Origin of the sequence: Streptomyces africanus, assembly GCF_002150735.1 — a bacterium.
Classification (GTDB): Bacteria; Actinomycetota; Actinomycetes; order Streptomycetales; family Streptomycetaceae; genus Streptomyces; species Streptomyces africanus.
The window spans coordinates 56,992-114,415 of the sequence record NZ_MUKA01000004.1; the positions used below are offsets into that span (position 1 = coordinate 56,992).

The 57,424-nt window shown below is 70.6% G+C and carries 48 protein-coding genes (2 of these 48 running past the window's edge); 29 read left to right on the plus strand and 19 right to left on the minus strand.

Features of this window, described 5'->3' with window-relative positions:
• From CCL05_RS01130 to CCL05_RS01160, 7 genes are all read left to right on the plus strand, one after another.
• Positions 1-606, plus strand: the 3' portion of a protein-coding gene (locus CCL05_RS01130) for a Gfo/Idh/MocA family oxidoreductase (RefSeq protein ID WP_244204111.1). Its footprint begins 522 nt before the window's first position; 606 of the gene's 1,128 nt are visible here — the last part of the coding sequence; its start codon lies beyond the left edge, outside the window; it ends in the stop codon at positions 604-606.
• Positions 596-1,555: a sugar phosphate isomerase/epimerase family protein gene (locus tag CCL05_RS01135; RefSeq protein ID WP_086558565.1), complete on the plus strand. Its 960-nt coding sequence runs from the start codon at positions 596-598 to the stop codon at positions 1,553-1,555. Before CCL05_RS01130 ends, CCL05_RS01135 begins: the two co-directional genes overlap by 11 nt.
• Positions 1,548-2,975 (plus strand): M20/M25/M40 family metallo-hydrolase, encoded by a 1,428-nt coding sequence (locus CCL05_RS01140; protein WP_244204112.1) that lies wholly within the window; start codon positions 1,548-1,550, stop codon positions 2,973-2,975. Before CCL05_RS01135 ends, CCL05_RS01140 begins: the two co-directional genes overlap by 8 nt.
• A complete protein-coding gene (locus CCL05_RS01145; protein ID WP_167409487.1) occupies positions 2,972-4,144 on the plus strand; it encodes an Ldh family oxidoreductase in 1,173 nt (390 codons plus the stop codon). The genes CCL05_RS01140 and CCL05_RS01145 overlap by 4 nt, the downstream gene beginning before the upstream one ends.
• Positions 4,141-5,085: a Gfo/Idh/MocA family protein gene (locus tag CCL05_RS01150; RefSeq protein WP_086558566.1), complete on the plus strand. Its 945-nt coding sequence runs from the start codon at positions 4,141-4,143 to the stop codon at positions 5,083-5,085. Before CCL05_RS01145 ends, CCL05_RS01150 begins: the two co-directional genes overlap by 4 nt.
• Positions 5,082-5,564: a DUF6917 domain-containing protein gene (locus CCL05_RS01155; RefSeq protein ID WP_086558567.1), complete on the plus strand. Its 483-nt coding sequence runs from the start codon at positions 5,082-5,084 to the stop codon at positions 5,562-5,564. Before CCL05_RS01150 ends, CCL05_RS01155 begins: the two co-directional genes overlap by 4 nt.
• Positions 5,565-5,743: 179 nt before the next feature.
• Positions 5,744-6,352 (plus strand): GOLPH3/VPS74 family protein, encoded by a 609-nt coding sequence (locus CCL05_RS01160; protein WP_086558568.1) that lies wholly within the window; start codon positions 5,744-5,746, stop codon positions 6,350-6,352.
• A 26-nt stretch (positions 6,353-6,378) separates the two neighbouring features.
• Here the strand turns inward: CCL05_RS01160 and CCL05_RS01165 are convergent, their stop codons facing one another.
• The 4 genes from CCL05_RS01165 to CCL05_RS01180 all read right to left on the minus strand — a co-directional run bounded on the left by CCL05_RS01165 (position 6,379) and on the right by CCL05_RS01180 (position 9,684).
• A complete protein-coding gene (locus CCL05_RS01165; protein WP_086558569.1) occupies positions 6,379-6,678 on the minus strand; it encodes a DUF6510 family protein in 300 nt (99 codons plus the stop codon).
• A gap of 1 nt (position 6,679) precedes the next feature.
• On the minus strand, positions 6,680-7,435 hold the full coding sequence (locus CCL05_RS01170; RefSeq protein WP_086558570.1) for a ferredoxin reductase: 756 nt from the start codon (positions 7,433-7,435) through the stop codon (positions 6,680-6,682).
• A complete protein-coding gene (locus tag CCL05_RS01175; protein ID WP_086558620.1) occupies positions 7,405-8,004 on the minus strand; it encodes a sulfite oxidase-like oxidoreductase in 600 nt (199 codons plus the stop codon). The genes CCL05_RS01170 and CCL05_RS01175 overlap by 31 nt, the downstream gene beginning before the upstream one ends.
• Positions 8,005-8,121: 117 nt before the next feature.
• Positions 8,122-9,684: an aromatic amino acid ammonia-lyase gene (locus CCL05_RS01180; RefSeq protein WP_086558571.1), complete on the minus strand. Its 1,563-nt coding sequence runs from the start codon at positions 9,682-9,684 to the stop codon at positions 8,122-8,124.
• A gap of 141 nt (positions 9,685-9,825) precedes the next feature.
• Here CCL05_RS01180 and CCL05_RS01185 point away from each other — a divergent pair, with 141 nt between their 5' ends.
• From CCL05_RS01185 to CCL05_RS01200, 4 genes are read left to right on the plus strand one after another with little or no spacing between them, the layout of a single operon-like run.
• Entirely contained in the window at positions 9,826-10,860 is a 1,035-nt protein-coding gene (locus CCL05_RS01185; RefSeq protein WP_086558572.1) for an ABC transporter ATP-binding protein, read from the plus strand.
• A complete protein-coding gene (locus CCL05_RS01190) occupies positions 10,857-11,498 on the plus strand; it encodes an ABC transporter permease (RefSeq protein ID WP_086558573.1) in 642 nt (213 codons plus the stop codon). Before CCL05_RS01185 ends, CCL05_RS01190 begins: the two co-directional genes overlap by 4 nt.
• A gap of 1 nt (position 11,499) precedes the next feature.
• A complete protein-coding gene (locus CCL05_RS01195; RefSeq protein WP_086558574.1) occupies positions 11,500-12,162 on the plus strand; it encodes an ABC transporter permease in 663 nt (220 codons plus the stop codon).
• 10 nt (positions 12,163-12,172) lie between these two features.
• A complete protein-coding gene (locus tag CCL05_RS01200; protein WP_086558575.1) occupies positions 12,173-13,102 on the plus strand; it encodes an ABC transporter substrate-binding protein in 930 nt (309 codons plus the stop codon).
• Positions 13,103-13,122: 20 nt separating this feature from the next.
• Here CCL05_RS01200 and CCL05_RS01205 read toward each other — a convergent pair whose 3' ends face one another.
• Entirely contained in the window at positions 13,123-14,244 is a 1,122-nt protein-coding gene (locus tag CCL05_RS01205; protein WP_244204113.1) for a PP2C family protein-serine/threonine phosphatase, read from the minus strand.
• 125 nt (positions 14,245-14,369) lie between these two features.
• Between CCL05_RS01205 and CCL05_RS01210 the strand changes: the two genes are divergently transcribed.
• The 7 genes from CCL05_RS01210 (at position 14,370) to CCL05_RS01240 (ending at position 26,620) form a co-directional block, all read left to right on the plus strand.
• A complete protein-coding gene (locus tag CCL05_RS01210; protein ID WP_208641299.1) occupies positions 14,370-17,069 on the plus strand; it encodes a SpoIIE family protein phosphatase in 2,700 nt (899 codons plus the stop codon).
• A 90-nt stretch (positions 17,070-17,159) separates the two neighbouring features.
• A complete protein-coding gene (locus CCL05_RS01215) occupies positions 17,160-18,755 on the plus strand; it encodes an amino acid permease (RefSeq protein WP_086558577.1) in 1,596 nt (531 codons plus the stop codon).
• Positions 18,756-18,829: 74 nt separating this feature from the next.
• Positions 18,830-19,780 (plus strand): urea amidolyase associated protein UAAP1, encoded by a 951-nt coding sequence (locus tag CCL05_RS01220; RefSeq protein ID WP_086558578.1) that lies wholly within the window; start codon positions 18,830-18,832, stop codon positions 19,778-19,780.
• A 1-nt stretch (position 19,781) separates the two neighbouring features.
• The gene (locus CCL05_RS01225) at positions 19,782-20,594 is read left to right on the plus strand and encodes an urea amidolyase associated protein UAAP2 (RefSeq protein ID WP_086558579.1); all 813 of its coding nucleotides are present in this window, start codon (positions 19,782-19,784) and stop codon (positions 20,592-20,594) included.
• Positions 20,591-24,193 carry an urea carboxylase gene (gene uca, locus CCL05_RS01230; RefSeq protein WP_086558580.1) on the plus strand — a complete coding sequence of 1,201 codons (3,603 nt, stop codon included), beginning with the start codon at positions 20,591-20,593 and terminating at the stop codon, positions 24,191-24,193. The genes CCL05_RS01225 and uca overlap by 4 nt, the downstream gene beginning before the upstream one ends.
• Positions 24,190-25,854, plus strand: a complete 1,665-nt coding sequence (locus CCL05_RS01235) for an allophanate hydrolase (RefSeq protein WP_208641301.1) — start codon at positions 24,190-24,192, stop codon at positions 25,852-25,854. The genes uca and CCL05_RS01235 overlap by 4 nt, the downstream gene beginning before the upstream one ends.
• Positions 25,855-25,936: 82 nt before the next feature.
• On the plus strand, positions 25,937-26,620 hold the full coding sequence (locus tag CCL05_RS01240) for a TetR/AcrR family transcriptional regulator (protein ID WP_086558581.1): 684 nt from the start codon (positions 25,937-25,939) through the stop codon (positions 26,618-26,620).
• A gap of 218 nt (positions 26,621-26,838) precedes the next feature.
• Here the strand turns inward: CCL05_RS01240 and CCL05_RS01245 are convergent, their stop codons facing one another.
• The 12 genes from CCL05_RS01245 to CCL05_RS01300 all read right to left on the minus strand — a co-directional run bounded on the left by CCL05_RS01245 (position 26,839) and on the right by CCL05_RS01300 (position 45,448).
• Complete coding sequence (locus CCL05_RS01245; RefSeq protein WP_086558582.1) at positions 26,839-27,108, minus strand: 4Fe-4S dicluster domain-containing protein; 270 nt, start codon at positions 27,106-27,108, stop codon at positions 26,839-26,841.
• 42 nt (positions 27,109-27,150) lie between these two features.
• Entirely contained in the window at positions 27,151-28,410 is a 1,260-nt protein-coding gene (locus CCL05_RS01250; RefSeq protein WP_086558583.1) for an NAD(P)/FAD-dependent oxidoreductase, read from the minus strand.
• Positions 28,411-28,494: 84 nt separating this feature from the next.
• Positions 28,495-29,421 (minus strand): DUF1702 family protein, encoded by a 927-nt coding sequence (locus CCL05_RS01255; RefSeq protein WP_086558584.1) that lies wholly within the window; start codon positions 29,419-29,421, stop codon positions 28,495-28,497.
• On the minus strand, positions 29,418-30,425 hold the full coding sequence (locus CCL05_RS01260) for a DUF1702 family protein (protein ID WP_086558585.1): 1,008 nt from the start codon (positions 30,423-30,425) through the stop codon (positions 29,418-29,420). The genes CCL05_RS01255 and CCL05_RS01260 overlap by 4 nt, the downstream gene beginning before the upstream one ends.
• Positions 30,422-31,732, minus strand: coding sequence for a cation:proton antiporter (locus CCL05_RS01265; RefSeq protein ID WP_244204114.1), 1,311 nt, complete (start codon positions 31,730-31,732; stop codon positions 30,422-30,424). Before CCL05_RS01265 ends, CCL05_RS01260 begins: the two co-directional genes overlap by 4 nt.
• A gap of 33 nt (positions 31,733-31,765) precedes the next feature.
• Complete coding sequence (locus tag CCL05_RS01270) at positions 31,766-32,686, minus strand: DUF1702 family protein (RefSeq protein WP_086558586.1); 921 nt, start codon at positions 32,684-32,686, stop codon at positions 31,766-31,768.
• Entirely contained in the window at positions 32,683-33,639 is a 957-nt protein-coding gene (locus CCL05_RS01275; protein WP_086558587.1) for a DUF1702 family protein, read from the minus strand. The genes CCL05_RS01270 and CCL05_RS01275 overlap by 4 nt, the downstream gene beginning before the upstream one ends.
• Positions 33,623-39,277 carry a type I polyketide synthase gene (locus CCL05_RS01280; RefSeq protein ID WP_086558588.1) on the minus strand — a complete coding sequence of 1,885 codons (5,655 nt, stop codon included), beginning with the start codon at positions 39,275-39,277 and terminating at the stop codon, positions 33,623-33,625. The genes CCL05_RS01275 and CCL05_RS01280 overlap by 17 nt, the downstream gene beginning before the upstream one ends.
• Entirely contained in the window at positions 39,270-40,157 is an 888-nt protein-coding gene (locus tag CCL05_RS01285; protein WP_086558589.1) for a thioesterase II family protein, read from the minus strand. Before CCL05_RS01285 ends, CCL05_RS01280 begins: the two co-directional genes overlap by 8 nt.
• Positions 40,154-41,908: an NAD(P)/FAD-dependent oxidoreductase gene (locus tag CCL05_RS01290; RefSeq protein WP_208641303.1), complete on the minus strand. Its 1,755-nt coding sequence runs from the start codon at positions 41,906-41,908 to the stop codon at positions 40,154-40,156. Before CCL05_RS01290 ends, CCL05_RS01285 begins: the two co-directional genes overlap by 4 nt.
• The gene (locus CCL05_RS01295; RefSeq protein ID WP_208641305.1) at positions 41,905-43,605 is read right to left on the minus strand and encodes an NAD(P)/FAD-dependent oxidoreductase; all 1,701 of its coding nucleotides are present in this window, start codon (positions 43,603-43,605) and stop codon (positions 41,905-41,907) included. The genes CCL05_RS01290 and CCL05_RS01295 overlap by 4 nt, the downstream gene beginning before the upstream one ends.
• Positions 43,598-45,448 carry an NAD(P)/FAD-dependent oxidoreductase gene (locus CCL05_RS01300; RefSeq protein WP_107400402.1) on the minus strand — a complete coding sequence of 617 codons (1,851 nt, stop codon included), beginning with the start codon at positions 45,446-45,448 and terminating at the stop codon, positions 43,598-43,600. The genes CCL05_RS01295 and CCL05_RS01300 overlap by 8 nt, the downstream gene beginning before the upstream one ends.
• A 218-nt stretch (positions 45,449-45,666) precedes the next feature.
• On the opposite strand from CCL05_RS01300, the gene CCL05_RS01305 reads away from it, so the two are divergent.
• Positions 45,667-46,044: a nuclear transport factor 2 family protein gene (locus tag CCL05_RS01305; protein WP_086558591.1), complete on the plus strand. Its 378-nt coding sequence runs from the start codon at positions 45,667-45,669 to the stop codon at positions 46,042-46,044.
• Between the two features lie 185 nt (positions 46,045-46,229).
• Here the strand turns inward: CCL05_RS01305 and CCL05_RS01310 are convergent, their stop codons facing one another.
• Positions 46,230-47,138, minus strand: a complete 909-nt coding sequence (locus CCL05_RS01310; RefSeq protein ID WP_107400403.1) for an AfsR/SARP family transcriptional regulator — start codon at positions 47,136-47,138, stop codon at positions 46,230-46,232.
• 179 nt (positions 47,139-47,317) lie between these two features.
• Here CCL05_RS01310 and CCL05_RS01315 point away from each other — a divergent pair, with 179 nt between their 5' ends.
• On the plus strand, positions 47,318-48,163 hold the full coding sequence (locus tag CCL05_RS01315; RefSeq protein WP_086558592.1) for a TetR/AcrR family transcriptional regulator: 846 nt from the start codon (positions 47,318-47,320) through the stop codon (positions 48,161-48,163).
• A gap of 62 nt (positions 48,164-48,225) precedes the next feature.
• Here the strand turns inward: CCL05_RS01315 and CCL05_RS01320 are convergent, their stop codons facing one another.
• Positions 48,226-48,939 carry an AfsR/SARP family transcriptional regulator gene (locus CCL05_RS01320; RefSeq protein WP_208641307.1) on the minus strand — a complete coding sequence of 238 codons (714 nt, stop codon included), beginning with the start codon at positions 48,937-48,939 and terminating at the stop codon, positions 48,226-48,228.
• Between the two features lie 387 nt (positions 48,940-49,326).
• On the opposite strand from CCL05_RS01320, the gene CCL05_RS01325 reads away from it, so the two are divergent.
• The 9 genes from CCL05_RS01325 to CCL05_RS01365 all read left to right on the plus strand — a co-directional run.
• Entirely contained in the window at positions 49,327-49,599 is a 273-nt protein-coding gene (locus CCL05_RS01325) for a hypothetical protein (protein ID WP_143589794.1), read from the plus strand.
• A gap of 151 nt (positions 49,600-49,750) precedes the next feature.
• Positions 49,751-50,080, plus strand: coding sequence for an SCP2 sterol-binding domain-containing protein (locus CCL05_RS01330; RefSeq protein ID WP_086558594.1), 330 nt, complete (start codon positions 49,751-49,753; stop codon positions 50,078-50,080).
• A gap of 23 nt (positions 50,081-50,103) precedes the next feature.
• On the plus strand, positions 50,104-50,886 hold the full coding sequence (locus tag CCL05_RS01335; RefSeq protein WP_167409486.1) for a class I SAM-dependent methyltransferase: 783 nt from the start codon (positions 50,104-50,106) through the stop codon (positions 50,884-50,886).
• A 37-nt stretch (positions 50,887-50,923) separates the two neighbouring features.
• Entirely contained in the window at positions 50,924-51,256 is a 333-nt protein-coding gene (locus CCL05_RS01340; protein WP_086558595.1) for a YciI family protein, read from the plus strand.
• A gap of 38 nt (positions 51,257-51,294) precedes the next feature.
• Positions 51,295-53,787, plus strand: coding sequence for a DHA2 family efflux MFS transporter permease subunit (locus CCL05_RS01345; protein WP_158102406.1), 2,493 nt, complete (start codon positions 51,295-51,297; stop codon positions 53,785-53,787).
• A gap of 14 nt (positions 53,788-53,801) precedes the next feature.
• A complete protein-coding gene (locus CCL05_RS01350; RefSeq protein WP_086558597.1) occupies positions 53,802-54,143 on the plus strand; it encodes a TfoX/Sxy family protein in 342 nt (113 codons plus the stop codon).
• Positions 54,133-54,831 carry a DUF2461 domain-containing protein gene (locus CCL05_RS01355; RefSeq protein ID WP_086558598.1) on the plus strand — a complete coding sequence of 233 codons (699 nt, stop codon included), beginning with the start codon at positions 54,133-54,135 and terminating at the stop codon, positions 54,829-54,831. Before CCL05_RS01350 ends, CCL05_RS01355 begins: the two co-directional genes overlap by 11 nt.
• Positions 54,832-54,922: 91 nt before the next feature.
• On the plus strand, positions 54,923-56,776 hold the full coding sequence (asnB, locus tag CCL05_RS01360) for an asparagine synthase (glutamine-hydrolyzing) (RefSeq protein ID WP_086558599.1): 1,854 nt from the start codon (positions 54,923-54,925) through the stop codon (positions 56,774-56,776).
• A gap of 334 nt (positions 56,777-57,110) precedes the next feature.
• Positions 57,111-57,424 carry the 5' portion of an MFS transporter gene (locus CCL05_RS01365; RefSeq protein WP_086558600.1) on the plus strand. The gene runs 1,072 nt beyond the window's last position, so only the first 314 of its 1,386 coding nucleotides appear in the window; the start codon lies at positions 57,111-57,113; the stop codon falls past the right edge of the window.

A 57,424-nucleotide genomic window follows, 5' to 3' on the forward strand; every position in this document is an offset into this window, starting at 1 on the left:
GCCTTCGACGTGGAGGCGCCGCACGCGGTGGGTCTCCTCCTGCGTCTGCTGGGTGACGCGCGGTTGCGCGGCGCGCGCGGCGCCGACCTGCGGGTGGGGACGACGACGGTGCCGGACATGGGCGGTGCGCACCTCGAACTGCTGCACACGGGCGGGATCCGCAGCGAGGTGCTGTCCGACCTGTCCGCACCGGTACGTCAGCGGCGGATCGTCCTCGGCATGGAGGACGGAAGTGTCGTCGGGCACTACGCGGTCGGCCAGGACGACGACTTCGCACAGCTGGAGATCACCCGTGACGGCCACACCACCCGCGAGGTCTTCCGTGACGACTCACTCATGGCATGTCTGACCCATGCCTATCGCGGCTACGCCGAGGGCGACGACGGAGCCGGTGGCGGTGACCTCGGCCTGCACGTGCGGACGGTCGAGCTGCTGGCGGAGGCGAAACGGCTGGCGGCCCGGTCACCTGTCGACGGCACGTCACCCATCGTCGGCACGTCCCCCGCCACCGGCATGTCTCCCCTCGCCAGCGTGTCACCCGCCGTCGGCACGTCTCCCGTCAGCGGCACGCACCCCCGCAAGGAGGCCCTCTCGCATGGGCGTTGACCTTCCCGACGCGGCTCCCGGGGAATCCCGGTGCGCAGTGACCGAGGACGCCCCGAGCGGACGGGCGGCCCCCGGTATCCGGTTCGCGGGCATCGGGGACGAGGCCGCGGCGGATCTCACCGGGCAGCTGGAGGCGCTGCGCCGACTCGGCTGGGGGGCGATCGAGCTGCGCACCGTCGACGGCGTCGCGGTCGCCGACCTCGACGACCGGGCCTTCGCCACCGTGGCCCACCGGGTCGCGTCGGCCGGTCTCGACGTCGTCTGCGTCGATTCCCGGATCGCCGACTGGAGCCGCCCGATCACCGGGCGCTTCGAGGACGATGTGCGGGAGCTGCGGCGGCTCGCCCCGCGCTGCGCCGCCCTGGGCACTCGTTTCGTCCGGGTGATGTCCTACCCCAACGCCGGTCTGGACGACGAGGAGTGGGGCAGGCGGGCGCTGGACCGGATGGCCCGGCTGGTCCGGCAGGCCGAGCAGGAGGGGCTGGTGCTGCTGCACGAGAACTGCAGCGGTTGGGCCGGCACCCGGGGTGACCGGATGCGGGAACTCCTCGACCGCGCCGGCGGTCCCGCGCTGAAGCTGCTGTTCGACCTGGGCAACGGGGTGCCGCACGGCTACGACGCCCGTGCGCTGCTGGACGAGATCATCGACCACGTCGCTCACGTGCACGTCAAGGACGCCCGGACCGGGCCGGACGGCCAGGTCACCTACACACTGCCGGGCGAGGGTGAGTCCCGCGTGCGCTCCTGCCTCGACACCCTCGTCGACCACGGTTACACCGGTGCCTGGTCCATCGAACCGCACACGCATCTGCGACCGCACCAGGGCCGGGACACCACCGGAGCCGACGGTGTGGCGGCGTTCGTCCGCTACGGGCGGTGCCTGGAACGGCTCGTACGGCGGGAAGCCCGGTTGGCCCGGACTCCCGTCGGTGGAGGGCGGCATGGCTGACGTTCCGATCCGGACCGGCGCCCCGGCCCTGCCGCTTTCCACGGCTCTGCCGCATCCCGCCCGGTTGACGCCGGCCGATCACGAGCTGCTGCTCGATCTGCTCGCCACGCCGACAGCCGGGCCGCTGGAGACCGGCCCCGACGATCCCGCCGTGCGCCTCTGGGAAGCCGGACGGGCCTATGCGACCGCAGCCGCGGCGATCGGTCTGAAGGTGCTGCGCCACGCCCCGCCGGATCCGGCAACGCTGCGCCGCGACGACGTGCCGCTCACGGTCCGGGAGGCGGCGGCGCGGGACGAGACGTTCCTGGCCCGGCAGCCCAGTCTGGTGCTGCGCCTCGGCCCCGAACTCCCCCGGCGGGACACGGTGATGTTCAACGTCCATCTGGACACGGTGGCCGGCTGGTGGCCGGCCCGCTTCGACGGCCGGCGGTTCACCGGCCGGGGAGCGATCGACGCCAAGGGCCCCGCCGTCGCCCTGCTCGCCGGCATCCGGGCCGCCCGCGCCTCCCAGCCGGCCCTGGGCAGCCGGATCGGGGTGCTCGTCCAGGCCGTCGCCGGGGAGGAAGGCGGTGCCATGGGCACGTTCGGCACCAGGCCGCTGGTGGAGGACGGGTTCACCGGCGGGCTGAACCTGTTCTGCGAGCCCACCGGACACCGCTTCCTGCCCCGTTCGACGGCATCCATGACGGCATCGGTCCGCGTCGACGGCGAGGACGCCGTGGACGACCGCCCCGAAGCCGGTCACAACGCGACCGTGCTGCTCGGGCACATCGGCCACTACCTGGCCCGGGTCCTGCCGCCGCGGATCGGCGACGGCAGGGTGTGCGTGGCCGGCCTGCACACCGGCGAGCGGCACAACCGGGTCTACGGCACCGGCCGGCTGCTGCTCAACATCTCCTACGGGTCGCGGCCGGCCGGCCGCTCCGCCGAGGCCGCGCTGGAGCGGACGCTGCGCGAGGCACTCGCCGACTTCGCCTCCGGAGCCGCCGGTGCCCCCGACCTGGCCAGGACGGCCGCCGACGCGGCACGGATCACGTCCCTGCACTGGTACAAACGCGGACTGCCCGCGCTGGACGGCCGAGGCCGCGCACTGTGGGCCGAGGACCTGCTGGAACGCCATGCGGGCCTGGTGCGCTGGCCCGACGAGGAGCCGGCCTTCACCTGCGACGCCATCTGGATGGCGGACGTACCCGGCGGCTACACGGCGGTCCTCGGCCCCGGCGACCTGGACACCAACCACGCGCACGCCGCCGGCGAGTACGCCGACCTGGACGACCTGGACCGGTACGCCGACGAGATCGCCCGCATTCTCGTCGCCCGGGTCCGCCACGGGCCGCCCGGCGGCGGTGCCGGCGAACCCTCCCACGCTCACTCAGCTGCCGTGCCCGGCGCGGCCGCGGACAGGATCTCTCCTCGATGACCTCGACGGTTTCCACCATCTCCACCGCCTCCGCGGACGACACCGGCCCGGCCGGCGACATCGCCGTACGGGTGCCGTACCCGGACCTCCTCGCGTTCGTGACGCAGGTCCTGAGCGCCAGGGGACTGCCCGCGGACCGCGCGGGAACCGCCGCCGAAGCCCTGTGCCACGGCGACCTGACGGGCTTCACCAGTCACGGCGTCACCAACCTCACCCGGCTCTACCTCCCGCTGCTCGACTCGGGCCGCTGCGACCCGCGTGCGGAGCCGCGCGTCGTCGCCGACCGCGGCGCCTCGGTCCTCCTCGACGCCCGCCGGGCGCTCGGGCTGTGGGCCGCCGCCGAGGCGATGGACCTGGCAGTCGAGCGTGCGCGCCGGTACGGGGTCGGCATGGTCTCGGTGCGGGGAGCCACCCACTTCGGCTGCGCGGGCCACCATGCCCTGCGCGCGGTCCGGCAGCACATGGTGGGCCTGGTCACCGCCAACTGCGGCCGGCAGCGGATCGTCCGCCCGGTCGGCGGACGGGCTCCCATGCTGGGCACAAATCCGCTCGCGCTGGCCGCCCCGGCCGGCGACCGGCCGCCGTTCGTCCTGGACATGGCCACCACGGTCGCTCCCACGGGCAGGGTCCGGGCCGCCGCACGCGCCGGGCAGAGCGTGCCGGCGGGCTGGCTGCAGGACGACGACGGCGCGCCGGTGACCGACCCGGCCGCCTTCGACCGCGGCCAGGCGCACCTGCGCTGGCTCGGCGGTGATCCCGGCACCGGCGCGTACAAGGGCTTCGGGCTCGGTCTGCTGGTCGAGGTATTGTCCGCACTCGTCCCCGGCGCCGGAACCGGCCCGCGGGAGGAGACGGCGGAGCCGGCCGGCCCCGACGACGACATCGGCTTCTTCATGCTGGCCGTCGCCCCCGGGCGCCTCAGGCCCGAGGCGGAGTTCCGCGCCGACGCGGCCGACGTGTTCGGTGCCCTCCTCGGCTGTCCGCCGGTCCGGGCGGACGAACCGGTGCGCTATCCCGGCTGGCCGGAGGACGCCCGCTCCAGGGAGCGGCGCGCTCACGGCGTCCCGCTGGAGCCGGCCCTGCACCGGGAGATGCTCGACCTGGCCCGCAGCAGCGGTATCGGCTTCCCGGAACCCGTCCGGCCCACGGCGGCGGGGAGCCCGGCATGACACTTCCCCGCATCGGCCTCATCGGCCTCGGTGTCATCTCCCGCTTCTACCTGGCCGCGCTCGAAAGCGCCGCGTGCGCGCGGCTGGTGGCGGTGTGCGACCCCGACGAGAACCGGCTCGCCGCCGCACCGGCGCACGTGCCGCGCTACCGCGACCACGGTGAGCTGCTGCGGGCCGCGGACCTGGACGCCGTGGTGGTCAACGTGCCCAACGACCTGCACTACCCGGTGTGCAGGGACGCGCTGGCGGCCGGACGCGCGGTCTGTGTGGAGAAGCCGCTCGCCACCCGTGCGCGCGACGGCCACCACCTCGCGCGGCTCTCCCGGCAGAGCGGCACCGTGCTGTTCACCTCCTTCCACCGCCGTTACAACAGGGAGGTCGACGCACTGCGCCGGCGCATCGCCTCCGGCGCGCCGATCGTGTCGCTGACGGTGCGCTACGAGGAGACGATCGAGGAACACGCCGGCCTGGACGGCTGGTATCTCGACCCGGAGCGCTGCGGGGGCGGCTGTGTCGCCGACAACGGGCCCAACGCGTTCGATCTCGTTCACCTGTTCCTCGGAGACGTACGGGTGACCGAGGCCACCGTGCACCGCGACGCGCGGGGCGTCGACCGGCAGGCGCAGGTGCTGTTGACCGCCCTGTCCGGCGGGGCGGCCGCCCGGGTGGTGCTCGACTGGTCCCGCCCCGGCGAGCGCAAGACGGTCGAGGTGCGGCTCGCCGACGGGACCGTCGACCGTGCCGACATGCTCGCGGGCCATCCGGAGTTCAAAGGGTCCCTCTGGCACGAATACGTGGGTGTGCTGCGGGACTTCACCGCCGTCCTGTCCGGCCGGCGCACGAACGGCCCCGACGGTCTGGCCGCCCTGGAGCTGGTGGCCGCCACGTATGCGCACGACCGCCGCCGGCACCGTGCCGGACAGGAGGTACGCCACCCATGACACCCGGAGAGGACGGTGCCAAGCGCGCCGTGTACGGGCGGCTGGTGAAGGTCCTCATCCACCGGCGTGACGACCGGGGGATGACGCTGGAGGAGTTCGCGAGCCGGTGTGTCCGCCGTGGGGAGGTGCATGAGCTGGTGACCACCGACCACACGGAGACCGCCCCCGGCACCCGGATCGACCGCGTCGGATTCCTGGGCTTCGTGGAGATCGGATGCGCCGGCGTCATCGACCGGGGCGACGAGGTCTGGGCCGACGGGAGCATGGTGGGTTTGGTCCTGGGATTCGACGCCTGCCATTTCCCGAACCACTACAACATCCTCGTCTCGGCGCCCGAACGCCTCACCGGCCTGCAGCTCGGCCTCGCCCCCGAAGCCGAGATCAGGTTCGAGCAGCGCGCCGAGGTGCCGCGCCCGCCCGCAGGCAACCCGACGCCGCACGGGCGACGCTCACCGGCCGATCGTCCGGAGCACCCGTGAACCACGTATCGGCCTCGCCGGGTGGCGCAGTGCCTGGTTCATCCGGGCGCTGACGGCGCTTGGAATGCGGCCGTCGTCCTTGCTCCGTAGGCTCGTACGGGAGTGCTGCCGGCGGGCCGAGATACATCCGGCGCGCCGCGTGCTCGCCTCCAGCGCTTTGAGGTGAGGGGGAGCCGCTCATGACCACGCCACGGGACCTTTTGATCACGACCATGGACCTGGCGGCCAGTCGCGCGCTGGAACGGGGCAATCTGTCACTCGCGCTCGCGGGAGCCGAGCTGATCGACCTCCTGGATGCCCAAGCCGTCACACTGGCCGGTGATCGCATCGTGCCGAGTGACCGGCGCGCCATGGCTGATCGGATGCTGGACGAAGCTGCGTCGTCGCTCGCGCGACAAGCGCCGTACGACTCGGTCGAGACCTGGCTGTGGCGCAGGGGCCGCGGCCTGTCCGAGGCCTATCTGGCCGCCCTTGAAGCAGAAGGGCAGCTCAGCCGGCGACGCCACCACCGCTGGATGATCTTCCAGCCCACGCACACAGTGCTGGTGGATTCGCCCGCACGCCGCCACGCGGCGAACCGCCATGCGTCGGATGAGCCCGTCCTCGCCGCCCTCGCAGCGGCCGCCACACTCGGTGACGAGCCGGATGAACAGTCACCGAGCGTGGCCGACGAGGCCGTGGCGACAGTGCTCGCCGCCGTCCAGAACGCGGTAAGGGACCTGGAGGCCGAACGGCAACGGCGAGCCATCGAGGAGGCGGCCTTCGACAACATCTGGCGGGGCGGCTAGGGACCGCACGCTCGCTGTCGAGCCGGTCAGGGGCCGAGGCGGAAGGTGAGGGCGACGGTGCCGCGGAGGTCGAGCCAGGCCTTGTCGGGGCTGCGGACGAGGCGAAGGATCACCTGGTCGCAGTCGGGGCAGCGGCCGACGTATCCCGGGGCCTGTGCGTAGACGTGCAGGTGCGCCAGAGGCCAGCGACTGCCACAGCCGGTGCACCGGCCGAGAGCGCTGGTCGGGTCGACTGTGAGGATTTCGGAGAGGGGCCCGGCCAGGGCGTTGCCGTCCTCGTACGCGTACTGGCCGGTGCCAGGGTCATGGTCGGGGTGGTGGGCCATGTCATCCTCCACTGGGGCCAAAACGTTCGGTGCGGATGCGGTCCGGGGCGTGGCCCAGGGCTACCAGCAGGTCGGCGGCCGTTTCGACGAAGCCGGTGGGGCCGCAGACGTAGCAGGTGGGTTCGAGATCGGGCGGCGACCCGGCGGGCGTCAGGTCCGCCGCGGTGAGCCGCCCGGCGGGCCTGGGCCACTGCGGCGGGGTCGAGCGGGTGTAGAGGAACGTCCTGTCGAGGCCGGGGTCGTCCCGGCTCAGCTCGGTTACGTAGAGCCGGTCTTCGGGTGCGCGCACGGAGTACACCAACCGGAAGGGCGTTCGGCTGCCGACAGCGCGGCGGACGCGGATCATCGCCATCAGCGGCACCAGACCGGAGCCGCCGGCCACGAGCAGGACCGGTTCCTTCTGCTCGGGGCGCCACACGAACCAGCCGCCGACCGGCCCACGCAGTTCCAGCAGGTCACCGACCGCGAGTTCGTCCGCAAGGTACGGGGACACCTCACCGTCGGTGACGCGCTGCACGGTTAGCTCGATGCGCTCGCCGTCCGGCGCCGAGGCCAGGGAGTAGCTGCGCTGTGTGCTGTAGCCGTCCTCCGCGGTGAGCCGCACATCGATGTGCTGGCCCGCCAGATGGCCCGGCCAGCCGGGGACGTCGAAGACCAGGGTGTGCGCGGCGGGGGACTCGGGGCGCCGGTCGGCCAGCCGGGCCGTCTTCCAGCGCAGCCGGTCGCCTAGTCGCCCTGGTACCGCTGCTCGCGCCATGGGTCCCCGTAGTCGTGATAGCCGGCGCTCTCCCAGAAGCCCGGTTCGTCCTCGAGGAGCAACTGGATCCCGCGCACCCACTTCGCGGACTTCCACAGATACAGGTGCGGGACCAGCAGCCTGGCCGGGCCGCCGTGCTCGGGCGCCAGGTCCTCCCCGTCGTGGCGGTACGCGATCCACGCCTGCCCGTCGAGCAGGTCCTCCAGCGGCAGGTTGGTCGTGTAGCCACCGTAGGAGTGGACGAGCGCGAATTCCGCGGCGGTCTCCACGTCCTCCAGAAGGACGTCCAGGGAGACCCCCTGCCACTCCGTGGCGAACTTCGACCACTTCGTGACGCAGTGCAGGTCCACCGTCGGCGTCTGGCTGGGCAGCGCCATGAGCTGCGCCCAGTTCCAGCTGTGCCGCGCGCCCGTCTCGGTGCGGACGGTGAGCTCCCACCCGTCACGGTCCACCCTCGGCGTGGGCCCGGCGGACAGGACCGGGAAGTCGGTGGTCTCGTACTGCCCGGGAGGCAGCTTGTGGTGCGTATCGCCTGGTCGGCCGCGGAATCCGCGCGAAACGATGGCCATGCCGTGCCGCCGTTCTCCGAAGGTGCACTCTTTGCCATTGTTGACGACATGGCGCATCAGAGCATCTGCGGTGTCAGCCGGGGCCCTCTTCGCTCTCCTTCCTGCGGCTTCCGGTCCTCAGACGCCCCTCCTCCAGATCTCCGTGAACCGGTCGAGCAGTGCGGCCGCCGCCGTCACGTCGTCCGTGAGCGGCCGGTCGGCCTGGTCCTCGTCGAGCACCGACAGGGCGAGTTCCAGCGCGCGGCCCACGGGAAGATCCGGATCGGGCCAGATCTCGCGCTGGCGCAGTGCCCGTACGGCGGCGACGAGTTCGCAGCCGACGACCAGACGGTACGCACGGCACGCGCGCAGCGTCTGACGCGCGGCGAGCGAGGCGAAGCTGGCCTGTTCCTCGACACCTCGGGAGAGGACGGCGTGGCCGAGCGACGCCGGCGCCGAGAAGGCCCGCAGTTCGCCGAGGGCGGCGCCGGCGGCGTACTCCAGGATCATGACGCCGGAGGAGGCGGGTTCGTGGTCGGCGAGGAAGGGGCGCAGGCGGGTGTAGACGGGCTCGTTGAGGGAGGAGAGCCGTGACGTCGACAGCCGGGCCACCTGGGTGAGGGCCAGCCTGAAGTGGTCCAGAGCGAGGGCGAGTTGGGCCTGGTAGAAGCCGCCGTGGTGGTAGGCCGCCATGTCCTCGGGGGTGATCAGCGGGTTCTCGGCGGCCGCGTTGATCTCGATCGCGACGACCTCTTCCAGGGCGTCGGCCGCGTCATGGGCGGGACCGTGGATCTGGGGGAGACAGCGGAAGCCGTACGGGTCCTGGAGCCGCCCGAGCGGCGGGGTGGGCCGGTCGGCGGCACCGAGCAACTCCCGCATGCGCCGGGCGACTTCGACGGAGCCTCGGTGCGGCCGGGCGGTGTGCACGGGCGCGGCGTACGCCTCGTGCGCCCCGTCGACCGCCAGCACGGACAGGGCGCCGACGACCTGCGTGGCCTCCAGCAGCCCCCGCAGCTCGTGCAGGGCGAGCGCGGCCTGGCCGAGTGTGAGGGCGTTGCTGCTGATGAAGGCGAGAGCGTCGTTGTTGTCGAGGTGCTGGGGCTCGGGGGCACCGACCACACCTCGTGGCTCTCCGCAGGCGCCGCCCGCGCCCGGGAAACCCGCTTCCCGCCACGGATGCTCTCCCGCCAGCGCCAGTCCCACCTGGGCCAGCGCCGCGATGTCCCCGGTGCCCACCGATCCGAACTCGTTGACGACCGGATACGCCCCGCTCTCCAGCGCCTCGCACAGCGCGGTGACCATGGTCGGCCGCAGCCCCGCACCCCCGGCCAGCAGCTGGTTCGCGCGGACGGCGAGCAGCGCGCGGACCTCGCGGGCGGGCAGTTCCTCCCCGATGGCGCCGGCGTGGCTGCGCAGCAGCCGGAGGCCGTGCTCGGCGGCCGCCTCGGTGGGCACGTCCTCGTTCCGGTTGGCACCGACGCCGGTGGAGCGGCCGTAGACGCGTCCGGTCGCGGCGATCTGCCGGGCGGCGTCCCAGGACTCCGCCACCCGCTTCATCGCGTCGGCCCTGAGCACCGGCCGCGCCCTCCCGTCGGCGAGGCGTACGACGTCCTCGACCCGGAGTCCGATCCCGTCGAGGACCACTGGGCCGGTATGCCCGGACGACACAGCACCGGCCGCGTCCACGATCTGAGACGACATCACGCCCAAACTCCCCTCAAGGTGGACATCCGATCTTGTCTGGCGGTCAGCCGTTACGTCGGATTAACGCCAAACCGTTGACAACCTATTCACGTACCGAGAACTCTGCATGACGTTATACAGCCGGGCAAGGGACATCTCATGATCCAGTTCGACGCGGTCCACAAGCGCTTCCCCAACGGCACGACAGCAGTCCACGACCTCACCCTCGACATGGCGGAAGGCGGCGTGACCGTCCTCGTCGGATCTTCCGGTTGCGGCAAGACGACCACCCTGCGCATGATCAACCGGATGGTCGAGCCGACCTCAGGCACCATCCGCGTCGGCGGCCAGGACGTCACCCGGCAGGACGCCGCGGAACTGCGCCGCTCCATCGGATACGTCATCCAGCAGGCCGGTCTCTTCCCGCACCGCACGGTGCTCGACAACATCGCCACCGTGCCGCTGCTCCTGGGCCACGGCCGCAGGAAGGCCCGGGCCCGCGCGGCCGGGCTGCTGGAGACCGTGGGCCTGTCGGCCGAGGCCGGCAAGCGCTACCCGCACCAGCTCTCCGGCGGCCAGCAGCAGCGCGTCGGCGTGGCCCGCGCGCTCGCCGCCGACCCGCCGGTGCTCCTCATGGACGAGCCGTTCGGCGCGGTCGACCCGGTCGTGCGCACCCAGCTCCAGGACGAACTGCTCCGGCTCCAGAAGGAGTTGAGCAAGACCATCGTCTTCGTCACCCACGACATCGACGAGGCCGTACGGCTGGGCGACCAGATCGCGATCTTCCGGACCGGTGGCCACCTGGTCCAGTGCGCCTCACCCACCGAGCTCCTGGCCCGCCCGGCCGACGACTTCGTGGCCGGCTTCCTCGGCGCCGAGCGCGGTCTGAAGCTGCTCTCGCTGAAGACCCTCGCGGCCGTCCCGCAGGGCCCGGCCCCGGAGGGCGGCCCCTGGACCCTCGTACTCGACGCGGCGAACAAGCCCCTGCACTGGGCCTCGGACGATGCCGAACTCCCCGTACGAGCGCTCAAGGACGACGACTCCCTGCTGTCGGCCCTCGACGAGTCCATCGCCTCCCCCACCGGCCTGATAGCCCGCGTCGACGCCGACGGCGTCCTCACCGGCGTCTCGTCCCGTGACGACATCCACCAGCACGCAGGGCAGGCCCACACGGAAGCCCGGGTGGCCGCATGACGATCGACTGGTCGTGGATCGGCGACCACACCGACGACCTCACCACCCTCACGGTCTCCCACCTCCAGGCCGCCCTGTCCGCCGTCCTGTTCGGCGTCCTGATCTCGCTCCCCCTGGCCGTGGTCGCCCACCGGATCCGCCCCTTGCGCGGCTTCCTGCTCGGCATCTCGAACGTCCTGTTCACGATCCCGTCGATCGCGATCTTCGTGCTCCTGCTGCCGGTCAGCGGCCTCACCCGCACCACCACCGTGATCGGCCTGACCATCTACACGCTGGTCGTGCTGCTCCGGAACACCGTGGAGGGCCTCGACTCGGTCCCCGCGAAGACGAAGGAGGCGGCGAAGGCGATGGGCACGCGCCCCCTGCGCACGCTCCTGACGGTCGAGTTCCCGCTGGCGCTCCCCGTGATCATGGCGGGCGTCCGCATCGCGACGGTCATGTCGATCTCCCTCGTCTCGGTCGCGACCTACATCGGCGACGGCGGCCTCGGCCAGCTCTTCACCGACGGCTTCCAGCGCAACTTCCCGACGCCGGTGATCGCGGGAGTGGTCCTCACGATCCTCCTGGCCGTGGTCGCGGACGCGGCCCTGGTCGCCGTCCAGTACGTCCTGACCCCGTGGCGGAGGCGGCGAGCCTGACATGTACGAACTCTTCAAGAACCTCGGCAGCTGGCTGACCAGCGGCGCCCAGTGGTCCGGCTCGGACGGCATCGTCCACCGCCTCGCCGAGCACCTCCAGTACTCCCTCCTCGCCACGCTCATCGCGGCCGCCATCGGCCTCCCGCTGGGCCTGCTGATCGGGCACACCGGCAAGGGCGCGTTCGTCGCCATCAACCTGGCGTCGTTCGGCCGCGCGCTCCCCACCGTCGGCCTGGTCGTCCTGGTCTTCCTGGCCGGCGGACTGTCCATGGTCCCGGTCTACGTGGCCCTGGTCGCCCTGGCGGTCCCGGCGATCGTCACCAACACCTACGCCGGGATGACCGCCGTCGACCCGGACGTGAAGGACGCGGCGCGCGGGCAGGGCATGCGCGGCCACCAAGTCCTGTTCCAGGTCGAGTTGCCGCTCGCCCTCCCCCTGATCATGACGGGCCTGCGCCTGGCGCTCATCCAGGTCGTCGCCACGGCCACGATCGCCGCGTACGTCTCCTTCGGCGGCCTCGGCCGCTACGTCTTCGACGGCCTGGCCCAGCGCGACCTCGTGCAGGTGCTCGGCGGCGCGGTGCTGGTCGCCGCCGTGGCCGTCGTACTCGATCTGCTGCTGAGCACCCTCCAGCGCTTCCTCTTCCGACACCGCACTGCCTAGGGACCCCTCGATGAACCGACGCACTCTCCTCGGCGGCCTCTTCGCAGCGGCCTCCGTCCCCGCCCTGACCGCCTGCGCGAGCGGCATCACCTCCCTCGACAACCAGGGCGCAACAACCTCCGGCGGCGGCTCCAGCAAGGGCGGAGTCACCATCGGCACCGCCAACTTCACCGAGAACCAGGTGCTGGGGTATCTGTACGCGGCCGTGCTCACGGCAGCCGGTGTCGAGACGAACGTCCGCCCCAACCTCGGCACCCGCGAGATCCTCATCCCCGCGATCAAGGGCGGCGACATCGACCTCCTGCCCGAGTACCAGGGCGCCCTCCTGCACTACCTCGACCCCAAGGCGACGGCGACCGAGGAGGGCGAGATGCAGAACGCCCTCGCCGTCGCGCTCCCCGCCGGCCTCCAGGTGCTGCCGTACGGCATGGCGGAGGACTCGGACGCCTTCGTGGTCACGCGGGAGACGGCGAAGAAGTACGGCCTGACCTCCCTGGCCGACCTGAAGAAGCAGAACGGCAGGCTGGTCATCGGCGCGGCGCCGGAGGTGAAGAAGCGCCAGGTGGGTGTGGTCGGCCTCAAGGACGTCTACGGGGTGGAGTTCAAGGAGTTCAAGTCCCTCGACTCCTCCGGCCCCCTGGTCAAAGGCGCCCTGAAGAAGGGCGACGTGGACGTGGCGAACCTCTTCACCACGGACACCGACATCCAGGCCAACGACTGGGTGGTCCTGACGGACCCCGAGAACCTCATCCCCGGCCAGCACGTCGTCCCGCTCATCGCCGACCGCAAGGCCGACTCCACGGTCCGCAAGGCCCTGGCCCGCCTCGGCAACGTCCTCACCACGGCCCAGCTCACCGAGCTCAACCGCCAGGTGGACAAGGACAAGAAGGACCCGGAGGACGTGGCGGACACGTACGCGAAGCAGCACGGGCTGGCTTGACGAGGCCGGGAATCCGAGACTCAGCCCTCGATGCCGACGGTTCCCCGGTCCTGCGCGTGGGACGACCTCAGCGCGAGGGCCGCGATGTCGTCGTCGAGCCTTCCGCCGCTGTGCTGCAGCAGAGCCCGGTGCAGCTGGTCGAGCAGCTCGCGGGGCTGCTCCAGGCCCTGCCGCCGCATCCAGTCCGGCAGCGGGAAGAACTCGCCCGCCTGGTCCCGGGCCTCCGATACGCCGTCCGTGTAGAGCAGCAGCTGGTCCCCCGGGGCGAAGGCGACGACGTCGACCCAGTAACGGTCACCGATGAGCGCTGCGAGGTTGAGAGGCGGGGAGGCGATGGTCGGGACCAGGACCCGGACCTGTCCGTGATGCGCGATCAGCGGCGGGGGATGCCCGCAGTTGAGAAGTCGTACATGGCCGCCGTCGTGCGGGATCTCGGCGAGGAGAGCGGTGGCAAAGTGCTCGGGCCGGTCCTGGGCCGGAAACGCAGCGCTGTGGCGCGTGACGGCGGTCTCGAGGCGGTGGACGACGCCCCGCAGGTCGGGCTCGTCGTGAGCGGCCTCTCTGAAGCAACTGATCACCGCCGAGGCCGCCCCCACGGCGGACAGGCCCTTGCCCCGTACGTCGCCGATGAGCAGCCGGACCCCGTGCGGTGTACCGATCGCCTCATAGAAGTCGCCGCCGATCCGGGCCTGCTCCTGGGCCGCCAGGTACAGCGACTCGATCTCGACGCCCTCGATGCGGCGTGGCAGCGGGCGCAGCAGCACCTTCTGGGCCGCGTCGGCGACGAGCCGGATCTGGAAGAGCATTTCCTCACGCTGGAGTCGGACATGACTCCCGTAGGCGGCCGCCAGGGTGACCGCGACGATCGCGGCCGCCGTGTACTGCGTCCCCAGATCGGTGTAGAAGAAGCTGAGGACGATCATGAGCAGCAGGCAGCACGCCCCCAGCAGGATCGTGGGCAGCACGGGCCACATCGCGGCGGCAAGGGCGGGTGCGGCGGGCAGAAGGCGGCTGAAGGCGATCTCCCTCGGCGTGGAGAACGCCAGGCCGGCGATGACGGCGGTCAGGATGAGGGGTGACAGCCGGGCGGCTTCCCATCGGCCGCTGTAGGCGGGGCGACGACGCCACAGCCGTGCAGACATGATCACAAAATGCATAATATCGGCCTAATCGGACATCGGGCGCGGAAGGATCATGCGCTGTACGCGAGACGGTACGGGTCGGCCGAACCCTGGCCACTGGGGATCACCGATGCTAGAAAGGTCGCATGGCGAATCCTTTCGCCCGTTTTCGACACCTATCGGTCAAGCGCCTCCTCAGCAAGGGCACGCGGAGCGTGGCCGGGCAGGTGCTGGTTTTCCAGGTGGCTCTGGTAGTGCTGCTCGTGATCTGCGCCGTCTTCGCTCTCATCCTGCAGTCGGAGCGGGACTCCAGCGCCGAGGCCAGGCGACGCTCCACGGCCGTGGCACAGACCTACGCGCACTCACCAGGCGTCCTGGCGGCCTTGCAGGCCCCGGATCCGAGCAAGATCCTCCAGCCGCTCACCGAGGCGGCACGCCGGGCCGCCGGGGTCGACTTCATCGTGGTCATGGACACCAAGGGCATCCGGTACACGCACCCCCTGCCGGACCGGATCGGAAAGCGGTTCGTGGGCGAGATCGGGCCGCCGCTGGCGGGGAAGGTCTTCACGGAGAGCGTCGACGGTCCGCTCGGACGCGAGGTGCAGGCCACGGTCCCGATCCAGAACGCCGACAGCCAGGTGGTGGCCCTGGTCTCGGCCGGGATGAAGGTCGAGAACGTCGAAAGCCAGCTGGCCCGTCAACTACCGATCATCCTGGGCGCCGGAGCCGTGGCGCTCGCGCTGTCCACCGGTGTGACGGCGCTGGTGGGCAAGCGGCTGCGACGCCAGACACACAGCCTGGCCCCGGACGAGATGACCCTGATGTACGAACACCACGACACGGTGCTCCACTCCGTTCGGGAAGGCGTACTGATCGTGGCCGCCGACGGGCAGCTGATGCTGGCGAACGACGAAGCCAGACGCCTGCTGGAGCTGCCCCCCGACGTCGAGGGGAAGCTCGTCTCGGAGCTGCCGGGCCTCGATCCCGAGACGAAGGCGCTGCTCGCCTCCGGGCGCGAGGCCACCGACGAGGTGCACCTCGCGGGCGAGCGGCTGCTCGCGGTGAACCAACGGCCCACGGACTTCGGGTCAGGCCCCGAGGGAACGGTGGTGACGCTGCGCGACTCCACCGAGCTGCAGGCGGTGACCGGCAGGGCGGAGGTGGCACGGGAGCGGCTCAGGCTGCTGTACGACGCCGGACTCCGCATCGGCACCACCCTGGACGTGCTGCGCACCGCCGACGAGTTGGCGCAGGTCCCGGTTCCTCGCTTCGCGGACTTCGTCACCGTGGACCTGGCCGACGCCGTCCTGCAGGGCGAGGAGCCGGCCCTCACGGCGACGGACATGCGACGCGCGGCCGTGTGCGGCGTCCAGGACGACCATCCGCTCTCCGAACAGGGCCGGCTTTTCGACTACCTTCCCTCCACGCCCCAGGCGCGCGGCTACGGCAGCGGCCGGTCCCAGCTGGTGAGCGATCTGCCGAGCGCCACGGGCTGGCGCGTGCAGGACCCCGAGCGCGCCAAGGCGATCGTCGACCACGGCATCCACTCCCTCATCAGCGCCCCCATCCAGGCCCGTGGCGTCGTGCTGGGCATGGCCAATTTCTGGCGCGCGCACATGCACGAGCCCTTCGACGAAGAGGATCTGTCGCTGGCGGAGGAGCTGGTGGCCCGTGCCGCGATCAGCATCGACAATGCCCGCCGTTACACCCGCGAGCACGCTCTGGCAGTCACCCTCCAGCGCAGCCTGCTGCCCCAGGCCATGCCGGAGCAGAACGCCCTGGACATCGCCTACCGCTACCTCCCCGCCCAGTCGGGCGTGGGCGGGGACTGGTTCGACGTGATTCCCCTGCCGGGAAGCCGGGTGGCACTGGCCGTCGGCGATGTGGTCGGCCACGGCCTGCACGCCGCCGCCACGATGGGACGGCTGCGGACCGCGGTGCACAACTTCTCCGCCCTCGATCTGCCACCCGACGAGCTGCTGAGCCATCTGGACGACCTGGTCGGGCGCATCGACCAGAACGAGACGGCACAGAGCGCAGCGGGCGTCGTGGGCGCCACCTGCCTGTACGGGATCTACGACCCCGTGACGCGCCACTACGTCATGGCGCGTGCGGGACACCTGGCACCCGCGCTGGTCCGGCCTGACGGAACCGTCACCTTCCCGGACGTGCCGGCCGGTCCGCCCCTGGGCCTCGGCGGCATGCCGTTCCGGACCGCGGAGCTGTGCCTCGCGGAGGGAACCCAGCTCGTCCTGTACACCGACGGACTCATCGAGGACCGCAGACGCGACCTGGACGTGGGAATGGAGATTCTGCGCGACACGCTGACGGGCCACTCCGGTCGGCCGCCCGAGGAGACCTGCCAGGACGTGCTGCACAGCCTGCTCCCCGATCGTCCCAAGGACGACGTCGCCCTGCTCGTCGCCCGCACTCGGGTACTGCCGCGCGACCGCATCGCCGACTGGGACGTGCCGGCGGACCCGGCCGCCGTCTCGGGTATGCGCGACGCCGTGTCCCGAAGGCTCGAAGCATGGGGCCTGTCGGAGTTCGGCTTCACCATGGAGCTGATCCTGAGCGAGCTCATCACCAACGCCATCCGCTACAGCGCCGGGCCGATCCACGTACGGCTGATCCGCGACCGCACGCTGATCTGCGAGGTGGCCGACGGCAGCAGCACCTCACCGCATCTGCGGTACGCCGCCACGACGGACGAGGGAGGCCGGGGCCTGTTCCTGGTGTCGCAGATGGCTGAGCGCTGGGGCACCCGGTACACCCCGCAGGGCAAGGTGATCTGGGCCGAACAGGACCTGCCCGAGAACCCTGCGGCACCAGACACACGAAGTTAACGTCCGGGACCCAGGCGTGAGACGCGTCCGCCCCACGATCGCCATACCTGTCAATTGACAGGTATTCCTTGATCGACCGGAGGTGCCGCGATGGGTCGGCCCGAACTCGCCCCTGGGCAGAGCCCCGACGGTGGCGTCGCGACAAGTCCCGCCACCCTCGGCTACCAGCAGGAACTTCGCCGGGGGGTGGGCAGCTTCGCGTCATTCGCCGCCGGCTTCTCCTTCGTGTCGATCCTCACCACCGTCTTCCAGCTCTTCGGCCTCGGCTTCGGCCTCGGTGGGGCGGCGTTCTTCTGGACCTGGCCGCTGGTCTTCGCGGGCCAGTTGCTGGTCGCGCTCTGTTTCGCCGAACTGGCGGCACGCTGGACCATCTCAGGGGCGATCTACCAGTGGTCGAGCCGGCTGGCCGGGACCACGGTGGGCTGGTTCGTCGGCTGGATCATGATCATCGGCCAGATCCTCACCGTCGCGGCGGCCGCGATCGCGGCGCAGGCGGTCCTGCCGGGCATCTGGTCCGGCTTCCAGATCGTCGGCGGAGCGGGAGCCGACCCGTCGGTCGGCTCCCCGACGGGCGCTCAGAACGCGGTCCTTCTGGGCTGCCTCCTGCTGGTGCTCACCACGGTGGTGAACATCCTCGGCATCCGCCAGATGGCCGCCGCCACGAGCATCGGCGTCGCGATCGAGATCGTCGGTGTGATCGCGCTGGTGCTGGTGCTCTTCTTCCTGCCCGAGCGGGGCCCGCAGGTGGTGGCCCACCACACGGGCTGGGCCGGCGACGGCGGTTACATCGGGGCGTTCCTCGCGTCCTCGCTGATGGCGGCCTACGTCATGGTCGGCTTCGACTCGGCGGGAGAACTCGCCGAGGAGACACACAACCCACGCCGGACCACGCCCCGGACCATCCTGCGGGCGCTGATCCTCTCGGGCGTCGGCGGCGCGCTGCTGATCCTCTCGGGACTGATGGCGGCGAGCAGCCTGACCGACGGGAACCTGGCCACCGGCGGACTGTCCTGGGTGCTCACCGACCGGCTCGGTGACGTCCTGGGCCGGCTGCTGCTGTGCTGCGTCGCGGTCGCGGTGTTCGCCTGCACGCTCGCCGTGCAGACCTCCGGCGCACGGATGATCTACTCGATGGCCCGCGAGGGCGCCCTGCCGTTCCACCGGCACCTCGGCAAGGTCTCGGCGCGTACCGGTACGCCGATCACCACATCGGTCGTGGTGGGCGCGGGCGCCGCGATCGCGCTCGTGGTCAACCTTCACCAGACGGCGATCTTCACCGCCCTCGCCAGCCTCTGCATCGCCATGCTGTACCTGGCCTATCTGGGCGTGACGCTGCCGCAGCTGGTCGCCCGGATCCGGCACCGGGGGCTCCCGGAGGGCGTCGACGAGACGGGCCGGCCGCTGTTCTCGCTGGGCCGCTGGGGGATGGCGGTCAACACGCTCGCCGTGCTCTACGGGGCCGGTATGACGGTCAACCTGATCTGGCCCCGCCCGGAGATCTACGACCTCACCGGCGGCACGTGGTGGCTGCGGTGGAGCGCCCTGCTCTTCATCGGGCTCAGTCTCGCCGTCGGCGCCGCCTACTTCCTCGCCCGGCGGCTGCACCGCCACATCGAGTTGAGGCACGTACCCCACACGCACGTCGAGCCGCCCGCGCAGGCCGAGGCCGTCGCCGAGCCCGCCTGAGTCGTCCGGCGGCCCGTGCGACGCCGTGACCGGACGCACCGATGACGAACCGACGAAGGGATGACGGGACATCCATGACCACAGCCGACGAACCGACGGCCATCGCACCACACGACCAGCCCCCCACCGGGCAGCCGTCCGGTGGGGCCGGCGCCCAGGACCCCACCGGGCAGGCCTCCGCCAACGTCCGTGATCTGCACCTGACCGACAGTGTCCGACGGGCCAGGGACGACGCCCGCGCCCAGGGCGGGCAGGCCGGTGAGTGGATGCCGTACCTCCCGGCGTACGACAGCCCGCACTGCCCGCCGGGGGTGAACCCGGCCGCCCTGACGTGGGCGGAGACGGTGGCACCCGGCGGTTACACCCACAAGGTCCTCGCCCGCGGCACCCGGCTGCGCTTCGACGACCCGACCGGCGACGCCTGCCCCCACCTGCTGCTCTTCAACGCCCTGGAAACGACGGAGCGGCTCAACGTCGCCGACACCCAGAAGATCCCGTGGCAGGCCTACGTCGGCGAGAACCATCCGCTGCTGTCCGGCGACGGCCGGGTCCTGGCCGTGGTCACCGGTGACTCCTCCGGTCGGCACGACGCCTTCTGCGGCACCACCACCGACGCCTGGAACGAACGCAAGTACGGTGACGCCCGCCCCCACGGGCCGTCCCCCTCCGGCCGCGCACTCTTCCTCAAGGCGGCCGCCAAGCACGGCCTGAGCCGTCGTGACCTGCCGCCCAGCCTCTCCTTCTTCCAGGGCGTACGCGTCGAGGCGGACGGTGAACTCACCTGGCGGGGCAGCGCCGGTCCGGGCACGCACGTCGAACTCCTCGCGGAGATGCCCCTGTTGGTGCTGGTCGCCAACGTCGCGCATCCGCTGGACCCGCGCCCCGGCTACGTCGTCGGGCCGGTGCGCGTGCACGCCTGGCGCGGGACGGCCACCGGCCCGGACGATCCGCGCTTCACCGCCACGCCCGAGCTCCACCGGGCATACCTCAACACCGTCGACTACTGCGAAGCCCGGGGGCTGTGACATGGCGACCACTCAGACCGAGAACACGACGGCCACCCACCCGACCGGCTCGGGCCTCACCCTCCCCTCCACCGTCCCGGTCGGCGCGGTGTACGTCGAGGGCTCCCCCCTGGACTGGGGAGCGAGCCTGGTCGAGGGCGCCGTCGTGCTGGACGAGAAGGTGGCCCCCAACGCGCCCTGGTCGGCGGTGGTGACGGAGGGACACGTCCTGACCATCGTCGACGTCGGCGGCAACCAGTCGGCCGACTGCCTGCTCTACAGCGCCGAGGACCCTCAGGAGCGCTACAGCGTCCCCGACACCCTGGCCTGGCAGGGCAACGCCTATGTGCGCACCGGCACCGTGCTGCGCAGCAACGAGGGCCGCCCGCTGATGACCGTCGTCGCCAACGAGATCGACCGTCAGGACACCATCGGCGGCGCCTGCGGCAAGGAGTCCAACACGCTGCGCTACGGCCACCACGTGATGTTCCATCACGGCTGTCGCGAGAACTTCCTCGCCGAGGCCGGGCGGCGCGGTCTGGGGGTGCGGGACATCGTCTCCAACCTCAACTGGTTCATGAACGTGCCCGTCGAGGCGGACGGCGCGCTGGGCATCGTGGACGGCATGTCGGCGCCCGGCCGCCGGGTCGCGGTGCGCGCCGAGACGGACGTCCTGGTGATGGTGTCCAACTGCCCGCAGATGAACAACCCGTGCAACGACTTCAACCCGACCCCGTTGCGAATGATCGTCGTGGACCCGGCACGCGGGCCCGGTCCCGACGCGGGTGGCCCACGGGCCGCGCGGCCCACCAGCACCCCGGGGGACGCCGCGTGAACCGCCCCACCGCTGTTCTCGTCGCCAACCGCGGTGAGATAGCCCGCCGTGTCATCCGCACCGCCCGGAAGCTGGGCCTGGGTACCGTCGCCGTCTTCTCCGACGCCGACCGGGCCGCCCCGCACGTCCGCGAAGCCGACCACGCCGTGCGCCTGGGTCCGGCGCCCGCCCGCGACTCGTATCTGCGCGGCGACGCGATCATCGAGGCCGCGCTCGCCCATGGCGCGGGAATCATCCACCCGGGCTACGGCTTCCTCTCCGAGAACACCGCCTTCGCCCGTGCCGTCGAGGAGGCCGGCCTGCGTTTCGCGGGCCCGACCGCCGAACAGATCACCGCCTTCGGCGAGAAGCACACCGCCCGCGCCCTGGCCAGGGCGGCCGGAGTCCCGCTGCTGGCCGGGACGGAGTTGCTCGGGAGCGCCGAGGAGGCCGTCGCCGCGGCCGAGTCGATCGGGCTGCCCGTGATGGTCAAGGCCACGGGCGGCGGCGGCGGCATCGGCATGCGGGCCTGCGCCACCGGCGACGAGGTGCGCGAGGCCTTCGCCGGGGTGGCGGCGCTCGCCGAGTCCCACTTCGGGTCGGCCGGGGTGTTCCTGGAGCGTCTGGTGCGCCCGGCCCGCCACGTCGAGGTGCAGGTCTTCGGAGACGGCACCGGCCGGATCGCCGTGTTCGGCGACCGCGACTGCTCGCTGCAGCGCCGCAACCAGAAGGTGATCGAGGAGGCCCCGGCCCCGGCCCTGCCCGACCGTGTCCGCCGACTGCTGCGGGACTCGTCGCGCCGGCTGCTCGCCTCTGTCGGCTACCGCGGCGCGGGGACCGTGGAGTTCGTCTACGACCCGTTGCGCGAGGAGGCCGCCTTCCTGGAGGTCAACACCCGGCTCCAGGTCGAGCACCCGGTGACCGAGGAGGCGTACGGCGTCGACCTCGTCGCGCTCATGCTCACCCTGGCCCGCGACGGCAGGGTCGACGACGGGGTGTTCGAGCGGGAGTGGACGCCCGCGGGACACGCCGTGGAGGCCCGCGTCTACGCCGAGGACCCCGGCAAGGAGTCGGCTCCCTCCTCCGGCCTGATCACCCGGGCGGCCTTCCCCGGCCAGGGCGCCGACGAGATTCCCGGCGTCCGCGTCGACGGCTTCGCCGAGACCGGCCTGGAGGTCTCGCCGTACTACGACCCCATGCTCGCCAAGGTGATCGCCAAGGGCCCCGACCGCGACACCGCGTTCGACGTGCTCGGCCGGGCCCTGACGGCCAGCCGCGTCGACGGCGTCGTCACCAACCTGGGCCTGCTGCGCTCGCTGACCGTGCGGTCAGAGGTGCGCGAGGCGGTGCACAGCACCAGCACCCTCGACACCACCGCCGACCCCGACCCGCGCATCGACGTCCTGGTGCCGGGAGCGATGACCACCGTCCAGGACCTTCCCGGCCGGCTCGGCCACTGGCATGTCGGCGTGCCGCCGAGCGGGCCCTTCGACCCGGTCTCCTTCGCCGAGGCCAACCTGGCCGTCGGCAACCCGGCCGGGGCACCCGGGCTCGAGGTCACCGCGGGCGGGCTGACCCTGCGCTTCTCCGCCGCCTGCGTGGTCGCCGTCACCGGCGCCCCCGTCCCGGTCACGGTGGACGGCGCCGCGGCGGCCCTGTGGGAGCCGGTGCCGGTCCCGGCCGGCGGCACCCTGGTCCTCGGCGCCTGCCACGGTCCCGGCCTGCGCAGCTACGTGGCCGTCCGGGGTGGCGTGGACGTACCCGCATACCTGGGCAGCGCCTCGACGTTCACCCTCGGAGGCTTCGGCGGACACGGCGGTCGGGCCCTGCTCGCCGGGGACGTCCTGCGGCCCGGGGCCGCCGCGACGACCGGCGGTGGCGGGCCGACACCGCCCGAGCGCCGGCCGGCGATCACCCCGCACTGGCGGATCGGTGTCACCGAAGGCCCGCACGCGGCGCCCGAGTTCTTCACCCGCGAGGACATCGACACCCTCTACGCCACCGACTACCGGGTGCACCACAACTCGGCCCGCACCGGTGTCCGACTGGTCGGGCCCAGACCCCGGTGGGCCCGCCAGGACGGCGGCGAGGCGGGGTTGCACCCCTCCAACATCCACGACACGCCGTACGCGGTGGGCGCCCTCGACTTCACCGGCGACACGCCGATCATCCTGGGCCCCGACGGGCCGTCCCTGGGCGGTTTCGTCTGCCCCGCGGTGGTCGCCAGCGGGGAGGTGTGGAAGCTCGGTCAGCTCCGGCCCGGAGACACCGTCCGCTTCGTACCGGTCAGGGAAGCCGAGGCGGCCGCCCTGGATGCCCGCCGTGCCTCGCCCGCGCTGATCAGTTCGGGCGGAGACGGCGACGACGGCGTACTCGGCCGTCTGGAGGCCACCGACGACCGCCCCTGCGTCACCTACCGCCGGGCCGGCGACGACAACGTCCTCGTCGAGTACGGCCCCATGGTGCTCGACCTCGGGCTGCGGATGCGCGTGCATGCCCTGCAGGAGACCTTCGCCGCGCACGCGCCCGACGGCATCGTCGACGTCACCCCGGGCATCCGCTCCCTGCAGATCCACACCGACACCCGGCGGCTGAAGGCCCGCGACCTCGCCGTCCTGCTGCGTGAGCTGGAGGACGAGATCGCGCCCACGCATGAGCTGGTGGTCCCCTCCCGCACGGTGCGGCTTCCACTGAGCTGGGACGATCCGGCGACCCGGCTCGCCATCGAGCGCTACATGGCGGGGGTGCGCGACGACGCCCCGTGGTGCCCGTGGAACATCGAGTTCATCCGCCGCGTCAACGGCCTGGAGACCGCCGACGACGTCTACCGCACCGTCTTCGACGCCTCTTACCTGGTGCTCGGCCTCGGTGACGTCTATCTCGGCGCCCCCGTCGCCACCCCGCTCGACCCGCGGCACCGCCTGGTGACCACCAAGTACAACCCGGCGCGCACCTGGACCGCGGAGAACTCCGTGGGCATCGGCGGCGCCTATCTGTGCGTCTACGGCATGGAGGGACCCGGCGGCTACCAGTTCGTCGGTCGCACGGTGCAGATCTGGAACCGGTTCCGCAAGGGCGGGCTGTTCGAGGACGCGCCGTGGGCGCTGCGCTTCTTCGACCGCATCGAGTGGTACCCCGTCACCGCGGAGGAACTGCTCGAACTGCGCGCCGAGACCGACGCCGGCCGCGGCGCCTTCCGGACCGAGGAGGGGACCTTCTCGATCGCCGAGTACAACGCCTTCCTGTCCGCCGAGGCCGATTCGATCGCCGCTTTCCGGAAGCGGCAGAGCGCCGCGTTCGAGGCCGAGAAGGATCGCTGGCGGGCCGCTGGCGAGTTCGACCGGAACGACGATGCCGAACCCGCGACCACGGGGGCCGCCGCCTCGATCGCCGTCCCGGACGGCGCGGTTCCGGTCACCGCGCCGTTCACCGCCACCGTCTGGCAGACCGTCGCCGAGCCGGGCGCCGTCGTCGCCGAGGGTGACCCGATCCTCTCCCTGGAGGCGATGAAGATGGAGTCGAAGGTGAGCGCCCCCGCCGCGGGCACCCTGCTGGAGATCTACGTCAAGCCCGGTGAACAGGTTGCCGCCGGCCAGGTCCTCGCGGCGGTGAGGGCATGAGCGCCGTGCCGGCGACCGCACGCGTCGAGGCCGCGTACGACCGCATCGAGAGCGCCGGCCGGCCCGAGATCTGGATCCACCTCAGGCCCCGCGACGAGGTGCTCGCCGAGGCGGCCGGGATCGACCCGGCGCTGCCCCTGGCCGGCCTGGTCGCGGCCGTGAAGGACAACATCGACGTGGCCGGCCTGCCCACGACCGCGGGCGCCCCGTCGTACGCGTACCTGCCGCCGACCGACGCGCCCGCGGTGGCGCGACTGCGCGCGGCCGGCGCGGTGGTGCTCGGGAAGACCAATCTGGACCAGTTCGCCACCGGCCTGGTCGGCACCCGCAGCCCCTACGGCGCCGTACGCAACGCCTGGGACACGACCCGCATCTCCGGCGGCTCGTCCTCCGGCTCCGCCGTCGCGGTCGCGTTGGGCATCGCCGACCTCGCGCTCGGCACCGACACGGCGGGCTCCGGACGGGTGCCCGCCGCCCTCAACGGCATCGTCGGGGTCAAGCCGACCAAGGGTCTGGTGCCCGTGACCGGGGTGGTTCCCGCGTGCCAGACCCTCGACTGCGTGACCGTCTTCGCCCGCGACCTGCGGCTCGCCCGCGTCACCGCGGAGATCGTCGAGGGCCCCGACCCGGCCGACCCGCTCTCCCGCACCGGCCCCCAGCTCTCCCTGCCACCCGCGCGCCCCAAGGTTGCCGTCCCGGGGCCGCAGCACCTGGAGGGCATGGCCGACGGCTGGCGTGAAGCCTTCGACGCCGCGGTCGTCCGCCTGGCGAGCACCGGGACGGAGATCGTCGAGGCCGACATCACGCCACTGCTGGAGGCGGCGCACCTGCTGTACGGCGGCGCCTTCGTGGCCGCGCGGTACGCCGCCGTGGGCGAGCACCTGGAGAAGCACCGCGACCTGATCGGTACGGATCTCGACCCCACCGTCGCCTCCATCGTGCTGGCCGGGCGGGAGAAGACCGCCGCCGACTGGGCCGCCGACACCGCCCGCCTCGCCGCCCTCGGCTCCGCCGGACGCGCGGCCCTCGACGGCTGCGCCGCGCTCCTGACCCCGACCACCGCCTGGCACCCCACCCTCGACGAGGTGGCGGCCGATCCGGTCGGCGCCAACGCCCGGATGGGGCGCTTCACCAACTTCGCCAACCTGCTGGACCACGCCTCACTCGCCGTCCCCGCCGGGTTCGTGGACGGCCTGCCGTTCGGGGTGATGTTCACCGGCCCGGCGTTCTCCGACCGCGCCCTCGCCGCCCTCGCCGAGCGGCTCGCCAACCCGGGGCTCGACCTGTTCGTGGTCGGCGCCCACCTCACGGGGCAGCCGCTCAACGCCCAGTTGGTGCAGGCGGGCGGCACACTGGTGGGCCCGGCACGCACCGCCGGCGGCTACCGGCTGTACGCCCTGGCCACCGAACCGCCCAAGCCGGGCCTGGTCCGGGCGCCCGGGGGCGGGGCGGGAGGAGGCATCGAGGGCGAGATCTGGCGGCTGCCGGCTTCGGGGTTCGGGGCGTTCACCGCCGCCGTTCCCGCGCCGATGACCATCGGTACCGTCGAGCTGGCCGACGGACGACAGGTCAGCGGCTTCCTCGTGGAGCCGTACGCCGTCGAGGGCGCGCCCGACATCACTCGCTTCGGCGGCTGGCGGGCCTATCAGGGGCCGGTATGACGTCACTTGTTCTTGCTCCCGGCCACCGTGCTCGAGTACCGGGCACCGCGGAGGTCCGCCACCAAGGTGGCAGGATGGACATATGTCGATCACGCGTCCCCGCCAAGGCAGACCCCGGCACGCGCCGCCGTCCGACCCTGACACCTCGGCTCGGGAACAGATCCTCGACGCCGCGGGCGCGCTCTTCGTCGAACGCGGGATCGCCAGCACCAGCACCCGGATGATCGCCGAACGGGTGGGCATCAGGCAGGCCTCCCTCTACTACCACTTCGCCACCAAGGAAGAGATCCTCGCCGAGCTGCTGGCCACTTCCGTGCGACCCAGTCTCCAGATGGTCGAGCGGATCCAGGCACTGGTGCCCGAGCGGGCCACTGCGGCCGCGGCGCTCTATGCGGTGGCCGCGATGGATGTACGCACCCTCAGCCGCACTCCGTACAACATCGGCACGCTCTATCTGCTGCCGGAGGTGCGGGCCGAGCGTTTCGACGCCTTCCGGGCCGAGCGGGGCCGGCTGCAGGAGAGCTACGGCACTCTCGGCGCCCAGGCGGCTGCCGAGGGCGTCGCCCGCAGCGTGCCCGCCGAGCGGATCGGCGAACTGCTGATCCAGTTGGTCGAGGTCGTCATTCAGATACGGCGCTCTCGTGAGCCGGAAGCGGCCGACACGGATGTCATCGCGTCGTCGTGCCTGCGGCTGTGCGGGCTCGGCGAGTCGGAGGTGGCCGCGGCCAGGGACGAGTCACGGGTCCTGCTGAGCCGCTTCGCCTGACCGGCGGCTCAACGAGCGAATCGAGCCAAGGCGAGCACCTGCCGCGCGTTCACCGATCACGGTGCCTGTCCGCTCCGTCGCGGTATGGGCAACGAAACAGCTCACCAACCCGCCCTGGCGGGACCTGCCCGACGAGCGCCGATCAGGATGCCCGGAGAGCGCCCTGGCGCCACCGCCGTAGAAGGATGCCACCGACCGCGCCAGCTGGAGCCGCGGTCTCAGGCCGTGCGGGTCGCGAAGAAATCGCGGTTCGCCGCGATGGAGTCCTGTGACGCCTCCGGGACGTCCTCCTCGGGGTAGATCGCCTCCACCGGGCAGACCGGTTCACAGGCGCTGCAGTCGATGCACGCGGCCGGGTCGATGTACAGCTGGGCGTGCTCCCGGAAGGACGCCTCCTGCGGTCCGGGGTGGATGGCGTCGGCGGGACATGCCTCCCAGCAGGCGGCGTCCTTGCTGTCCGCACAGGCTTCGGTGATCACGTAGGTCATGGGAACCTCCGCTGCGAAAATGGTCGGTTCGGTCCGGCCGACTCAGCCGGCCTCGGCGCGTTCCGGCCCGTCGTGGACGTCCGGTTCGGTGAGCCCCATGAGGGCGGACAGGTTCTTGGGGGTGAAGAACTCCGCCCAGGGGACGGTGTTCTGGATGACTCCGAAGAACCGGTCTATGGCGTCCTGGTTGCCCCGCATCGCGGCGAGCACGTCCTGGAACGCCGGGTCGAAGGGCTCCATCGCCGCGTGGTCGACGATGAAGTCGTAGAGGGGCTTCAGCTCCTCGTTGCGCTTGTACTCGTACGTACTCAACGCCGTTTCCAGGGGCATCCTCCCGGAGAATCCGGCATCGAGGGCCTGGGCCAGCAGTTCGGCGTCCCGGAACGCGTCCGTGATGCCCTGGGCGGTGATGGGGTCCTTGTGGACACCGGCGTCACCGACCAGAGCCCAACCGGGTCCGAAGGGCTTGCGGAAGAAGTTGGGGCGGTTCCCCGCTCCCATGAACCGATGTGCGAGGCGCCCGGTTTCGAGGCGAGCTCCCAGCCCGGGCGCGATGTCGTTCACCGTCTTGAGGTAGTGGGCACGCACGTCGGTCTTGAAGTCGGCGAAGTCGCGCTCGGGCCGCTCGACGAACACGGCGGCCTGGTCGTCATGGGTCGGGAAGGCGATGACGGTGCTGCCCGGGCGTGTGTAGAACTCCAGGCCCATGAGTTCCACGTCGTCCCAGTAGGTGTAGTAGCCGAAGGCCTTGGGCGGCACGACGTGGTACTCGGGGGCCTCGACGGTCCGGGCGACGATCGACCGCATGCCGTCCGCGCCGATGACCATCCGGGCCCGCTCGGTGATGGAGATGCCACTGGCTCCTCGTCCGCGCACCCCTACGACTTTGCCGTCCTCGGTGAGCACCTCCTGCACGGTGAAACCCTCGCGGACCACGGCACCGGCCGCCGCGGCGGCGTCCACCAGGATCTTGTCGAGGATGGTGCGCTTGGGGGCGTAGATGGCGGCGAATCCGTCGTCGTCCGGGTAGGGGAAACCCTCCAGGGTGAAGTGACCGTACCTGTCGAAGCAGAGATCGAGGACGATGTTCGTCACGGCCGGGCACCGCGAGGCCTCTACCTGGCCGAGCAGCCCCCAGCGCCTGAGCTGGGCGCTGCCCTCGACAGTGATCATGTGGGTGGAGACGGTGTCACTGGGGAAGGTGGCCCGGTCCAGCAGGAGTACGCGGTGCCCCTTCCTGGCGAGCAGCATGGCAGTGGGTGCGCCGGACACGCGGGCACCGATCACGATGGCGTCGTACACGGCCGATTCCCTTTCTTCGTACCTCTTCTTCGTACTTCTTCTGGGCGTGCGCTGATCGTTCAGCGAGGTCGCCCGACCGGGCGCTCAGGCCGCGAACCGGGCTTCGGTGCGCCTGCGCCAGATCTCGTAGCGGGGTTCCACGCTGATCACGGGCAGGTCGCGGGCTGCTTCCTCGACGACGTCGGCCGCGTCATCGCTGCCGCTTTCGCAGAAGATCCGGCAGGCGAGGTCGGTGTGCGCGGCCGGGTTACCCGCGGTGCGGCGTCCCCACGCGGCGGTCGCCGCACCGCGGGCCAGTTGTGGCCGGTAGGCGGACGCGTGGGCGAGGAGCGCGCGCAGGGCGGCCTCGTCCACGCCACCGCCGTAGGCGGATGCGAGGCCTACGCCGCTCCACAGGTCCGCGTGCCTGTCGGGCTGGAATCCGGCGACGAGCCGGGTCACACGGTCGACCACCCCGCCGTTGGAGAACCACAGCGCGCGGCCCACTCCCTGGTCGAAGTACTGCCGGCCGTGCCGGGAGAGCCGCGTCGGTACGGCGTGCTGCTCGACGTAGCGCCGACGCTTGAAGAAGGCCTCGTGGAATCCGTAGCCGTCGGCCGTCACCCAGCCCAGCAGCGGGTCGAGTGCGGCCAGTTGGCTTTCCGGGGTTCGCCTCAGCCGGGCGTAGGCGAGGCCCACCCCGACGTAGACCGGGTAGACATGGCGAGCGCCGGGCCCGGCGGCGAAGGCCTCGAGCCGCCGCTTCCAGGGCGCGGTGGCGTCCAGTGCTGCCAGCCCCATGCCCGCGCCTTCGTAGGCGAACCCTTTCAGCGATGGTTCGACCGCCTCCAGACGCGCTGCGAGAACAGGCATCCTGGGGTCCTCGAGTGCCGCGTGGTAGCCCTCCATGAGAGAGGTCGCCACCGGTGCGAACCGCTCCCATGCCTCCGGGGCGAACCCGGGCCGGGAGAACACCGCTTGGGCGGACGGGATTCCGAACAGCCGCCTGCGGACCGCTCCGACAGTGGTCATGTGCCGAGCTCCTTCACTTCCGCGACGGGGACCGAGGTGCTGAGCCAGGCGGCCCGGATCTCCTGGCGCCACCGTGCGTAGGCGGGTTCCGGGCCCGATCGGTCGTCGGTGCCCGCCCGGCCCAGGCGCCGGCCGGCCTCGTGGGCGAGGGCGGCGACCTCCGCCCCTCCCCTCCCCCACACGACCTCGCACGCCAGGTCGGTGTGCGGGGCCGGCTGGCCGGACTGTTCACGGAAGATCGATGCGACCGCGGTGCCCGCGGCGAGGTCGGCTCCGTGGCCGCCTGCCGCCTTCAGGAGGGTGACGACGGCGTTGCGGTCCATGACGCCCGCGGCGTACGCGCAGGCCAGGCCGATGCCGCTCCAGATGTCCCCCTGCCGCCGGGAAGGGAAGGAGTTCACCGTGTCGATGATCCGCTCGACATTGGCGCCGGTGGAGAACCACAGGCTGCGCCCCAGGCCCTGGTCGAAGGCGCGGGCCGCGTATCCGTGGATCCGGCGCGGGGGCCGGTGCCGCTCGACCGTGTCACGCCAGGAGAAGAACCCCTCGTAGAAGCCGTATCCGTCCATCACCAGCCAGCGCAGGAAGGGGTCCTGGCGGGCGAGAAAGCGCTGCGGGGCGACGGGGACACGAGGCAGGACGAGTCCCGCACCGATGTAGACCAGGCACCGGTAGGGCGCGCCGGGGCCGTGGATGAAAGCGGGCAGCCGCTTTTTGTACGGGGCGAGGCTGTCCAGCAGCATCAGCCCCATGCCGGCGCCCTCGTAGGCGATCCCCCGCAGTTCGGGCGGCGTCGCGTTCAGCCGTGGGACCAGGTCCTCGTGGCGTGGGTGGTTCAGCGTCATGTAGAAGCTGTCCACCAGGGTGCGGGCGACCGGCTCGAACATGAGCCAGGTCTTGTCCATGTCCTGCTGGGCGCCGAAGCGTTCAGCCGCCATTTCGGGGAAGGACTCGGCGGACAGCGGGAAGATCGGCTTGAGCAGCGTGCCGAGCGGCAGGGTCATCGCGAACCTCCTCCCGCCTCGGCAAGGCTCGCGACAGCCCCTTCGGCGGCTCCGGGGACGGGAGCGGGCGGGGGGCGGAACCGGCCGTAGACGAGCTCGAACAGCGGGGTGGCCATGAGCGTGGTCGCGATGGCCATGAAGACGAGGATGGTGAACAGGGTCGGGGTGATCAGGCCGGCCTGGAGCCCGATGTTGAGCAGGATGAGCTCCATGAGGCCCCGCGCGTTCATCAGGCTTCCCAGCGCCAGGGCTTCCCGCTGCGGTTCCTTGTTGAGCCGGGCCGCGAACCAGCAGGCGACGCCCTTGCCCAGTACGGAGACCAGCAGGATGAGCAGCGCGACTCCCCACAGCGTGACGCTGTTGACGAGGCCGATCTCGGTGTTCAGGCCGGAGAACACGAAGAAGAGCGGCAGCAGCAGATGGGTGGTGAGCGGCTCGAAGGCGCGGCGTATGCGCTCGGCGAAGACACCGCGGGGCATCGCCGCGCCGAGGATGAAGGCGCCGAACACCGCGTAGATACCGACATAGTCGGTGAACCAGGCCGCCAGCATGAGCAGCGTCAGCACCAGCGCCATGAGCGGCGAGCTCACGCCGCCCTCCCGCTCGGCCTTGGTGCCCAGTCGGCTCAGCAGCCGCTTGCCCACGGTCAGCACGAAAGCGGCGTAGACGACGCCGCCGCCGATGGCCAGGAAGGCGATCTGTGTGTCGTTCTTGAACACGGCGAGGACGACCGCGAGCAGGCACCAGGAGATCGCGTCGTCCGTGGCTCCGGCCGCCAGTGCGAGGGTGCCCAGCGAAGTCCCCGTCAGCCGACGCTCGAAGATGATGCGGGCGAGCATCGGGAAGGCGGTGATGGCGATGGCCGATCCCATGAACAGCATGGCCTGCCAGGTCTCGACACCCTCGGTGAAGAACTTGCCTTCCTGTCGCACGAGCAGCGCCGCGGTCAGGGCGCCCAGTGCGAGCGGCGTGAAGATCCCGGACAGGGAGATCGACACGGCGCTGGGGATTCGGTGACGGATCAGCCCGGTGTCGAACTCCAGGCCGACCAGGAACATGTACAGCACCAGTCCGACCTGCGCGAAAACGTAGATCATGGTCATGGACGGGCCGGTGGGGAACAGCTTCTCCTGCCAGTGCGGAACCAGCAGCCCCAGCAGGGACGGCCCCAGCAGGACGCCGGCGATCATCTCGCCCACGACCTGCGGCTGCCCCATCCTCCGGACGAGCAGGCCGACCAGGCGGCAGGCCGCGAGGATGGCGGTCAGCTGCAGGAAGAAGAGAATGGCGATTTCCGAGTTGGACACGTTGCCCCCGAGGTCTCGGATGGTGGATGTGACTCAGGCGAACTGCCGGCGAATGCGTCGGCGCCAGATCTCATAGGCCGGTTCGACGTCGTCGGTGGGGAGGTCGACCAGGGCCGCGGCGGCGATCTCCGCGGCCTTGCCGCTGTCGATATCGCAGATCACCCGACAGGCGACCTCGTTGTGCTCGGCCGTATTGCCCACCTGGTGCCGGGCTCTGGCCGCGACGATCACGCCTTCGGCGAGCCGGCTCCGGCAGCCGTCCGCACGATTCCGCAGCGCCTCGACCGTCGGTTCGTCGACCCCGCCTGTGTACCCGCAGGCCAGACCGACGCCGGCCCACAGATCGCCCCGGCGCGACGCGGGGAACGCCTCGATGGTCGCCGCGACCCGCTCGACGTCCGCGCCCGTGGCGAACCAGATGCTGCGTCCGAGTCCGTGGTCGAAGGCGCTCAGTCCGTAGCCACTGATATGCCTCGGCGTGGCACGCTCCTGCACATGGCGGCGGTAGGCGAAGAAGCCCTCGTGGAAGCCGTATCCGTCGAGGACGGCCCAGTTGAACACGTCGTCCCGCAGGCGCCGGCGGAACGGTTCCGGGTTGCGGCGCAACCGTGCGAGGCCCATGCCCGCGCCGAGGTAGACCGCGAAGACGTACTCGCTCGCCGCCCGGTCGACGAAGTGGCGGGTGCGCTGTTTCCATGGCAGCAGCTGGTCCAGCGCCGCGAGCCCGACCCCCGCTCCCTCGTAGGCGAACCCCCGCAACTCCTCGGGGTACGCGTCCAGCTTGGGCACCAGGGCCGCCTCTCGGCGGTTGAGGAGCGTGAGCTCGCAGCACTCCGTGACGGTGAACACGACCCTGCTGAGCCGCTCCGCGCCGGCACCCGTGCCCACCGAGGCGGGGAAATCCGACGGGGCGACCTCGAACAGCGGCCTCATCACAGCACCCAGCACGCTCATGCCGTGTCCCCCTTCGTCGAGGGAGTGACGGCGAGGCTGGTCTCCAGTCGCCGCTGAAGCGTGTCGTACGCGGGCGCGGACCGGGTGTCGGGCAGATCCTCGAAGGCCCGGTCGACGAGTCGGGCGGCATCCTGGGCGCAGACGCCGCACAGCACCTCACAGGCCAGCTCGGTGTCGGGTATCAGATTGCCGGCGCGCAGGCGGCCCTTGGCCACGAACGCCGTCCCCACGGCCATACGCGACGCATGCCGCCCGGCGGCCACGCGCAGCGCCTCGACGGTGGGCCTGCCGACCCCGCCGACATACCCGCAGGCCACGCCGATGCCCAGCCACAGATCGGCGTGCCGGTGCGCCGGGAACGCGGCGATGGCCGAAGCGATCCGGTCGACGTCGGCGCCGGAGGTGAACCAGATGCTCCGCCCCACTCCCTGGTCGAAGACGCGCCGGGCGAAGGGGGACAGATGTACGGGGACCTGTTGCCGTTCCACGAACCGGCGCTGCTTGAAGAAGCCTTCGTGGAAGCCGTAGCCGTCCATCACCAGCCAGCGCAGCGCGGGATCGGTCAGGCGGCGCATGAAGGGGTCCGGTTTGCGGCGCAACCTGGCCAGCGCCTCCCCCGCCCCGATGTGGACCATGTAGATGTGCGGGTTCCCGGGACCGTCCATATAGGCCTGGAGCCGGGATGCGCCCGGCAGGAAGCAGTCGAGGCCGGTCAGTCCCATGGCGGCGCCTTCGTAGGCGTATCCGCGGAACTCCAGGGGGATCCGGTCCAGGCGGGGGACGAGGTCGTCGAAGCGGCTGCCGTCGAGGACCGCGTGATAGCCGCCGACGGCAGTGCGTACGACGGTCTCGAGGTGTTTCCAGGTCGGGGTGTCGCCGCGGCTGAAGGCAGTCGCCTCCGCGTCCGAGACGCCCATCACGGCGCGACGCAGTCTGCTAAGCGACAGTGTCATGGTTCATCGCTCCCGTCGGGTTCTCGGAGGCTTTCTCGGAGGGTTCCTGCTCCAGTTCGTCGAGGAGTTGCTCGAGTTCGTCGGGCGGGATCTGCGCGAGCAGGGCGGCGAGTTCCTCCTCCTGGGGTCCCTCGCCCGGGGGGTCCGGGTGGGGCGTGGCCGGTCCGGCGAGGTCCTGTTCGCCGGGTTTCTCCAGGGCGAGGAGCGGCAGGATCCGATGGGCGAGGCCGAGGACGGTCACGCCCTGGAGGAGGTCCAGGACCGAGACGTCGGCGCGCAGGGTGGCGTCGATGCGGTGCTTGATCTCGACGGCCATCAGGGAGTCGACGCCGAGGTTGCTGAGGTTCTCCTCGTGGCCGAACTCCGCCGGATCCAGCTTGAGCACCAGCGCGACGATGTCGTGCAGGTGCTCCGCGAGCGCGTCCAGGCGGTGCGCCTCGGGCGTGCGGCACAGAGCGTCGAGCACGGCGCCGGCGTCGGCCACGTCGTCCTCGCCGCGCAGGTCGGCCTGTTCCGTGCCGAGTTCGGCGAACAGCGGCGGGAGCTGTCCTCCCATCGAGGTCGCCCGGGCGGTCGCCCAGTCGGCGGTGATCGCCACCACGTGTGCCGGGCGCTGGCCGATGAGACGGCCGAGGATGCGCGCCCCGGCCTCGGGGGTGATCAGCTCGATGCCCCGTCGCGCGTACATCTGCTCCAGGTTGAGCTGCTCCACCATGCCGACCGACCAGGGCCCCCAGCCGATGCTCAGGGCGGGCAGACCGAGGGACCGGCGGTGGTGGGCCAGCGCGTCGAGGAAGGCGTTCGCGGACGCGTAGTTGGCCTGGCCCGCGGATGCGATGACCGATCCGACCGAGCCGAACAGGACGAAGAAGTCCAGTGGGGTGTCGGCGAACAGACGGTGCAGCAGCCAGCCGCCGCCGACCTTGGGGCGCATGACCCGCTGGAAGGTGTCCCGGCTCGTCCGGAGCATCAGCTCGTCCTCGACGACCCCGGCGGCGTGGACGACACCCCCGACCGGGGGCCGCTGAAGCCGCTGGTGTTCGGCGAACCAGGCGTGCAGCTGAGCTTCGTCGGCGGAGTCGACCGCGGCGTAGTGGACATGCACGCCGCGGCGTTCCAGGCGGAGCAGCTCGTCGACCAGTTCGCGCCGCGCGTGCCGGGCGGGCAGGTCGTGCCAGGCGTCGCGCGGGGGCAGGGAGGTCCGCCCCATCAGGACGAGGTGGCGGGCCCCGCGCTCGGCCAGGAACCGGGCGACCAGGCGACCGAGGGCTCCCGCGCCGCCCGTGACCAGGTAGGTCGCGTCGTCGCGCAGGGTCGTCGGGAAGGCCGGGGTGAGGTGCTCGCCGGCCCGTGCCAGGCGTGCGACGTACCGCTGCACGCCCCGGAACGCGACCTGATCCTCGCCGCTGGGTGCGCTGACCTCGTCGACGAGACGGCGCGCCTGCTCCGTTTCCGGCCCGGCATCGAGGTCGACCAAGCCGCCCCACATCCCGGCGAACTCCTGGTGGCCGATGACACGGCCGATGCCCCACATCGGGGATTGCGGCAGGGCGAGGGGCCGGGGACTGTCTCCGACCGCCTGTGCCGTGCGGGTGACCAGCCATACGCGCGGCAGCCGCTGGGTGACCTCGGCGGAGAGCGCCTGCATCAGGTGCAGGACCGAGAGCACGCCGAGGTCCTGGGCGTCCCGCAGCGCCGTGACCGGGATGTCCTCGCCGAAGGGCAGATCGAGGCTCCACAGGTGCAGGACCCTGCCGATCTCGGCCTCTTGGGCGATTTTCCGTAGCAGCCGCTTGTAGTGCTCGACGTCGGTGGGGTCGATCACATAGCCACCGGCCGGGGTCTCGACGGGGTCAGGGACCTCGCCGGGGACCACGGTGACGACGCGGCGTCCGGCCTCCGCGAGGCACCGGGCCACCTCGGAGCCCACCCCGGTCGCGTCCGTGAAGAGCACCCAGGTGCTCGCCTCGTCGTCGTCCCGCGCGCTTGCGCCTTCGTCTTCCGGCTCCGCGGCGTCCTCGCGCGACGACTCACGCCACTGGACTTCGTAGAGGCCCTGGTCGATACGTTCGGGGGTGAGACTGGCCACGGCGTCGAGGGACTGTGCCCGGAAGCCGCGGATGTCGACGAGAACCCTTCCCCGGTCGTCGCAGAGGGCGATGTCGCTGACGATGACGCGTGCGTCGGCGCTGGTGACCTCGGCCACCACATACATCTCGTCGGCAGGGCGCCCGAGAACGGTGACACTGTCGGCACCCACGGGCAGGTAGGGACCGGCCGGGAGCGTCGCGTCCATCGCTCCTGGCGCGGCGGAGGTGAGCAGGACCTGGAACGCCGCGTCGATCAGGCTGGGATGGAACCGGTACGTCCCCAGCTCGTCGCGGACGCAGGCGGGGACGGTCACCCGTCCGACGGCCCCCCGCGGGCCGGTGACGATCTCCTCCACCGCCTGGAACGCCGGTCCGTACTCGAAGCCCATCTGCTGGACGAGGCCGTCGAAGTCCGCGCGCGACACGTGCTTCTCACAGGCGCCGCGTGCGCCGGCGAGGTCTCGCGCGGTGCGGACGGGCGGGCGCCGGCTGAGCCGGGCTGTCGCGTGCAGCGTCCAGGTACGGTCGCCGCCGGGTGTGGCCGCGAAGCCGGCGACCTCGACCCGGCCCGACTCCGGGTAGAGGGTGGTGCGCACCCGCGGGTCGGCCGTGTCGGGGAGCACGAGAGCCTTGCGCAGCTCCAGGTTCTCGAGGGCGTGGTCCCCCTCGCCGTACACCTCGACCGCCGCCGCCAGGGCCAGTTCGATGAACGCGGCGCCGGGAAGCACGGTGTTTCCCTGGACGCGGTGGTCGGCCAGGTAGCGCAGGAGCCGTGGGTTGAGCTCCCGCTCCCAGGTGGGATGGACGGCGTTCATCCGCTGGCCCAGCAGTGGGTGGACCTCCGTGTAGTGGCGGTCTTCCCGGGCCTCCGCCGATTCGTTCCAGTATCTCTTCAACTGCCATGGGTAGGGCGGCAGTTGAAGCAGGCGAGCGTCGTCGCCGTAGAAGGTCTCCCACTGGATCTCGTGGCCATGGCTGTAGAGGGTGCCGAGGGAACCGAGGAGCACCACGTCGTCGGATTCGTCGCGGCGCAGGGACGCGACGACCAGCCCGTCCTGCTGCTGCTCCGCCAGCAGTTCCCTCATGGAGGCGGCCAGCACGGGGTGGGGGCCGAGTTCGACGAAGTGGGTGTATCCGTCGGCCACCATCTGGCGGAAGGCGGCCGCGAACAGGACTGTCGCACGAACGTTCTGCCACCAGTAGTGAGCGTCCGCGCCTCGGCCGTCGATGCGCGTGCCGGTCACGGTCGAGTACAGGGGCAGGGCGGCGGAGGAGGGGCGGAGGTCGGCGAGCCCCTTCTCCAGGTCTGCGCGCAACGGGTCCATGTAGTGGCTGTGGTACGGCACCTTGACGGTCAGGAACCGGTGGAAGACCCCGAAGGTCTCCAGCTGCGCCGCCATGTCCTCGAGGATCGCCGCGTCCCCGGCCAGCGTGACCGCGGTCGGGCTGTTGACCGCCGCGACCGAGACCAGGGGCCCCGCGTCCGCGACGGCCTGGTTCAGGGTCTCGGGGGTCATGCCCACCGCGAGCATCCGGCCGTTTCCCGTGGCCCTCTGCTGGAGGCTGCTGCGGTAGTAGTTCACCTTGATGGCGTCCTCGAAGCCGAGAACGCCCGCCAGGTACTGCGCGGCGACCTCCCCGGTGCTGTGCCCGACGATCCCGTCGGGTTCGATGCCCCAGGAACGCCACAGCTCCGCCAGGCCCAGCTGGACCGCGAGGTTTGCCGGTTGCGCGACCTCGGTCTCGGCCATGCGGGACTGCTCCTGCGGGGCGAGGAGTTCGTCGAGCAGCGACCAGCCGGTGTACTTGCCGAGCTCCCTGTCGCATCGTTCGACGACGGCCCGGAAGACGGGCTCGCCGTCCAGCAGCTGCCGGGCCATGGCCCACCACTGCGGACCCATCCCGGAACAGACGAAGGCCAGCTTCGGCGGTTTCCCTGCCTGGACACGACCGGATGCCACACCCTTGGCTTCGCGGCCCGCGCTGAAGGCGCCGAGCTTCTCGGCGGCCTCGGCCGCGCTCGCCGCGACGACCGCGAGCCGGTGGTCGTGGTGAGTGCGCCGCAGCGCGCGCGTATGGCCCACGTCCCGCACGGCGTGCGGGCTGTCCGACAGCGTCTTCCCCAAGGCCGCCGCCATGTCCGACAGCGCCTCGGGGCTGCGGGCCGACAGCGGGACGAGGTACGGGCGGTCGTCGTCGGCCTGCGGCGCGACCGGTCGCTCGGCGGGAGGGCCCTGGAGGACCACATGGGCGTTCGTACCGCCGAAACCGAAGGAGTTGACCCCGGCGAGGCGTGGCCCGGGTACCTGCGGCCAGTCGCCCAGCTCCGTCTGGACATGGAGCTGAAGGGCGTCGAACGGGATGGCCGGGTTGGGTTGGTGGTGATGCAGCTGCCCCGGGATGCGGCCGTGCTTGAGTGACAGTGCCGTCTTGATCAGGCCCGCCACTCCGGCCGCCGCCTCGAGGTGCCCGATGTTCGTCTTGACCGACCCGATGACCACACGGTCACTTGTGGGGCGTCCTTCGGAGAAGACCCGGCCGATGGCACCCGCCTCGACGGGATCCCCGACGGGTGTTCCGGTGCCGTGTGCCTCGACGTACTGGACCGTGTGCGGAGCGACGCCGGCCTGCCGGCAGGCCGCGCGCATGGCCGCCTCCTGGGCGTCACCGTTGGGCACGGTGATGCCGTTGCTGTGTCCGTCCTGGGACACGGCCGTCCCCCGGATCAGTGCGTAGACCGGGTCGCGGTCCGCCAGCGCCCGTGCCAGCGGCTTGAGGACCACGACGCCGGCGCCCTCGCCTCGCGCGTATCCGTCGGCGGACGCGTCGAACGCCTTGCAGCGGCCGTCGGGGGACAGGAATCCGCCCTTGGATTCGGCGATGGTCATGTTCGGTGCGATCATGACGTTCACGCCGCCCGCGAGGGCGAGGGAGCACTCGCCGTTCCACAGGCTCCGGGCCGCCAGGTGCACCGCCACCAGGGAGCCGGAACACGCGGTGTCCACGGCGAGGCTCGGTCCCCGGAAGTCGAAGGAGTACGACAGCCGGTTGGCCAGCATCGTCATCATCATGCCGGTGGCCGAGTGCGTCTGAAGCTCGTAGCGGCTGTGTACGCCGTAGTTCTGGAGCAGCTGGTAGTCCAGCGTGAAGCCGCCCATGAAGACGCCCGTGTCGCTGCCGGCGAGCCGGGCGGACACCTGGCCGCCGTCCTCCAGGGCCTCCCACGCGGCGTGGAGCAGAAGACGCTGCTGGGGATCCAGCCAGATCGCCTCGCGCGGGGAGATCCCGAAGAACTGGGCGTCGAACTCGTCGATCCGGTCGAGGAATCCGCCTCGCAGGGTGGCCATCTTGCCGAGCTTGGCGCCGTCCGGGTCGTGGAACTTGCCGGTTTCCCAGCGATCCGGGGGCACTTCACGGGTGGCGTCCACTCCGGTGCACAGGAGTTCCCAGAAGGCGGCGGGTGTCGTGGCTCCGCCTGGGAAGCGGCAACCGATCCCGATGATGGCGATGGGTTCCCGCGCCGGTTCGTCCGTCGGCCGGTCAGTCATGGCACCTTTCTCCTTCCTCGGTGCGAGCGGTCGCCGCCTCGAGCTCCCGGGAGAGTTCGGCCAGCAGCAGGTCCTGTGAGCTGTGCAGGAAGAAGTGAGAGCCCGGGAGCATGACGAGCCGGAACTTCCCGCCGGCCTGCGACCGCCACATGTCGAGATCGCTGCGGCTGACGCGCACGTCCTGGTCACCGCCGAAGACCGACACGGGCATGGGCAAGGGCGGCTCGTCGCGGTACCGATAGGTGTCGCACAGTTCGAAGTCGGCCCGGAGCATGGGCAGCAGAGCCCGCATCAGCTCCCCGTTGTCGAGCACCTCCGGGGGCGTGCCCTCCTTGCGCAGCACCGTTCTGAGCACTTCGTCGGGCATGTGATGGATCCTGATGTTGGGGTTGGGCAGCTGGGGCGCCCGGAACGCGGCGAGGAGCAGCCGGGACGGCTGTGGTGCCCCCGCACGACGCAGCCGCCGGGTGAGCTCGAACGCCACCAGCGCGCCCATGCTGTGACCGAAGAACGCGTACGGCAGGTCCAGCCGTGGCAGGACGGCCTCGTACAGGGACTCGACCAGCGGATCCAGCTGTCGTAGGGCGGGTTCGGTCACCCGGGACTCCCGGCCCGGCAGCTGGGCGGCCCACAGCTCGACGCCGGCGGGCAGCCCCTCGCTCCACGTGCGGAACACCGAACCGCCGCCCCCGGCATAGGGGAAGCAGAACAGCCGGACGACAGGCGCGTCGGCGGCGGAGTACCGCACGAACCAGCTGCCCTCGTCCTGGGAGGCGTACGGCCTGCCGCGCAGTTGGCGCAGCAGGCGGGCGCGCTTGTCGTCGGGCAGGCGTGCCACGCGGTCGCGCAGGGCGCCGCCCTCGCCCGGCGCGGCCGTCACCGGGACTCCCCCGTGCCGACGGCCTCGTCGGCCGGACGGAGCCTGATCCACTGGTCACCGAGCGGCGCCGACTCCTGTTCGCGCAGATGGACCTCGACGAGGGACATCAGGGCCTCATCGGCCCGCCAGCGCCGCGCCTGCTCCCGCTTGGCCGGGTTCCAGGGCTCGGCCTCGAACTCCTCCAGCACGGTCGCGACCAGTTGGCCCGACAGACGCTCGATGAAACGGATGTTGGCCTCGAACTGCGTGGCCAGGTCCGAGTCCGCGAGGCCCGCTGTCATGCCGATGTGGAGGCGGCTCATGAAGTCGAAGTCGTAGAAGCGCACGAAGGGTGCCTGGTCGCGTGGTTCGTCGTCGACCGCGCTCCATTCCCGGAAGAAGCGCTGGACCTCCTGGCTGGCGGTGCTGAAGCGGGCCAGACCGACGACCATGTCGGGCCGGTCGCCCAGGTGCCGCAGCACGTCGTGGAAGTACAGCAGCCCGGGAACGGCCCAGTACACGGCGGTGTCCCAGATCACCTTGGTGAGCATGACCCGCGCGTTGCCCATCAGCGCGTACTGCTTCTCGTAGATGCTGAGCCAGCCCTCGGCGATCAGCAGGAACACCTGGTTGTGGATCGCGGCGCGTTCCGCGGTGTCGTCGCCGTCGAGCGCGTGCGTGACCAGGTCGGTGATCAGGCTGTTGCTGATCGCGATCAGGTCCAGCCCCGGGGAGTACAGGGGGTCCAGGAAGACGCCGGCCTCCCCGGCGAGGCACCAGCGGTCCGCGGAGAAGACCTGCTCGCAGCTGTAGGCGTAGTCCTTCATGACGCGGAAGTCCTGCAGCTTGTCGCGGTGCCGGCGGACGATGCCGGCGCACTGCGGCTCGTGCCGGTCGAGCCATTCCAGAGCGCGCTCGAACCGGTTGAGCTGCTCGAACCCGTGGAGGTCCGGGTCGGTCACGATGCCCACGCTGGTGGATCCGGAGGCGAGCCTGATCAGCCAGACCCAGTAGCCCGGGCCCATCAGGTGGTTCGTGGACAGTTCCCGCCGTCCTTCCTCGATCCGCGCGTGCCAGTCGGGGTCGTCGGACCACTGATCGACATCGATGGAGCAGCCGACGCGGAACCAGACGGCGTTGGCCCGGTGCCCGACCTTCTTGGCGAGGCCGAGCCGTCGCTTGAGGAGGGACGCCCGGCCGGTGGCGTCGACGACCCACTTCGCGTGGATCTGCCGGGTGGCGCCGTCGTCGGTGCGGACGTGGAGCCGGTGGTGCTCGGCGTCGGGTTGCAGGTCCACGCACTCGACCTTCGTCCCGGGCAGGAACCGCGCTCCGCGGGCGAGAAGTTCATGGCCCAGGGCGTTCTCCAGGCGGCCGCGGTCGAGCTGGTAGGTGCCGACCGCGCCGGGCGGGCGGACCGAGTGGCCGAGTTCCACACGGCGGGTGATGTCGTCGTTGCCGTCCTTGGAGAAGAACATCCGCAGTCCGTACTTGTTCAACTGCTGGGACTGCAGGTGGTGTTCGAGCCCGAGGACCTCCCGCAGGTAGTAGCCGGCGATCTCCACCGTGGACTCCCCGACCTTGTGCGTCGCCTCCGGCACCGGGTGTCCCTGGCGTTCCAGCACCACGATCCGGGTGCCGGGGCGCTGCCCGAGCAGTTGCAGGGCCAGGGTCAGCCCGGCGGCACCGCCACCGACGACGGCGACATCGACGAGGTCGTCGGGCGCCGTCCGCGCGGCGCCGCGGTCGTTCATTGCGCTGGTGCCGGTCATGGCGTCACCGCCGCGGGCCGGCTGCCGAGGGTGATCCAGGCGCTGTCGATGGGGTCGACCGGGTCGCGCTCCTTGTACCGTTCGACGGCTTCCCTCAGCAGTTCGTCGCGGCGCCACTCCTCTATCCGGGCCTTGGCCGCGTCGTCGGCACCGCGCTGTTCGAGGCGTTCGACGACGGTGCTGACCAGCTGGCCCGCGAGATGCTCCAGCAGCTCGACATTGCGTCCGAACTGCTCCTCGAGCTCGTCGTCGTCGAGGCCCGCCGCCATGCCGTTGTGCAGGTCGACGATGAAGTCGAGCAGGCTGTACGGGTCCGCGAAGACGTCGGAGGCGGGCTCGTTGCTGACGAGGTGCCACTCCCTGAGGAACTGCTGGACCCGCGTGTGGAGCAGCCATGTGCGCTGGAGATGGGCGAACGCCGCGGGGCTGGCGCCGAGGCGCCGGAACTTGTCGTGGAAGAACAGCAGGCCGGGCACGGCCCAGTAGATGATCGTGTCCCAGATGACCTTCGCCACCATCACCTGCGGGTTGCCCATGACGGGGTACTGGCCCTCGTAGGCGACCAGCCAGATCTCGCTGAGCACCAGGTAGACCTGGTTGTGGGCCACGGCCTTCTCCCGCACGTCCTCGCCGCGGCTGTCCCGTGTGACGAGATCGGTGATGAGGCCGTTGCTGATCGCCATCAGGTCGCCGCCGGAGGAGTAGAGCGGGTCGATCGAGACCCCCGCCTCCCCGGTCAGGCACCACCGGTCCTCGGAGTACACCTGCGTGCAGCCGTAGGCGTAGTCCTTCATCACCCGGAAGTCCTGGATCTTCTCCTGGTGCCGCCGCACCTCGGCCGCACACTGGGGCTCGTGCTCGGCGAGCCAGTCCAGGGTCCGCTGGAGGGTGTTGAACCCCTCGAAGGAGTGGGCCTCGTCCTCGGCGACGATGCCGACGCTCGTCGAGCCCGACGCGAGCGGGATGAGCCACACCCAGTATCCGGGTCCCATCAGGTGGTTGGTCGACAGCCGGCGCAGGCCGCCGTCGACCCGGGCCCGCCACTGCTCGTCGTCGGACCACTGGTGCACGTCGATCTCGTGCTCGATGCGGAACCAGGAGGCGTTCGCCCGGTGACCGACCGGCCTGGCCAGACCCAGCTTGCGCTTGAGCAGGCCGGCGCGTCCCGTGGCGTCGACGACCCACCGTGCCCGCAGCGCGTGCTCTTGCTCGTGTTCGCCGTCGAGGACGCGTACGACGTGGTCGTCGTCGCCGTCGGCGAGCTGCACGTCGCGGACCTTGCAGCGCTGGCGGAAGTCGACGCCGAGGCCGGCGACCAGGGTGCCGAGCGCGTTCTCCAGCCGACCGCGGTCGAGCTGGTAGGAGGCCAGTGGAGCCTCGCTGATCTGGCCGTACTCGACACGCCGGGAGATGTCCTCGTTGCCCGCGTGGGTGAGGAACATCCGCAGGCCGAACTTGTGCAACTGGTCCCGTTCGAGGTGCTCTTCGAGGCCGAGGACGTCGCGCAGATAGTGTGCCTGGACCTCGACGCTGGACTCGCCGACCTTGTGGGCAGCCTCGGGCACCGGGTGCTGCCCTCGTTCGAGGACGGTGACCTGGAGACCGGGATCGGTGCGCTTGAGCTGGAGGGCCAGGGTCAGTCCGGCGATGCCGCCGCCGAGGATCACCACGTCGAAGCGCTCGGAGATGTCAGGCATAGCTCACCTCGCTGCTCTGCTTTTCCATGCTGTCCGCTCCGTTCGGTTCGTGACCTGCGGTGCTCTCCCCCGGGCGGGGCGGGCGCAGGGCGATCCAGCCCTCACTGGTGGGGTTGTGCTGCCGCTCGCGCCGATGCGTCGCGATCAGGTCGGCGATCAGGGGATCCCGCTGCCAGGCCTGGACCTGGGCGATGACGCGGTCGTCGTCGTACCGGTCGCCGTGGGCGTCGATGACCGCGGTGACCAGTTGCCCGGCCAGTTGGGCCAGGAGCGTGGCGTTGTCCGAGAAGCGCTCGGGGAACCTGCTGCCGGGCAGGTCGTCGGCCATGCCGGCGTGCAGCTTCACCATGAAGTTCAGCGGGGAGTACAGGTCGACGAACCTGGCCTCGAGACGGGAGTCGTCGATGGCCGCCCACTCGCGGAAGAACGCCTGGACCCGGTTGCTGATGTCGGTGAGGCGTTCCAGGTCGGCGGCCACCGAGGGACTGCCGCCCACGGTGCGGAACTTGTCCTGGAAGAAGAGCAGGCCGAAGACCCCCCAGTAGAAGGCGGTGTCCCAGATGACCTTGGAGGCCATCACGCGGGCGTTGCCCATCAGCGCGTACTGGTTCTCGTAGACGGCGAGCCACATGTCGGTGACACGCCTGAACAGCGAGTCGTGCACGGACGCCAGGGCCGATACGTCCTCGCCGTCCAGGGACCTGGTGACCAGGTCGGCCACCAGTGCGTTGCTGACGGCGATCAGATCCAGGCCCGGTGAGTAGAGCGGGTCGAGGAAGATCCCGGACTCGCCGGTGAGGCACCAGCGTGCGCTGCCGTCGTAGACCTGGTCGCAGCTGTAGGAGTAGTCCTTCATCACCCGGAAGTCCTGGATCTTGTCGCGGTGTTCCTCGACGGCCCGGGCGCACTGCGGTTCGTGCTCGGCGAGCCAGTCCAGGGCCCGTTCAAGGGTGTTGAAGTCGTCGAACCGGTGCGTGCCGGCCTCCGCGACGATGCCGATGCTGATGGATCCGGAGGCGAGCCGGATGAGCCAGACCCAGTAGCCCGGTCCCATCAGATGGTTGGTGGACAGTTCCCGCCGGCCCTCGCGGATCCGGGCGTGCCACGCCTGGTCGTCGCTCCAGGTTCCGAGGTCGATGGGGTGCCCGACCCTGAACCAGGCGGCGTTGGCCTTGTGGCCCACGTCCTTGCGGAGTCCGAACCGGCGGGGCAGGAGCCGGCCGCGTCCGGTGGCGTCGATCACCCAGCGGGCCCGGACGCTGTGTTCCTCGCTGTCCGTGAGCAACTGGACCTCGTGGTGGGACCCGTCGGGTGAGAACGCGACGTCGACGACCTTGCTGCCCGGGAGGAACTCGACGCCGTCCCGGGAACAGGCCGCGCCGAGTTCGTTCTCCAGGCGTCCTCGGTCGAGTTGATAGGTGGCCAGCGGAGGGAAGACCGAACTGCCGAGTTCCACGCGCTCGGCGATGTCGGCGTTGTCCTCGCTGCTGAAGAACATGCGCAGACCGAACTTGCGGATCTGCTGTGTCTGAAGGTGTTCGCCGAGTCCGAGGATGTCCCGCAGGTAGTGGGCGGCGATCTCCACGGTCGATTCGCCGACCTTGTGTGCGGCCTCGGGCACGGGGTGCCGCTGTCGCTCGGCGACCAGCACCCGGATGCCCGGCCGCTCCCGGCGAAGGTGGAGCGCCAGAGTGAGGCCGGCGGCGCCGCCTCCCAGAATCACGGCGTCGTAGTGGCCGGGCCTGGTGGTGCCGCCGGCGACACGCGTCCGGAGCTTCCGAGCGAGCAGGGCCCGCTTCTCCGCAGACAGGTCGGATATGCGATGTCGTGCTGGTTGGGTCATGCATCCCCCTTCATCCCAAATGACTATCGGTGGCGGGATTACGGAGGACTTACTTCATGTGCAAGCTGAGGGCTTTGATCCCCTTTGCCCATGGGCTGTTCGGCGGCCCCGGACGGCGGGGGGCGTGTCCCCGGCGGGCCTGCCCCGGTTGAGCAGGGGGCAGCGGTCGACTCTCGATCGAGCGCCGCGCGTTCACCTCGACACCACAGGAAGCAGCCATGATCGACGCACCCAGCCCAGCCCTGGAGACCGCCCTCGCCTACCACCGGGCCTGGACCGGTCACGACTTCGACCGGGCCATGACCTACATCGACGACGACATCGTGTGCGAGGCACCGGCCGGACGCCTCCAGGGCGCCGACGCGTTCAGGGGGTTCATGGAGCCCTTCACGCACATTCTCACCGACTCCAGCCTGCTGGCCGCTTTCGGCGACGAGACGACGGCGCTGCTGATGTACGACACCAGGACGCTGCCGGTCGAGAGCGCTCCCGGAGCAGAGTGCCTGACGGTTCAGGACGGCACCATCACGCATATGCGGATCATCTTCAACCAGGCACCGTTCATCGCCGCGGAGGCCCGGGCGGCCGGATCGTGACCGCGGGGTCCTGACTGCGGGGTCGTGACCGCGGGATCCCGATCGCTGGGTCGTGGCGTCGGGCCGGGCGCCGCGCCCCGAAGCGCACGGACGTCAACGCGCCGTGGATCGGTCGGAGCAGGCGCCCGCCAGGGCCCTTGCCGCCCGTACCGGAGCGGTACTCGGATCACTGCGGTGATGTCTCCTCAGATCACCGCGGTGACGTCCCGCCGCGCCGGGGCAGGGGCCGGCCGCCCTGGAACGCGGCCGAGCTGCGGCGTATGCATGATCCGCTCCCGCAGCGCCAGCAGGTGACTGCCCGGCGCGGCGCCGAGGTCGCGTTCGACGGACCGCAGGAACAGTGACAGCTGGTCCAGCGCATACGCGGCCCGGCCGAGCTTGAGGTGGGCCTCGACGATGGTGGTGACGGCCAGTTCGTTGTACGGGTCCAGCCGCAGCTTTTCGTAGGCGTACTCCAGCGCCTCGTCCAGCTCGCCTCGTGCACTGTGGATCTGGATCAGACGGAGCAACGCCTGTGCGGAGAGTCCCTCGTACTGCCTGCGGAAGGGGGCCAGCCACTGCTGCTGGGCCTCCTCACCCTCGAGGAACCGGCGGACGGTGTAGGCGGCGACCCTGCTGTAGTAGAAGCAGGCACGGCGTGCGTCCCCACGGGCGTCGCAGGCGCGCGCCTGTTCGAAGAGCCGCTCCACCTCGTGCACGTCGCTCCACCACCCTTCGTCGGCTTCGAAGCGGTAGAAGTTGGTGCCGCTGCGGTGGATGAAGGACGACTCCTGACCCGGCCGCAGATCCGGCTCGAGCATCCGCCGCAGGCAGTGCATGCCGACATGGAAGCCGCTGGCAGCCTTGTCCGGGTCGGTGTCCTGCCAGCCGAGGTCGATGAGCTGGTCCATGGACACCGGCTTGCCGGGGTTCAGCAGGAACCACTTGAGCAACAACAGTGCCTTCTCCCGGCGTTGCCGACGCCGGCCGAGCACTTCTTCCCCCTTGAAGACCCGGAAGGGCCCGAACAGGTAGGCCCGGTAGGTGGCTTGGTGCTCCCGATCCCGTGGATGACTCCACTCGGGCTCCGGAAGCAGGGCTGGTTCCGATGTCATACCTCGCACGTTCGCCCTCCCCGTTTTGTTGCGTAGCGATCGTGTATGGGTATTGGGTCAGTTACTAGCGTTAACGGTGAACGGTGTTCACGAACGTTGTCAAGCGTTACCGTGGATCCGGCGGCTGGGCATACCTGCCTTTCTGCGCGCCTTGACGGTGAAGGACTTGGAGGTGCCGGATGAGTCAGGTCGATCCCGCGCGCGTGGAGCCGACGCGCCCGGCGTTGAGCCGAAGGGAGCGTCTGCGACAGTCCACCCGCGATGAGATCGTCCAGGCCGGCCGGTCGCTGCTGCGTGAGGGCCGCGAGGTGACGCTGCGTGCCGTGGCGTCCGAGATGGGCTTCACCGCGCCCGCGCTGTACCGGTATGTCGGCAACGTCGCCGCGCTCAACCAGCTCCTGTCGAACCACATCTTCGCCGAGATCGTCCGCGAGATGTCCACGACGGCCCAGCCCTACGGCGACGACGACCCCGCGGCGCAGATGGTCGCGGCCGCCACCGCCTTCCGATGCTGGGCGCTGGAGCACATCGACGAGTTCCGGCTGGTGTTCCACACGAACTCCCTCTCGGGGGAGCACGTCACCCGGGCCGAGGCCGGCAAGCCGCTGAATCCGCTCGCGCCGTCCACCGCGACGGGCGCCGCCGACGGGGTGCAGAAGTTCGCCGAGTTCTTCGGGGGGATCTTCGTCAGACTGTCGCAGCAGCACCCGTTTCCCGTGCCCGCCCCCGAGGAGCTCGACGACGCGTTCGTGGCCGTCCACTCCCCCGGCGGGGACGGCAGACCCGACCTCGTGGGACTCCTCGGCAAGGACGGGCTGGGCCTGATCTGGCTGTTCGAACTGTCCTGGGCACAGCTGTACGGCATCGTGACCCTGGAGGTGTTCGGCCACATCCGTCCTCAGCTGATCAAGTCGGGGGCCCTGTTCACCGCCGTGATGCGGGAGATCGGCAGCCGCGCCGGGATGGCCGACGACTGGGACCGCCTGGCGGCGGTCAGCCAGGAGGTAGTGGCCCGCAGGGCGTAGCGGCGGAAGGTGACGGCCGGTCAGGGACCGCTGCGGCTCGGCGCGATGCCCCGGCCTCGGCGTCATCGCGCCCACCTCACCCGCTCCCACAAGGCCCGCATTTCAGGGCTGGGCGGCACCCCGAGATCCTCCTGCAGCAGGCCGACGAACTGCTCGAGCTGCGCAACGGCCCCCGTCAGGCTGCCTTGCTGGAGATGGATCTCCACGACGGCTGTGGCCGCCTCCTCCGAGTAGGGGTCACGGTCCAAAATCCTCATCGCGCAGGTCAGCGCCTCATACAGATGGCCGGTCCGACGGTGCAGGCGTAACAGCTGAAGCAGGGCTTCCTCGTGGCCGCGCTCATGGGCCGCCCGGAAGGGCGCGAAGGCGTCGTGGTACACCTCCTCCGGCAGGAAGCCCTGGTCGTAGCGGGCCAGCAAGCGTTCGTACGACGCTATCGCCGCCGGTGCGTCGCCCGCCCTTCGTGCGGCACACGCGGACTTCGACAGCAGCACGACGTCCTCGGCATCCGTCCACCAGCAGCCGGACGGGTCGAACCAGTAGTGCCCGTTCGGGTCCGACCGAATGAACCTCGACGGCTGCCTGGTGGCGAGCTCGGGCTCCAGGATCCGACGCAGGGAGTGCTGTGTCACATGGAGCCGGTTCGCCCGATTCCCCGGACTGCCGGGCCAGAGCACGTCCGCGAGCTCACTGTCGCGGAACTCCTGTCCGGGGTTGAGCAGGAACCACTTGAGCAGCGTGCGCGCGCTCGCCCGCCCCCCGCGCGGGTCCCCCAACGGGGCGCCCGCGCGATGCACCCGGAACGGGCCGAAGAGCCACGCCTCATACTCCCTGCGTGTACCGGCCGACCGGCCGGCACCGTCCGGCGAGCCCCCTGATGATCCGTCCATCTTGCCCCCCCCGTACTCCCTGAACAGCACCACGGTCGACCCGTCGCTCCCCTGGCGGAACCATCCGAATCACCCGGTATGCAGGCATTGATCACCCTAAGTACCCACATCCCGGCGGATCCCGGCCTCCGCACGGACCGCCCTCCGGCTTGACCAGGCATGCTGCCAGCAGCAAGCGAAAGCTATAGGGCCTCGATTCAGCCACCTTGCTCCCGGTGTAAGTCGTCTGTAACCGCACCGCCGGAAAGTCCCCTTCTGCATCGAGGGGGATCCATGAGCCGACCGCCGGCGCAACGCACGTCCGGCATGTCCAACACGACGCGGGAGTTGCTCGCGCTGGGGCTGCGCCGGCAGCTCGGCCTCAGCCGGGTCGCGTCCGATGACTACGACGTTCCGAACCCCGGCGCCGGTTCAGGGGCATCGACAGTGGACATCGCCGCCCACTATCTGTACGACATCCTCCGACTCGGTGACCTGACCCCGCCTCACGAGGGCGGCGGCGCCACTTTCCCGACCCGTAAGCGATCGGTAAGTCGCCGGGACTAGCTTCAGCGAGGCAGCCGCAGAGGCTGCCTCCCGGCCACCCGTTCGGCGTGACGGACCCGGAGGGCAACCACCTCCAGCTGTTCGATGTGTATCCGCAGGTCAAAGAGATCCAGAGCCAACTCGGCCTGGACTGACCACAAGGAGCCGACCGATGTCCATGACCGTCGAGGAGCTGTTCGAGCACCTGTCGACGCGCTTCAACACGGAGGCCGCCGCAGGCCTGAACCGGACCCTGCAGTGGAAGATCACCGATGTGGACCCGGGCATCTGGGCCTTCGAGATCAAGGACGGGAAGGGCCGTCTCATCCCGGGCGGGGTCGACGAGCCCGACACGACGTTCGTGACCAGCAGCGAGACATGGGTCGCGATCGCCGAGGGCCGCCAGGACGCGATGCGCGCCTTCATGACCGGAAAGCTCAAGGTCAAGGGCGACATGATGCTCGCGATGAAGGTCCCCAAGCTCTTCGAAACCGGCGTCTGACACCTGACCGAGGAGTTGACGACGTGCACAAACCGGCCGAGCACGAAAGCGATCCCGAGAAGGTCCGCCTGGAACAGGTCGCGGCCCTCACCGACCCCGCCACCATCCGCTACCTCGAGCAGATCGGGGTCCGCGAGGGGTGGACCTGTGCCGAAGTCGGGGCGGGCGCGGGATCGATCGCACGATGGCTGTCCAACCGGGTCGGCCACTTCGGCAAGGTCCATGCCATCGACATCGAGACCGCGTACATGGAAGGGCTGTCCGCGCCCAACCTCGAGATCCGGCAGCAGGACATCACGACGACACCGCTGGACGAAGGCGCCTACGACCTCGTCCACTCCAAGATCCTTCTGATGCATCTGCCGGACCGGGAGCGCGTACTCGGCGAGTTCGCCAAAGCACTCAAGCCCGGTGGACACCTTCTGGTCGAAGAGGCCGACATCCGCAGCATTCAGCGGGTCGATCCGCCCTCTCCGCTGCTCACCCGGGCTGCCACCGCCCTGGAGACCTTCTTCTATTTCGGTGGCGCCGACCCCGGATACGGAATGAAGCTCCTGCCGGCATTCCGCCGCACCGGACTCAGGTTCATGGGCACCGACTGCCAGCTCACCGCGGTTCAGGCGGGCACCCCCGAGATGCAGACCATCGTGCTGAGTCTGGCCAAGCTCGCCCCCATGATCACCAAGGTCGGCCTGATGGGACAGAAGGAGATCGAGGCCGCCTTCGACCAGCTCCAGCAGCCCTCGGAGACGGTCCTGTACACCCCGATCACCGTTTCGGTCTGGGGCCGGCGGGACGAGGACTGACCGCCCGCCTCGGCGGCGCACGGAAAGGACAGCCGCATTGCTGTACGCAGTCATCGCCTACGACGGCACCGACCCCGGGACATTCGAGCGGCGGATGCTCGTCCGTCCGGCCCATATGGCCAACGGCGAGAAGATGATGGCCGACGGAAGCTTCCTGTTCGGCGGGGGAATTCTCGACGGCGCCGGAAAGATGGCCGGCGGAGTTCTGATCGTCGACTTCGAGACCCGCGACGAGATCGACGAATGGCTCAAGAACGAGCCCTACATCGTCAACAAGGTGTGGGACCGCGTGGAGGTGCACCCCTTCCTCGTACCTCCCCAGTTCCTCAGCCTCTTCCCGAAGTACCAGGAGCAGCCGACCGCCGGCTGAGCCCCTCACCACGCACATTCTCAGGGAGCTCACGCACCATGGAGACAACATCACGCAGCAGCAGGGCTCTGACGCTCCTGGTCACCAGCCTGGGGTCGTTCATGGTCCTGCTCGACGGGTCCATCATCTTCGTCGCCCTGGGCGAGATCCAGAAGGATCTCGGCGCGGAGATCTCGCAACTCCAGTGGACCGTCGACGCCTATACGCTGCCATTCGCCGCGCTGATGCTGACGACCGGAACCCTAGGAGACCGGCTCGGCCGCAAACGGGTGTTCCTGACAGGGCTGGTCGTCTTCGTCGTCGGCTCCGCCCTGTGCGGTTTCACGGACAGCTTCAGTGTCCTCGTCCTCGGTCGGGTCCTGCAGGGGATCGGCGCCGCCGCCATCGAAACCGGAAGCCTTTCCCTGTTGGTGTCGACCTTCAGTGACCCGCCGGGCCGAGCGAAGGCGATCGGTATCTGGACGGCCGTCTCCGGCGTGGCGCTGGCCCTGGGCCCGCTGTTCGGCGGCGTCCTGATCGAGTCCTTCAGCTGGCACGCGATCTTCCTGATCAACCTGCCGGTCGGCGTGCTGGCCCTGGTCCTCGGGGTCCGTTGGCTGATCGAGTCGCGGAACCCGGGCGCCGGCCATCTCGACGTCCCCGGCCAGATCCTCGTGACCGCTGGTCTGTTCTGCCTGATCATGGGGCTGATCCAGGGCGAGCGAGAGGGATGGGGATCCCCGCTGATCGTCGGCCTTCTGGCCGGATCCGTTCTGCTGCTGGGCGCGTTCCTGGCCGTGGAGATGCGCAGCCGGGAGCCGATGCTGCCGCTCGATCTGTTCCGCAACCGCACCTTCGCGGTGTCCAGCGTCATCGCGTCGCTGCTCGGATTCATCATCGTCGGCGCGATGTTCTTCATGGCCCAGTACTTCCAGACCGTGCAGACGCATTCGGCGCTGGAGACGGGTCTGCGTCTGCTCCCGCTGACGCTGGGCATCTTCTTCTTCTCGCCGCCGGCGAGCACCATCGCCGGCAAGCTCGGGCCGCGCATTCCGATCATCGTGGGCGGGGTGCTGGTGAGCGCCGGCTTCCTGCTGCTGATGACGGTGGAGGCGGACTCCGGATTCGGCTCGGTGTGGTGGAAGCTCGGGCTCGTCGGGGGCGGCATCGGCTGCATGTTCGCCCCGCTGACGCTGGCCGTGATGGCGTCCACACCTCCGGAACGGGCGGGTCTGGGCTCCTCGATGATCAACACGACGAGGATCGCGGGATTCACCGCCGGTGCGGCGGTTCTGGGCACGGTCGTCGTGGCCGTGTTCAAGGACAAGGTCGTCGCGGCTCTCACCGACCTGGACGTGGCCAGGGGCGCCGGCCACCAGATCGCCGAGCGCATCGGTGGATCGGGCGCGAGTGCCGGTCAGGGGGCGGGGGCGATCCCCGATCTGCCCGTCGACCGGGCCGAGTTCACCTCGGCGGTGCATCAGTCCTTCGTCGATGCCATCCACGTCGCGTTCCTGATCTGCGCCGGCTGCACGCTCCTCATCGCCGTGCTCGCCGCGGCCCTGATGACCCGCGGGCCGGTGTCCGATCCCGTCGCTCTCGCCGGGACCGCGGGCGGTACGGACGGGCCGGACGTCAGGTCGGCCGGCGTTCGGGACGGCAAGGGCGTTGCCCGCGCCGACACCACACGGCTGCCCTCGGCGCTCGTCGGGACCGAGTGGCTCGCCGAGCATCTGGGACGGCCGGGGATCGTCGTCGTCGACTGCACGGTGAACCTCCGGCTGCTGCCCGAGGGCGGGGTCGATCTCGGCCCCGGTCACGACGGCTACCTCGAGGGGCATGTCCCGGGCGCCGTCTTCGCCGATCTCCTCGTGGAACTGGCCGACCCCACCGCGCCCAAACCGTTCGCCATTCCGCCGGCCGACGTCCTGGCCGCCGCCATCGAGCGGCTCGGCATCAGCAACGACGACACCGTGATCCTCTACGATCGCGCCCACACGGCGTTCGCGACCCGGCTCTGGTGGATGCTGCGATGGCTCGGCCACGACAACGCCGCCGTGCTCGACGGAGGCTGGAGGAAGTGGACCGCCGAGGGCCGCCCGGTGAGCAAGGACGTTCCCGAGGTGAGCCGCGGCAGCTTCGCACCCCGGCTCCGTCCTGAGCTGTTCGTCACCCGTGACCAGGTGCAGGCCGCCATCGACGTCCCCGGCGTCTGCCTCGTCAACGCGTTGTCACCCGAACAGCACGCCGGCCACATCCCGGTCGCGCACGGCCGCGTCGGCCACATCCCCTCCAGCGTCAACGTTCCGGCGGCGGCGCTCGTCGACCCGGACACCGGCTGCTTCCTCCCGGCCCGACAACTCACCGCCAGGTTCGAGGCGGTCGGTGCCACGCAGGCCCGGCAGGTCGTCGCCTACTGCGCCGCGGGGGTGGACGCCACGATCGACGCCTTCGCGCTGCAAATGCTGGGGGTGCGTGACGTCGCTCTCTACGATGACGGCCTCGTGGAATGGAGCGGCGATCCGGCGCTGCCCCTGGCCACCACGATCTAGGAGGGCAGCCGAGGATGGCGTACGACCAGGAACTCGCGGACCGGATCAGAGAAGCCCTCTCCACCCAGCGGCAGGTGCGCGAGGTGAGGATGTTCGGTGCTCTCGCCTTCATGGTCAACGGCAGCATGGCGGTCACGGCCAACGCGGACGGCCGCCTCATGGTCCGCTGCGACCCCGACCGGGCCGAGAAGCTGCTGGAGCGGGAGGGCGCCGACTGGGCGGAGATGCGCGGGAAGCCCATGGGCAAGGGCTGGATCGTCGTCGCCGGCCACGGCATCGAATCGGACGAGGCCTTCGACGGCTGGATGACGGAGGCCCTGGACTACAACAGGAAGGTGAGCGGTAGTGACGACTGAGAAGGGTGCGCAGACCACCCCGCCCTTCGACGGGTTCCCGCCCGAACTGTTCACCTTCCTGGAGGGCTTGGAGAAGGACAACTCCAAGACGTACTGGGAGGCTCACCGGGCCGTCTGGGAGGCGTCCGTGAAGGAGCCGGTGAACCGTCTCATGGCCGACCTGGAGGACGAGTTCGGGCCGCTGCGCACCTTCCGGCCCAACCGTGACGTCAGGTTCTCCCCGGACAAGTCCCCGTACAAGACGTGGGTCGGCGTCACCACCAGCGACCGGGCGGTGGGCGGAATCGGCGCCTTCCTCCGGCTGGACGCCGACGGCATGCGGCTGGCGGGCGGGGCCATGGCCCTGGCGCCGGACCAGATCAAGCGGTTCCGCACCGCCATCGACAGCGGCGAGTCCGCGGCGGAATTCGACAGCATCCGGCGGCAGTTGGCCGATCAGGGACTGCCCGTGGAGCCGGGCATGCAGCCCGTGCTCAAGCGGGTCCCCACCGGCTTCTCTGCCGATCACCCCCGCGGCGAACTCCTGCGCTGGAAGGGCGCGGTGGTCATCAAGGAGCATCAGCTGGCCGACTGGATGCATCAGCCGCGGGCCATCGAGGCGGTGCGCGAACTCTGGAGGGCCACGCGGCCGCTGAAGGAGTGGATCGAGACGCACGTCGGGGAGAGCGAGGCGCCGCGCCGCCGCTGATCCGGCGCGACGGCGGTACCGGGGGACTCACGTGAGCGGGTGAGCGAGCGGGACTTGCGGGATGTTTCTGCAGACCACAGGAGGACGGCAGATGTGTGGCATAACCGGCTGGATTTCGTTCGACCGTGACCTCACCCGCGAACGGGAGACCCTGGACGCCATGACGCAGACCATGGCGTGCCGGGGCCCCGATGCCTCTGGCACATGGGTCGATCGGCACGCCGCCCTCGGTCACCGAAGGCTGGCCGTGATCGACCTGCCCGGCGGGAAGCAGCCGATGACGGTGCGGACCCCGACCGGCGAGGTGACCCTCGTCTACAGCGGCGAGACCTACAACTTCACCGAACTGCGGCATGAGTTGGTACGGCGAGGAGAACGCTTCGAGACCGCCAGTGACACGGAGGTCGTCCTGCGCGGATACCTGTGCTGGGGCGAGGCCGTGGCCGAGCGGCTCAACGGCATGTACGCGTTCGCGATCTGGGATGCACGGGCCCGGAAACTGGTGATGATTCGCGACCGGCTCGGGATCAAGCCGTTCCACTACTACCGCACGGCCGACGGCCTGCTGTTCGGCTCGGAGCCGAAGGCGATTCTGGCCAACCCGCTCGCCGAGCGCGTGGTCGACGCGGACGGACTGCGTGAGACGTTCTCGTACTGCTTCACTCCCGGGCACGCGATCTGGTCGGGCATGCGGCAGGTCGAGCCCGGCACCGTGGTCACGATCGACGCCGCCGGACTTCGGGAGCGCACCTACTGGCGGCTGGAGACCCGTCCGCACACGGACGACGTGACCACCACCGTCGGACGCGTCCGCGAGTTGCTCGAGGACACGGTGCGCCGGCAGCTCGTCGCGGACGTGCCGCGCTGCGTGCTGCTGTCCGGTGGCCTGGATTCCGGCACGCTCACCGCGTTGTCCGCGGCCCGTCTGGGCGACGAGCGGGTGCGGACGTTCGCCGTCGACTTCATGGACCATGCGGCGAACTTCACGTCGGACGACCTGCGGGACACTCCCGACGCGCCCTATGTGAAGGACGTCGCGGAGCATGTCGGTTCGGAGCACGCCGACATCGTGATCGGCCCCAAGACACTGGCCGACCCGGAGATCCGGCAGGCCGTGATCGGCGCGCGCGACCTGCCGATGACGATGGGCGACATCGACTTCTCGCTGTATCTGCTCTTCAAGGAGATCCGGCAGAGGTCGACGGTGGCCCTGTCGGGCGAGGCGGCCGACGAGATATTCGGCGGCTACAAGCACATGCACGTGCCCCAGATCCAGCAGGCCCACGCGTTTCCCTGGATCGCGCTCAACATCGGCGCGTTCGACAAGGACGGCACGGGCCTCAACCCGCAGCTGTGGTCCGGCCTCGCGCTGGAGGAGTACCGGAAGGACTCGTACGCGAGTGCTCTGGGAGAGATCGAGCGGCTCGACTCCGGAGACGTCTACGCCTCCGAGGACGACTTCGAGCACCGCATGCGGATCATGATCCACCTGCACCTGACCCGGTTCATGCGCTACCTCCTCGACCGGAAGGACCGGCTGAGCATGGCCCTCGGGCTCGAGGTCCGCGTGCCGTTCTGCGATCACCGGATCGTCGAGTACGTCTACAACACGCCCTGGGCGTTGAAGACCTACGACGGTCGGGAGAAGAGCCTGCTTCGGGGTGCCGTCAAGGACATGCTGCCGGAGTCGGTCGTCTGGCGTCCGAAGAGCGCCTATCCCTCCACGCAGGACCCCTATTACGCCCAGGAGCTCCAACGGCAGGCCAGGGAACTGCTGAGCGACCGCGGCCATGGGGTCTTCGAGTTGGTGAACCGGCAATGGCTGGAGAGCGCGACCGGGAAGGACACAGCCGGGATGGACAGGCTGACCCGGCTGGGTCTCGAGCGAACGTTGGATCTCGCCACCTGGCTCGATGCCTACCGCCCCACGCTCAGGCTCCCCTGACAGGACCGCGGGGTCGGCCGCACCGAGGCCGCGGCCGACCCCAGGAGGCCGCCTGTTCGGCCGGACGGCAGCGGAGGTCTCCGGGAAGTCGGTCAGAACCTGCTCGCGGACGGCTCTGAGGGGCACCGGATCCGACGCCGTGCCCAGCCGCGCAGAGCCCCGGGCGGACAGACCGCCGTCAGCCTCTCAGCCACGGCTCCGCGAGCTGGCATGGTGGTCCGACGCATAGCCGCACCCGGAACTATGTTGCCCCACCACATGTGCGCCTGACCTGCAGGTTTCTACGGTGTGCCAACACGTACCCGTCCCCACCGCACGCGAGGAAGTGGCGCACATGGCCTCCGCAACCACCGCTCCCCCACCCCCGGGCAACCTCAAGCGCATCGTCGCCGCCAGCCTCATCGGCACCACCATCGAGTGGTACGACTTCTTCCTCTACGGCTCCGCCGCCGCGCTCGTGTTCAACAAGCTGTTCTTCCCGGATTCCGACCCGCTCGTCGGCACGCTGCTGTCGTTCCTGACGTACGCGGTCGGGTTCGCCGCCCGGCCGCTGGGTGCGCTGGTGTTCGGGCACTACGGCGACCGGCTCGGGCGCAAGAAGCTGCTGGTGCTGAGTCTGCTGCTGATGGGCGGGGCGACCTTCGCGAT

What these genes read in the sequence shown, in the direction of transcription:
- CCL05_RS01260 (WP_086558585.1), bottom strand. Translation starts at nt 30,425, where the DNA reads ATGACCCTGCCGCTCGGCACGCTGCTCAAGCCGATCTTCCCGCTGTCC.
- CCL05_RS01145 (WP_167409487.1), top strand. Translation starts at nt 2,972, where the DNA reads ATGACCTCGACGGTTTCCACCATCTCCACCGCCTCCGCGGACGACACC.
- CCL05_RS01190 (WP_086558573.1), top strand. Translation starts at nt 10,857, where the DNA reads ATGACGATCGACTGGTCGTGGATCGGCGACCACACCGACGACCTCACC.
- CCL05_RS01255 (WP_086558584.1), bottom strand. Translation starts at nt 29,421, where the DNA reads ATGACCACTGTCGGAGCGGTCCGCAGGCGGCTGTTCGGAATCCCGTCC.
- CCL05_RS01140 (WP_244204112.1), top strand. Translation starts at nt 1,548, where the DNA reads ATGGCTGACGTTCCGATCCGGACCGGCGCCCCGGCCCTGCCGCTTTCC.
- CCL05_RS01290 (WP_208641303.1), bottom strand. Translation starts at nt 41,908, where the DNA reads ATGACCGGCACCAGCGCAATGAACGACCGCGGCGCCGCGCGGACGGCG.
- CCL05_RS01305 (WP_086558591.1), top strand. Translation starts at nt 45,667, where the DNA reads ATGATCGACGCACCCAGCCCAGCCCTGGAGACCGCCCTCGCCTACCAC.
- CCL05_RS01135 (WP_086558565.1), top strand. Translation starts at nt 596, where the DNA reads ATGGGCGTTGACCTTCCCGACGCGGCTCCCGGGGAATCCCGGTGCGCA.
- CCL05_RS01280 (WP_086558588.1), bottom strand. Translation starts at nt 39,277, where the DNA reads ATGACTGACCGGCCGACGGACGAACCGGCGCGGGAACCCATCGCCATC.
- CCL05_RS01210 (WP_208641299.1), top strand. Translation starts at nt 14,370, where the DNA reads ATGGCGAATCCTTTCGCCCGTTTTCGACACCTATCGGTCAAGCGCCTC.
- CCL05_RS01300 (WP_107400402.1), bottom strand. Translation starts at nt 45,448, where the DNA reads ATGACCCAACCAGCACGACATCGCATATCCGACCTGTCTGCGGAGAAG.
- asnB (WP_086558599.1), top strand. Translation starts at nt 54,923, where the DNA reads ATGTGTGGCATAACCGGCTGGATTTCGTTCGACCGTGACCTCACCCGC.
- CCL05_RS01170 (WP_086558570.1), bottom strand. Translation starts at nt 7,435, where the DNA reads ATGGCGCGAGCAGCGGTACCAGGGCGACTAGGCGACCGGCTGCGCTGG.
- CCL05_RS01200 (WP_086558575.1), top strand. Translation starts at nt 12,173, where the DNA reads ATGAACCGACGCACTCTCCTCGGCGGCCTCTTCGCAGCGGCCTCCGTC.
- CCL05_RS01155 (WP_086558567.1), top strand. Translation starts at nt 5,082, where the DNA reads ATGACACCCGGAGAGGACGGTGCCAAGCGCGCCGTGTACGGGCGGCTG.
- CCL05_RS01215 (WP_086558577.1), top strand. Translation starts at nt 17,160, where the DNA reads ATGGGTCGGCCCGAACTCGCCCCTGGGCAGAGCCCCGACGGTGGCGTC.
- CCL05_RS01185 (WP_086558572.1), top strand. Translation starts at nt 9,826, where the DNA reads ATGATCCAGTTCGACGCGGTCCACAAGCGCTTCCCCAACGGCACGACA.
- CCL05_RS01275 (WP_086558587.1), bottom strand. Translation starts at nt 33,639, where the DNA reads ATGACACTGTCGCTTAGCAGACTGCGTCGCGCCGTGATGGGCGTCTCG.
- CCL05_RS01235 (WP_208641301.1), top strand. Translation starts at nt 24,190, where the DNA reads ATGAGCGCCGTGCCGGCGACCGCACGCGTCGAGGCCGCGTACGACCGC.
- CCL05_RS01175 (WP_086558620.1), bottom strand. Translation starts at nt 8,004, where the DNA reads ATGGCCATCGTTTCGCGCGGATTCCGCGGCCGACCAGGCGATACGCAC.
- CCL05_RS01150 (WP_086558566.1), top strand. Translation starts at nt 4,141, where the DNA reads ATGACACTTCCCCGCATCGGCCTCATCGGCCTCGGTGTCATCTCCCGC.
- CCL05_RS01240 (WP_086558581.1), top strand. Translation starts at nt 25,937, where the DNA reads ATGTCGATCACGCGTCCCCGCCAAGGCAGACCCCGGCACGCGCCGCCG.
- CCL05_RS01325 (WP_143589794.1), top strand. Translation starts at nt 49,327, where the DNA reads ATGAGCCGACCGCCGGCGCAACGCACGTCCGGCATGTCCAACACGACG.
- CCL05_RS01160 (WP_086558568.1), top strand. Translation starts at nt 5,744, where the DNA reads ATGACCACGCCACGGGACCTTTTGATCACGACCATGGACCTGGCGGCC.
- CCL05_RS01345 (WP_158102406.1), top strand. Translation starts at nt 51,295, where the DNA reads ATGGAGACAACATCACGCAGCAGCAGGGCTCTGACGCTCCTGGTCACC.
- CCL05_RS01270 (WP_086558586.1), bottom strand. Translation starts at nt 32,686, where the DNA reads ATGAGCGTGCTGGGTGCTGTGATGAGGCCGCTGTTCGAGGTCGCCCCG.
- CCL05_RS01245 (WP_086558582.1), bottom strand. Translation starts at nt 27,108, where the DNA reads ATGACCTACGTGATCACCGAAGCCTGTGCGGACAGCAAGGACGCCGCC.
- CCL05_RS01350 (WP_086558597.1), top strand. Translation starts at nt 53,802, where the DNA reads ATGGCGTACGACCAGGAACTCGCGGACCGGATCAGAGAAGCCCTCTCC.
- CCL05_RS01180 (WP_086558571.1), bottom strand. Translation starts at nt 9,684, where the DNA reads ATGTCGTCTCAGATCGTGGACGCGGCCGGTGCTGTGTCGTCCGGGCAT.
- CCL05_RS01310 (WP_107400403.1), bottom strand. Translation starts at nt 47,138, where the DNA reads ATGACATCGGAACCAGCCCTGCTTCCGGAGCCCGAGTGGAGTCATCCA.
- CCL05_RS01330 (WP_086558594.1), top strand. Translation starts at nt 49,751, where the DNA reads ATGTCCATGACCGTCGAGGAGCTGTTCGAGCACCTGTCGACGCGCTTC.
- CCL05_RS01195 (WP_086558574.1), top strand. Translation starts at nt 11,500, where the DNA reads ATGTACGAACTCTTCAAGAACCTCGGCAGCTGGCTGACCAGCGGCGCC.
- CCL05_RS01165 (WP_086558569.1), bottom strand. Translation starts at nt 6,678, where the DNA reads ATGGCCCACCACCCCGACCATGACCCTGGCACCGGCCAGTACGCGTAC.
- CCL05_RS01315 (WP_086558592.1), top strand. Translation starts at nt 47,318, where the DNA reads ATGAGTCAGGTCGATCCCGCGCGCGTGGAGCCGACGCGCCCGGCGTTG.
- CCL05_RS01225 (WP_086558579.1), top strand. Translation starts at nt 19,782, where the DNA reads ATGGCGACCACTCAGACCGAGAACACGACGGCCACCCACCCGACCGGC.
- CCL05_RS01295 (WP_208641305.1), bottom strand. Translation starts at nt 43,605, where the DNA reads ATGCCTGACATCTCCGAGCGCTTCGACGTGGTGATCCTCGGCGGCGGC.
- CCL05_RS01220 (WP_086558578.1), top strand. Translation starts at nt 18,830, where the DNA reads ATGACCACAGCCGACGAACCGACGGCCATCGCACCACACGACCAGCCC.
- CCL05_RS01205 (WP_244204113.1), bottom strand. Translation starts at nt 14,244, where the DNA reads ATGTCTGCACGGCTGTGGCGTCGTCGCCCCGCCTACAGCGGCCGATGG.